At 72.5% G+C, this 56,327-nt stretch carries 52 protein-coding genes (2 of these 52 cut by a window edge); 27 read left to right on the forward strand and 25 right to left on the reverse strand.

All coding sequences use genetic code 11. The features are described from left to right. Positions 1–43, reverse strand: partial view of a helix-turn-helix domain-containing protein gene (locus AB0B97_RS14970; protein ID WP_357493906.1) — the start only. 407 nt of this gene lie to the left of the window's left edge; the window shows 43 of its 450 coding nt (coding positions 1–43); the start codon lies at positions 41–43; the stop codon falls past the left edge of the window. A 114-nt stretch (positions 44–157) separates the two neighbouring features. On the opposite strand from AB0B97_RS14970, the gene AB0B97_RS14975 reads away from it, so the two are divergent. Beyond that, positions 158–3,625, forward strand: coding sequence for an AAA family ATPase (locus AB0B97_RS14975; protein WP_357493908.1), 3,468 nt, complete (start codon positions 158–160; stop codon positions 3,623–3,625). A gap of 107 nt (positions 3,626–3,732) precedes the next feature. On the opposite strand, the gene AB0B97_RS14980 is transcribed toward AB0B97_RS14975, so the two are convergent. Continuing rightward, a complete protein-coding gene (locus AB0B97_RS14980; RefSeq protein WP_357493910.1) occupies positions 3,733–4,587 on the reverse strand; it encodes an ABC transporter permease in 855 nt (284 codons plus the stop codon). Continuing rightward, positions 4,584–5,597: an ATP-binding cassette domain-containing protein gene (locus AB0B97_RS14985; RefSeq protein ID WP_357493912.1), complete on the reverse strand. Its 1,014-nt coding sequence runs from the start codon at positions 5,595–5,597 to the stop codon at positions 4,584–4,586. Before AB0B97_RS14985 ends, AB0B97_RS14980 begins: the two co-directional genes overlap by 4 nt. Positions 5,598–5,772: 175 nt before the next feature. On the opposite strand from AB0B97_RS14985, the gene AB0B97_RS14990 reads away from it, so the two are divergent. Next, positions 5,773–6,288: a GNAT family N-acetyltransferase gene (locus tag AB0B97_RS14990; protein ID WP_357493914.1), complete on the forward strand. Its 516-nt coding sequence runs from the start codon at positions 5,773–5,775 to the stop codon at positions 6,286–6,288. Between the two features lie 24 nt (positions 6,289–6,312). On the opposite strand, the gene AB0B97_RS14995 is transcribed toward AB0B97_RS14990, so the two are convergent. Both AB0B97_RS14995 and AB0B97_RS15000 read right to left on the reverse strand, forming a co-directional pair. Next, positions 6,313–7,299 (reverse strand): aldo/keto reductase, encoded by a 987-nt coding sequence (locus tag AB0B97_RS14995; RefSeq protein ID WP_357493916.1) that lies wholly within the window; start codon positions 7,297–7,299, stop codon positions 6,313–6,315. An 84-nt stretch (positions 7,300–7,383) separates the two neighbouring features. Further along, a complete protein-coding gene (locus AB0B97_RS15000; protein WP_357493918.1) occupies positions 7,384–8,136 on the reverse strand; it encodes an SDR family oxidoreductase in 753 nt (250 codons plus the stop codon). Between the two features lie 102 nt (positions 8,137–8,238). On the opposite strand from AB0B97_RS15000, the gene AB0B97_RS15005 reads away from it, so the two are divergent. After that, a complete protein-coding gene (locus AB0B97_RS15005) occupies positions 8,239–9,081 on the forward strand; it encodes a helix-turn-helix transcriptional regulator (protein ID WP_357493920.1) in 843 nt (280 codons plus the stop codon). Between the two features lie 66 nt (positions 9,082–9,147). Here the strand turns inward: AB0B97_RS15005 and AB0B97_RS15010 are convergent, their stop codons facing one another. Together AB0B97_RS15010 and AB0B97_RS15015 are read right to left on the reverse strand one after the other, a co-directional pair. Beyond that, complete coding sequence (locus AB0B97_RS15010; protein ID WP_357493922.1) at positions 9,148–9,999, reverse strand: aldo/keto reductase; 852 nt, start codon at positions 9,997–9,999, stop codon at positions 9,148–9,150. A gap of 97 nt (positions 10,000–10,096) precedes the next feature. Continuing rightward, a complete protein-coding gene (locus tag AB0B97_RS15015) occupies positions 10,097–11,056 on the reverse strand; it encodes a LysR family transcriptional regulator (protein WP_357493924.1) in 960 nt (319 codons plus the stop codon). Positions 11,057–11,107: 51 nt separating this feature from the next. Here AB0B97_RS15015 and AB0B97_RS15020 point away from each other — a divergent pair, with 51 nt between their 5' ends. Both AB0B97_RS15020 and AB0B97_RS15025 read left to right on the forward strand, forming a co-directional pair. Then, positions 11,108–12,022 carry a serine hydrolase gene (locus AB0B97_RS15020; protein WP_357493926.1) on the forward strand — a complete coding sequence of 305 codons (915 nt, stop codon included), beginning with the start codon at positions 11,108–11,110 and terminating at the stop codon, positions 12,020–12,022. A gap of 153 nt (positions 12,023–12,175) precedes the next feature. Next, positions 12,176–13,153 (forward strand): MBL fold metallo-hydrolase, encoded by a 978-nt coding sequence (locus AB0B97_RS15025; RefSeq protein WP_357493928.1) that lies wholly within the window; start codon positions 12,176–12,178, stop codon positions 13,151–13,153. 32 nt (positions 13,154–13,185) lie between these two features. Here the strand turns inward: AB0B97_RS15025 and AB0B97_RS15030 are convergent, their stop codons facing one another. Genes AB0B97_RS15030 through AB0B97_RS15040 form a run of 3 tightly spaced genes read right to left on the reverse strand, consistent with a single transcriptional unit; the run spans position 13,186 to position 15,577 of the window. Next, positions 13,186–13,725 (reverse strand): DUF1697 domain-containing protein, encoded by a 540-nt coding sequence (locus AB0B97_RS15030; RefSeq protein ID WP_357493930.1) that lies wholly within the window; start codon positions 13,723–13,725, stop codon positions 13,186–13,188. 29 nt (positions 13,726–13,754) lie between these two features. Then, positions 13,755–14,423, reverse strand: a complete 669-nt coding sequence (locus AB0B97_RS15035; protein ID WP_234581547.1) for a response regulator transcription factor — start codon at positions 14,421–14,423, stop codon at positions 13,755–13,757. Beyond that, positions 14,420–15,577: a sensor histidine kinase gene (locus tag AB0B97_RS15040; protein ID WP_357493932.1), complete on the reverse strand. Its 1,158-nt coding sequence runs from the start codon at positions 15,575–15,577 to the stop codon at positions 14,420–14,422. Before AB0B97_RS15040 ends, AB0B97_RS15035 begins: the two co-directional genes overlap by 4 nt. A 169-nt stretch (positions 15,578–15,746) precedes the next feature. Here AB0B97_RS15040 and AB0B97_RS15045 point away from each other — a divergent pair, with 169 nt between their 5' ends. Genes AB0B97_RS15045 through AB0B97_RS15055 form a run of 3 tightly spaced genes read left to right on the forward strand, consistent with a single transcriptional unit; the run spans position 15,747 to position 19,945 of the window. Continuing rightward, positions 15,747–16,499, forward strand: coding sequence for an ABC transporter ATP-binding protein (locus AB0B97_RS15045; RefSeq protein ID WP_357493934.1), 753 nt, complete (start codon positions 15,747–15,749; stop codon positions 16,497–16,499). Then, positions 16,493–18,922, forward strand: coding sequence for an ABC transporter permease (locus AB0B97_RS15050; RefSeq protein WP_357493936.1), 2,430 nt, complete (start codon positions 16,493–16,495; stop codon positions 18,920–18,922). Before AB0B97_RS15045 ends, AB0B97_RS15050 begins: the two co-directional genes overlap by 7 nt. Positions 18,923–18,964: 42 nt before the next feature. Next, positions 18,965–19,945, forward strand: a complete 981-nt coding sequence (locus AB0B97_RS15055) for a hypothetical protein (RefSeq protein WP_357493938.1) — start codon at positions 18,965–18,967, stop codon at positions 19,943–19,945. Here the strand turns inward: AB0B97_RS15055 and AB0B97_RS15060 are convergent, their stop codons facing one another. The 4 genes from AB0B97_RS15060 to AB0B97_RS15075 are packed head-to-tail and all read right to left on the reverse strand — an operon-like array spanning position 19,946 to position 22,971. Continuing rightward, positions 19,946–20,509: a heme-binding protein gene (locus tag AB0B97_RS15060; protein WP_357493940.1), complete on the reverse strand. Its 564-nt coding sequence runs from the start codon at positions 20,507–20,509 to the stop codon at positions 19,946–19,948. A gap of 31 nt (positions 20,510–20,540) precedes the next feature. Continuing rightward, positions 20,541–21,278, reverse strand: coding sequence for a hypothetical protein (locus AB0B97_RS15065; RefSeq protein WP_357493942.1), 738 nt, complete (start codon positions 21,276–21,278; stop codon positions 20,541–20,543). 2 nt (positions 21,279–21,280) lie between these two features. Then, entirely contained in the window at positions 21,281–22,078 is a 798-nt protein-coding gene (locus AB0B97_RS15070) for an ABC transporter permease (RefSeq protein ID WP_357493944.1), read from the reverse strand. After that, positions 22,075–22,971: an ATP-binding cassette domain-containing protein gene (locus AB0B97_RS15075; protein WP_357493946.1), complete on the reverse strand. Its 897-nt coding sequence runs from the start codon at positions 22,969–22,971 to the stop codon at positions 22,075–22,077. Before AB0B97_RS15075 ends, AB0B97_RS15070 begins: the two co-directional genes overlap by 4 nt. A gap of 132 nt (positions 22,972–23,103) precedes the next feature. Between AB0B97_RS15075 and AB0B97_RS15080 the strand changes: the two genes are divergently transcribed. From AB0B97_RS15080 to AB0B97_RS15090, 3 genes are all read left to right on the forward strand, one after another. Continuing rightward, positions 23,104–24,363, forward strand: coding sequence for a histidine kinase (locus tag AB0B97_RS15080; RefSeq protein ID WP_357493948.1), 1,260 nt, complete (start codon positions 23,104–23,106; stop codon positions 24,361–24,363). Then, positions 24,351–25,064, forward strand: a complete 714-nt coding sequence (locus tag AB0B97_RS15085; protein WP_357493950.1) for a response regulator transcription factor — start codon at positions 24,351–24,353, stop codon at positions 25,062–25,064. Before AB0B97_RS15080 ends, AB0B97_RS15085 begins: the two co-directional genes overlap by 13 nt. Positions 25,065–25,190: 126 nt before the next feature. Beyond that, positions 25,191–25,682, forward strand: coding sequence for a hypothetical protein (locus tag AB0B97_RS15090; protein ID WP_234581537.1), 492 nt, complete (start codon positions 25,191–25,193; stop codon positions 25,680–25,682). A 100-nt stretch (positions 25,683–25,782) separates the two neighbouring features. Here the strand turns inward: AB0B97_RS15090 and AB0B97_RS15095 are convergent, their stop codons facing one another. After that, positions 25,783–26,571 (reverse strand): D-Ala-D-Ala carboxypeptidase family metallohydrolase, encoded by a 789-nt coding sequence (locus AB0B97_RS15095; RefSeq protein WP_234581536.1) that lies wholly within the window; start codon positions 26,569–26,571, stop codon positions 25,783–25,785. 305 nt (positions 26,572–26,876) lie between these two features. Here AB0B97_RS15095 and AB0B97_RS15100 point away from each other — a divergent pair, with 305 nt between their 5' ends. Next, complete coding sequence (locus AB0B97_RS15100; protein ID WP_234581535.1) at positions 26,877–27,515, forward strand: DUF6642 family protein; 639 nt, start codon at positions 26,877–26,879, stop codon at positions 27,513–27,515. 87 nt (positions 27,516–27,602) lie between these two features. Further along, positions 27,603–28,067, forward strand: coding sequence for a PPOX class F420-dependent oxidoreductase (locus AB0B97_RS15105; protein ID WP_357493953.1), 465 nt, complete (start codon positions 27,603–27,605; stop codon positions 28,065–28,067). A 216-nt stretch (positions 28,068–28,283) separates the two neighbouring features. On the opposite strand, the gene AB0B97_RS15110 is transcribed toward AB0B97_RS15105, so the two are convergent. Together AB0B97_RS15110 and AB0B97_RS15115 are read right to left on the reverse strand one after the other, a co-directional pair. Then, entirely contained in the window at positions 28,284–28,925 is a 642-nt protein-coding gene (locus tag AB0B97_RS15110) for an NAD(P)H-binding protein (RefSeq protein WP_234581533.1), read from the reverse strand. Between the two features lie 53 nt (positions 28,926–28,978). Then, on the reverse strand, positions 28,979–30,211 hold the full coding sequence (locus AB0B97_RS15115) for a serine hydrolase domain-containing protein (RefSeq protein ID WP_357493955.1): 1,233 nt from the start codon (positions 30,209–30,211) through the stop codon (positions 28,979–28,981). A gap of 95 nt (positions 30,212–30,306) precedes the next feature. Between AB0B97_RS15115 and AB0B97_RS15120 the strand changes: the two genes are divergently transcribed. The 3 genes from AB0B97_RS15120 (at position 30,307) to AB0B97_RS15130 (ending at position 32,487) form a co-directional block, all read left to right on the forward strand. Continuing rightward, positions 30,307–30,900: a pentapeptide repeat-containing protein gene (locus AB0B97_RS15120; RefSeq protein WP_234581531.1), complete on the forward strand. Its 594-nt coding sequence runs from the start codon at positions 30,307–30,309 to the stop codon at positions 30,898–30,900. A 189-nt stretch (positions 30,901–31,089) separates the two neighbouring features. After that, complete coding sequence (locus AB0B97_RS15125; RefSeq protein WP_357493958.1) at positions 31,090–32,058, forward strand: hypothetical protein; 969 nt, start codon at positions 31,090–31,092, stop codon at positions 32,056–32,058. 99 nt (positions 32,059–32,157) lie between these two features. Further along, positions 32,158–32,487, forward strand: coding sequence for a hypothetical protein (locus tag AB0B97_RS15130; RefSeq protein ID WP_357493960.1), 330 nt, complete (start codon positions 32,158–32,160; stop codon positions 32,485–32,487). 38 nt (positions 32,488–32,525) lie between these two features. Here AB0B97_RS15130 and dacB read toward each other — a convergent pair whose 3' ends face one another. After that, positions 32,526–34,109 carry a D-alanyl-D-alanine carboxypeptidase/D-alanyl-D-alanine-endopeptidase gene (gene dacB / locus AB0B97_RS15135; protein WP_357493962.1) on the reverse strand — a complete coding sequence of 528 codons (1,584 nt, stop codon included), beginning with the start codon at positions 34,107–34,109 and terminating at the stop codon, positions 32,526–32,528. Positions 34,110–34,160: 51 nt separating this feature from the next. After that, positions 34,161–34,892, reverse strand: a complete 732-nt coding sequence (locus AB0B97_RS15140) for an aquaporin (protein ID WP_357493964.1) — start codon at positions 34,890–34,892, stop codon at positions 34,161–34,163. A 108-nt stretch (positions 34,893–35,000) separates the two neighbouring features. Between AB0B97_RS15140 and AB0B97_RS15145 the strand changes: the two genes are divergently transcribed. Together AB0B97_RS15145 and AB0B97_RS15150 are read left to right on the forward strand one after the other, a co-directional pair. Beyond that, entirely contained in the window at positions 35,001–36,074 is a 1,074-nt protein-coding gene (locus AB0B97_RS15145) for an NAD(P)-binding domain-containing protein (RefSeq protein ID WP_357493966.1), read from the forward strand. Positions 36,075–36,264: 190 nt separating this feature from the next. Then, positions 36,265–36,546: an adhesin gene (locus tag AB0B97_RS15150; RefSeq protein ID WP_007456076.1), complete on the forward strand. Its 282-nt coding sequence runs from the start codon at positions 36,265–36,267 to the stop codon at positions 36,544–36,546. Between the two features lie 40 nt (positions 36,547–36,586). Here AB0B97_RS15150 and AB0B97_RS15155 read toward each other — a convergent pair whose 3' ends face one another. After that, positions 36,587–37,657 (reverse strand): hypothetical protein, encoded by a 1,071-nt coding sequence (locus tag AB0B97_RS15155; protein ID WP_357493968.1) that lies wholly within the window; start codon positions 37,655–37,657, stop codon positions 36,587–36,589. 91 nt (positions 37,658–37,748) lie between these two features. Between AB0B97_RS15155 and AB0B97_RS15160 the strand changes: the two genes are divergently transcribed. From AB0B97_RS15160 to AB0B97_RS15175, 4 genes are all read left to right on the forward strand, one after another. Then, positions 37,749–38,642 carry a sulfotransferase domain-containing protein gene (locus AB0B97_RS15160; protein WP_357493970.1) on the forward strand — a complete coding sequence of 298 codons (894 nt, stop codon included), beginning with the start codon at positions 37,749–37,751 and terminating at the stop codon, positions 38,640–38,642. A 243-nt stretch (positions 38,643–38,885) separates the two neighbouring features. Continuing rightward, entirely contained in the window at positions 38,886–39,278 is a 393-nt protein-coding gene (locus AB0B97_RS15165) for a cupin domain-containing protein (protein ID WP_357493972.1), read from the forward strand. A 39-nt stretch (positions 39,279–39,317) separates the two neighbouring features. Beyond that, positions 39,318–41,114, forward strand: coding sequence for a glycoside hydrolase family 15 protein (locus AB0B97_RS15170; protein WP_357493974.1), 1,797 nt, complete (start codon positions 39,318–39,320; stop codon positions 41,112–41,114). A gap of 247 nt (positions 41,115–41,361) precedes the next feature. Continuing rightward, complete coding sequence (locus tag AB0B97_RS15175; RefSeq protein ID WP_357493976.1) at positions 41,362–42,738, forward strand: pectate lyase; 1,377 nt, start codon at positions 41,362–41,364, stop codon at positions 42,736–42,738. Between the two features lie 39 nt (positions 42,739–42,777). Here AB0B97_RS15175 and AB0B97_RS15180 read toward each other — a convergent pair whose 3' ends face one another. Further along, entirely contained in the window at positions 42,778–43,968 is a 1,191-nt protein-coding gene (locus AB0B97_RS15180; protein ID WP_234581520.1) for a threonine synthase, read from the reverse strand. A 14-nt stretch (positions 43,969–43,982) separates the two neighbouring features. Then, positions 43,983–45,032 (reverse strand): DNA polymerase ligase N-terminal domain-containing protein, encoded by a 1,050-nt coding sequence (locus AB0B97_RS15185; RefSeq protein WP_357493978.1) that lies wholly within the window; start codon positions 45,030–45,032, stop codon positions 43,983–43,985. Positions 45,033–45,126: 94 nt separating this feature from the next. Here AB0B97_RS15185 and AB0B97_RS15190 point away from each other — a divergent pair, with 94 nt between their 5' ends. The 3 genes from AB0B97_RS15190 to AB0B97_RS15200 all read left to right on the forward strand — a co-directional run bounded on the left by AB0B97_RS15190 (position 45,127) and on the right by AB0B97_RS15200 (position 47,161). Next, complete coding sequence (locus AB0B97_RS15190) at positions 45,127–45,915, forward strand: aldo/keto reductase (RefSeq protein WP_357493980.1); 789 nt, start codon at positions 45,127–45,129, stop codon at positions 45,913–45,915. Positions 45,916–46,040: 125 nt separating this feature from the next. Then, a complete protein-coding gene (locus AB0B97_RS15195) occupies positions 46,041–46,196 on the forward strand; it encodes a hypothetical protein (RefSeq protein WP_234581517.1) in 156 nt (51 codons plus the stop codon). Further along, entirely contained in the window at positions 46,196–47,161 is a 966-nt protein-coding gene (locus AB0B97_RS15200) for an N-acetylmuramoyl-L-alanine amidase (protein WP_234581516.1), read from the forward strand. Before AB0B97_RS15195 ends, AB0B97_RS15200 begins: the two co-directional genes overlap by 1 nt. Positions 47,162–47,304: 143 nt before the next feature. On the opposite strand, the gene AB0B97_RS15205 is transcribed toward AB0B97_RS15200, so the two are convergent. Both AB0B97_RS15205 and AB0B97_RS15210 read right to left on the reverse strand, forming a co-directional pair. Then, positions 47,305–50,061: a M20/M25/M40 family metallo-hydrolase gene (locus AB0B97_RS15205; protein WP_357493983.1), complete on the reverse strand. Its 2,757-nt coding sequence runs from the start codon at positions 50,059–50,061 to the stop codon at positions 47,305–47,307. 375 nt (positions 50,062–50,436) lie between these two features. Further along, complete coding sequence (locus AB0B97_RS15210; protein ID WP_357493985.1) at positions 50,437–51,561, reverse strand: cellulose binding domain-containing protein; 1,125 nt, start codon at positions 51,559–51,561, stop codon at positions 50,437–50,439. 300 nt (positions 51,562–51,861) lie between these two features. Here AB0B97_RS15210 and AB0B97_RS15215 point away from each other — a divergent pair, with 300 nt between their 5' ends. Both AB0B97_RS15215 and ctaD read left to right on the forward strand, forming a co-directional pair. Continuing rightward, positions 51,862–52,968 (forward strand): FAD-dependent monooxygenase, encoded by a 1,107-nt coding sequence (locus tag AB0B97_RS15215; protein WP_234581513.1) that lies wholly within the window; start codon positions 51,862–51,864, stop codon positions 52,966–52,968. 130 nt (positions 52,969–53,098) lie between these two features. Further along, a complete protein-coding gene (gene ctaD / locus AB0B97_RS15220; RefSeq protein WP_234581512.1) occupies positions 53,099–54,856 on the forward strand; it encodes a cytochrome c oxidase subunit I in 1,758 nt (585 codons plus the stop codon). A 665-nt stretch (positions 54,857–55,521) separates the two neighbouring features. Here the strand turns inward: ctaD and AB0B97_RS15225 are convergent. After that, positions 55,522–56,327, reverse strand: partial view of an MFS transporter gene (locus tag AB0B97_RS15225; protein ID WP_357493988.1) — the 3' portion only. It continues 442 nt past the right edge of the window; the window shows 806 of its 1,248 coding nt (coding positions 443–1,248); its start codon lies beyond the right edge, outside the window; its stop codon occupies positions 55,522–55,524.

The raw sequence follows: 56,327 nt of genomic DNA on the forward strand, positions 1-56,327 counted from the left end.
GCCGGTCGGCAACCTGTTCCACCGAGTACATTTCTTCCGTCATCGCCCCCTATCCTAATTCCATAGGGAAGTATAGGGATTCATGGGATAGCAGTTGCCTGTCGGCAGTCACAGCGAGACGCTCAGCGTCGGTGGGGTCCAGTACCGTCTGGGAACCATGGACGCGCGGGTCGGCGACGCCATCATCGGGCGGGATCACCCCGCGGGTCTGCTGCGCGCCGAGTTGGATCGGGCCGCCACGAGCCACGGCGGTTTCGTCCTGGTCACCGGCGAGCCGGGCATCGGCAAGACCACCCTCGTCACGTCGGTGGCGCGGGAGGCCCGCCAGCGTGGCGCGCTCGTGCTCGGCGCGGCCTGCTGGGATTCCGACAGCGCCCCCGGCTACTGGCCCTGGGTGCAGGTCCTGCGCGCCCTGCGCCGCTCCGCCGACGACTGGGCGCTCGCCCGACCGGACGCCGAGCCGGCCCTCGCCGCCCTGCTCGGCGAGACCGGCGGTGACGTGCCCGGCCTCGCCGCCACCTGGACCGCTCCGCCCGGCGGCAGCCACGTCGCCGAGCAGGAGGCGTTCGCCCTGTACGACGCGGTGACCGCCGCGCTGGTCGCGGTCTCGGCGCACCGGCCGGTGGTGGTCGTCCTCGACGACCTGCACTGGGCCGACCCGGCCTCGCTCCGGCTGCTGGCGTTCGCCGCGCAGCACACCTGGTTCGAGCGGCTGTTGCTGATCGGCACGTACCGCGACGCGGAGGTCGAGGCGGGCGAGCACCCGCTGCGTCCGCTGCTGATGCCGCTGGTCGCCAAGGCCACCACGATCACCCTCACCGGCCTCGCCCGCGACGAGGTGGCCGCGTTGATGGCGCGTACCGCCGGGCGGGAGCCCGACGCCGACCTGGCCGGCGAGGTGCATCGGCGTACCGGCGGCAACCCGTTCTTCGTCGAACAGACCGCCCGGTTGTGGCATGCCGACGGCACGACCGGCACCATCGCGCCGGGCGTACGGGAGGCGGTGCGCCAGCGGCTCGACCAGTTGCCCGCGACGGTGGTCGAGGCGTTGACCGTTGCCGCCGTGCTCGGCCGTGAGTTCCACCGGGAGGTCCTAGCGGCCAGCGCGGCGGCGCCGGCGGCCCAGGTCGACCGGCTGCTCGACCAGGCGGTGACCGCCCGGCTGGTGGTGGCCCGCAGCGGTGGCCGGTTCGCCTTCGCCCACGACCTGGTCCGGGAGACCCTCTACGACGGGCTCACCGCCGACGACCGGCAGGCCCGCCATGCCGCGGTGGTCCGTGCGGTGGACCCGCCGACGGCCCTGACCGACCGGCTGATCCCGGCCGACCTGGCTCGACACGCCTACCTGGCCGGCCCGTCGCTCGACCGGGCCCGGGTCGTCGAGCTGCTGGTCGCCGCCGGGCGGGACGCGTTCGCCCGGCTCGCGGCCGACGAGGCCGGGGTGCACTTCCGCCGGGCGTTGGAGATCGTCGAGGACCCGGCGCAGCGGGTCCGGCTGCTCGTCGACTTCGGTGAGGTGCAATATCACCACGCCGGTCGGGACGAGGCCGTACGCCTGCTCGCCGAGGCCGCGACGCTGGCCCGCACCCTCGACGACCCGCTGCTGCTGGCCCGCGTCGCGCTCACCGTGCACCGGTCGCGCCAGGTCGACACCATCCGCTCGGTAGACACCGCGAACCTGGTGCGCGAGGCGTACCAGCGGTTGATCGGCGAGCCGTCGGCCACCGCGTCGGTGGCCACGCTGGTGGCCGATCTGATCACCGCTACGGAGACCATCGCGCGTTCCGGCCGTGACGACGAGGCGCTCACCTTCAGCCTGTGGGCGCGTCACGACACCACCTGGGGTCTGGGCACCGCGGCGGCGCGAGCCGCGCTCACCGCCGAGATCAGGGAGGTGGCCCGTCGCTCGGGCGACCGGGAGACCGAGCTGTGGGCTACCTCGCTGCGCTGGGTGGCGTTGCTGGAGCTGGGCGACCCCGGGTTTGTCGAGGAGTTCACCGCCTTCGTCACCGTGGGTCAGCAGGGCGACCTGGCCCGTCCCCGCATGGCGGCTGCGGTCGACGGCGGGATCATCGCGGCGTTCCGGGGCGACTTCGCCGAGGCCGACGAGCGGTTCACCGTCATCACCGACCTGTCCGACCCAGGGCACGCCGAGTTCGCCTTCATGGGTCATCACCTGCGCTGGGCCCGGCTGCTGTTGCAGGGGCGGTTCGACGAGATCGACGCGTTGCTGCACGAATGGGCGCCGACCGACTACCCCTACCGGGAGCTGCTGTCCGCGATCACGGCGGCCGAGCGCGGCGACGACGAGACGGCGGTGCGGCTGACCGCCGTCATCGAGGCCGCCGACATCCACTACCCGCGCCCGGTGTCACCGCTGTGGCTGCGCCTGCGGGCGCAGGCCGCCGCCGCGTCCCGCGATCCGCAACGCTGCCGCGACGCGCGTGCCGCGCTGGCCCCGCACCGAGGGCAGTGGGCGGTCGGGCTCTTCGGCTGCGACATCAGTGGGCCCGTCGACCACTGGCTCGCCGTGGTCGACGCCGCCGAGGAACGCTGGGACGACGCCATCGCCGGATTCACCGCGGCCCGCGAGGCCGCCGACCGGATGGGCTCCCGCCCCTGGTCGCTCATCGCTCGCGCCGGGCTGGTGAACGCCCTGGCCGGCCGCGACCACCCGGGCGACGCCGCGACGCGTGCCGAGCTGCGCGCCACCACCGCACGGGAGGCCACCGCCCTCGGCATGCGACAGGTGCTCCTGCGGCTCGCCGTCCCGGGAACGGCCGACGCCGAGCCGGACCAGGTCGCCGACCGGGGCGACGACGCCGGGCCAAACCACGTCGGCCGTCCGGGCCGCAGCACCGAGCCGGGTCGCACCGCCGAGCCGGGTCGCACCGCCGAGCCGGGCCGGACCACCGAGCCGGGCCGGACCACCGGGCCGGGTCGCACCGCCGGGCCGGACCGCGTCGCCGGCCGGGGCGACGACGCGGGGCCGGACCGGGTCGGCCTTCCGGGCCGCACCTTCGAGGTGGGCCAGGTCGTCGGGCGGCGTGAGGTGACGCTGCCCGACTCGACGACCGAGGGGTACGCCTTTCGACGCGACGGTCCGGTCTGGCGGCTCGCGTACGCCGGAGTCGTGGCGCATCTGCCCGACGCCAAGGGCCTGCACGACCTGCAGCTGCTGCTGAGTCGGCCCGGCAGCGACGTGCCGGCGGTGGAGCTGCTCGATCCGGCCGCCGGGCCGGTGTTGGCGGCCGCCCGCCGGATGGGCGGCGATCCGGTCCTCGACGACGAGGCGAAGGCCCGCTACCGGCGGCACCTGACCCGCCTCGACGACGAGATCGACCGCGCCGCCGCACGCGGCGACGAGGCGAAGGTGGTCGCGCTGGACGCCGAGCGCGGCGCGCTGCTCGACGAGCTGCGCGCCGCGGCGGGGCTGGCCGGCCGCAGCCGACGCCTGGGCGACGAGGCCGAACGCGCCCGCAAGACGGTCACCGCGCGGATCCGCGACACGTTACGCAAGCTCGACGACCGTCATCCCGCGCTCGCCAACCACCTGCGCGATTCGGTCACCACCGGCGCCACCTGCCGCTACCTCCCGCAGACCCGCCCACCCTGGCGCCTCTAACCCACCCCACCGCCGCGATCTTGCACTTTCGGTCCCCGAAATAGGGGGTTTCGCCACTCTTGTCGGGGCAGCAAGTGCAAGATCGCGGCGGTAGGGGACGGGAGGGGTCAGCGGCGGTTGTACTTGTACATGGTCAGCGTGCCGAAGACGAGCACGAAGCCGACGCTCCACACCAGCAGCCACATCGTGGCGGACGGGTCCGACTCGCCGGCCATCACCGCGCGCACCGAGGCCACCAGCTGCGTCACCGGGTTGACCTTCACGAACGCCTGGAGCCAGCCGGGCATGGTGCTCGGCTCGACGAAGACGTTGCTGAGGAACGTCAGCGGGAACAGCACCATCATGCTGACCCCCATCACCGACTTCTCGCTGCGCAGGATCAGCCCGAAGAACGTCCACACCCACGAGAACGCGAACGAGAAGATCACCAGCAGCCCGATGCCGCTGGCCACCCCGACGACGCCGCCGGCGGGTCGGAAGCCGAGCGCCAACCCGACGCCGAGGATGACCAGGGCGGCGAGGACGTAGCGCAGCACGTCGCCAAAGATCATGCCGACCAGGGCGGCCGGCCGCCAGACGGGCAGCGTCCGGAAGCGGTCGAAGATGCCCTTCTCGATGTCGGTGTTCAGGCCGACGCCGGTGTACATGGTGATCATCACGACGCTTGTCACCATGATGCCGGGCAGGAAGAACTGCAGGTAGTCACGCGGGCTGTCGGCGAGGGCGCCGCCGAACAGGTACGTGAACATCAGCACCATGATGATCGGGAACGCGGTGACGTCGAAGAGCTGCTCCGGCACGTGCTTGATCTTCAGCAGGGCCCGCCAGCCGAAGGTGAGCGACGCCCCCAGTGCGCTGGGTCGGGCCGGCCGCGCGCCCGGCGCGAGGACTGTCGCCAGCGCCTCGGCGGACGGTACGTAGACCGACGGCGCCCGTTCGGTAGTGGTGGTGGTGTCGCTCATCGGGCTGCCTCCAGCTCGTCGTCGCGCTCGTCGGCCGACACGGCCGGATGATCGGTCAGGGCCAGGAAGACCTCGTCCAGGCTCGGCTGACCGAGGGAGAAGTTGTCGACGACGATGCCGGCGCGGGCCAGGTCACCGAGCGCGCGGGCGGCCTGCGCGCTGGCGTCGAGGTCGCTGCCCGCCTCGCCGACCCGGGCGGTCAACGCGACCGGATCCGCGGCGAGCTGCACGGGCACGTTGAGGGCCTCGCGGAGCACCTTTTCGGCCTGCGGCCGCTGACCGGGGTCGCGCAGTCGCAGGTGGACGGTGCCGGAGCCGACCGACGACTTCAGCTCGCCCGGGGTGCCCTCCGCGATCACCCGGCCGTGGTCGACGACGGCGATCCGCCCGGCGAGCTGGTCGGCCTCGTCGAGGTACTGCGTGGTGAGCAGCACGGTCGTGCCGTGCGACACCACGGCCCGGACGATCTCCCACACCTGGTTGCGGCTGCGCGGGTCGAGACCCGTCGTCGGCTCGTCGAGGAAGAGCAGGTCAGGCGTGTTGAGGATGCTCGCGGCGATGTCGATGCGCCGCCGCATCCCACCCGAGTACTTCTTCACCTGCCGGTCGCTCGCCTCGGTCAGCCCGAACGCGGCGAGCAGCGCCGCCGCGCGCTCGCGGGCGGCCGGCTTGCGCAGACCGAGCAGGCGGGCCAGGAGCACCAGGTTCTCCGTGCCGGTCAGGTCCTCGTCGACGGAGGCGTACTGGCCGGTGAGGCTGACCCGACTGCGGACCTTGTCCGCCTCGGTGACCACGTCGTGCCCGAACACCCGCGCGGTGCCGCCGTCGGGGCGCAGCAGCGTCGCCAACACCCGGACCGCTGTGGTCTTGCCCGCCCCGTTCGGGCCGAGCAGGCCGTAGACGGTGCCGGCGGGCACCCGCAGGTCCATGCCGGCCAGGGCCCGGGTCTCCCCGAAGGAGCGGCTGAGCCCCTCTGCCTCGATGGCCAGGCCGGTTGAGCGTCTGTTCATCATCCCTACCTCTCGTCCGATGGCCGGCGACGTCGTGGTCGGTGAGGTCAACGACGCCGCCCACCACAGGGCGCGAGGTGACGACCGCCCGCCCGCTAGATCGGAACTAGCGGGCGCTGTTTCGGGCCGGAATGTCGGTGGGATCGGCTTGACTGGGGTCGAGGAAGGGAACGGAATGACGCAGGTACGCATCGAGCCGTGGCACGAGGATGATCTCGACCTGCTGCGGCAGCTCAACTCACCTGACACGCGCCGGCACACCGGCGGCCCGGAGACCGACGAGCAGGTGCTCGCCCGCCACGACCGGTACGTGCACTTCGCCGAGGGCGGGCAGGGGTGCATGTTCACAGTGGTACTGCCGGACGGCGCGCGGGCGGGCAGCGTCGGCTACTGGGCCCGCGAGTGGCGCGACCGACAGGTGTACGAGCTGGGCTGGGCGGTGCTGCCCGCGTACCGGGGAATGGGGCTGGCCACCGTCGCGGTGCGCGCGGCTCTCGACGTGGTTCGCGCCCGACGGGACCGGCGCTACGCGCACGCGTACCCGTCCGTCGACAACCCCGCCTCGAACGCGGTCTGCCGCAAGGCGGGCTTCACTCTGCTCGGAGAGACGAATTTCGAGTACCCACCCGGGCACCTGATGCGTGCCAACGACTGGCAGCTCGACCTGACCGCCCCGCCGACCGACGACTGAGGTCGGCGGGGCGGTCGCCGCGGGTCACCAGGTGGTGTCGAGGCGGTGCCGCTGCTCGGCGGTCAACTCCAGCTCCACAGCGGCCAGGCTCTCCTCGAGCTGGGCCACCGAGGAGGCCCCCACCAGCGGAATCGTCGGCAGGTCACCGCCCAGCAACCAGGCGAGCACCACCTGGTTCACCGTCGCGCCGGTCTGCCCGGCCACCTCCCGCAGGGCGGCCAGCCGCCGGGGCGCGCTCGGCAGGTCGTACTCCGCGCCCAGCGGCCTGTCCGCCCGCGTGAACGCCCCCTTGAGCAGCGGCGAGTACGCCACCAGGGTCAGCTGCGGCTCGGCGCGCAGGTAGCTGAGCAGGTCACCGCCGGCGGCGCCCGGGTCGCCGTCCGGGTCCAGCTCACTGGCCAGGTCGGTGCGCCGGGGCAGGTAGCTGTGGTGGTACTGGAGCACCTCGTACCCCGGGAGGCCGGCGGCTGCGGCGAGCGCGCGGGCCCGCTCCACTCGCCAGGCCCGGTGGTTGCTCGCCCCGAGCAGGCCGACAGTGCCCTCGGCGACCAGCTCGGCGAAGCCCTCCACGGTCTCCGCGAGCGGCACCGTGCGGTCCTCGATGTGTGCGTAGAGCAGGTCCAGCCGTTCCACGCCGAGCCGGTCGCGGCTGCGCTCCGCCGACTCGCGGATCACCTTCGCCGACAGGCCCTCGGCGTTGTCCAGGTAGCTGGTGCCGGGTGCCAACGGACGGGCACCCAGCTTGGTGGCGATGACGATCTCGGCGCCGACGCCCCGGCTGCGCCGCCACCGCCCGAGCAGCTCCTCACTCTGGCCGCCCTGCGAGCCGTCGACCCAGAACGCGTAGTTGTCCGAGGTGTCGATGAAGGTGCCGCCCGCCTCGACGTACCGGTCGAGGATCGCGTACGAGGTGGCCTCGTCGGTGGCGCTGCCGAACAGCATGGCCCCGAGGCTGAGCACGCTGACCTCGCGCCGGGTCGCCGGGTCGGTGCCGATCGTGCGGTACCGCATGGGGATCTCCTTTCGTGCGCCCTGCCGGTGGGCGCCCGAGGACCACCCTGGCGGCTGGAGTGCGCTCCAGGTCAAGCGGTCGTCTCACCAGGGGAGTACGCCGTAGCCGCCGCCGGCGTCCATCTGGAAGCCCCACAGCAGCCCGCTCGGGCCGTCGGCCGGCAGCGTCGCCAGGTGCACGCTCACCTCGGCGCCCTGCTCGGGCGTGCGGAAGCCGTTGTTGCCGTTCAGGTCGGTGGCGCAGTAGCCGGGGTTCGCCGCGTTCACCTTGATCGGGGTGTCGCGCAGCTCCTTGGCGTACATGGCGGTGAGCATGTTCAGCGCCGCCTTCGACGACGGGTACGGCACGGAGGTCAACTCGAACAGCGCGCCGTCCGGGTCGGTCATCACCGCGATCGAGCCGACCTCGCTGGAGACGTTGACGATCCGCGCCGCCGGCGACCGGCGCAGCAGCGGCAGCAGCGCGTTGGTCACCGTCACCACCCCGAAGACGTTCGTCTCGTACAGCTGACGCAGTGTCGCCACTGTCGTCTCGCTGGGCAGCCCCCGCGCACCGTCGGCGCGCACGATGCCGGCGTTGTTGACCAGCACGTCCAGCCGGCCGTACTCCGCCTCCACCCGCTTCGCGGCGGCCGTCACCGACTCCGCGTCGGTGACGTCCAGTGGCACGTACACCGCGTCCGCGCCGCCGTCGCGCAGCTTCCGCTCGGCGGCCCGACCCCGCTCGGCGTCGCGCGCGCCCACCAGGACTGTCATCCCGAGGCCGCCGAGCTGTCGTGCGGTGGCGAAGCCGATTCCCTTGTTGGCCCCGGTGATCAGGGCGATCGTGTTCGTCATGCCGTCGAGCCTCACCCCGGCGACGGCCTGGGGACAGGGACGGGCCGAGCCTGGGACCGGCGGTACCACCCTGGCCGACGCCGTCCGGGGCATGCTGGGGGGATGACGAGCAGCGGCCTGCGACGTGACGAACTGGCGGCGTTCCTGCGCACCCGCCGCGCCCGCCTGAGCCCCGCCGAGGTCGGCCTTCCCGACGGGACACGTCGGCGCACCCCCGGGCTGCGTCGACAGGAGGTCGCCCAACTCGCCGGGATGTCGATCGACTACTACATCCGCCTGGAGCAGGGCCGTGGGCCGCACCCGTCCCGGCAGGTGCTCGCCGCGATGGCCCGGGCGCTGCTGCTGAGCCGCGACGAGCGCGAGTATCTGTTCCGGATCGCCGGTGAGCATCCGCCCGCGACAGTGGGCCCGAGCCGGGAGGTGAGCCCCGGGCTGCGGCACCTGCTCGACGCGATGACCGAAGCCCCCGCGTACCTCGTCGACGCCGCCTACCACGTGCTGGCCTGGAACCGTCTGGCCACGCACTTCGTGGGCGATCTCGCGACCGTGCCCGACGCCCGGCGCAACATGATCCGCTGGACGTTCCAGCAGCCGATGACCGACGCCCACTGGGCCGATGCCGACGTACGCCGGTTCGTGCACAGCACGGTGGCGGATCTGCGGGCCGCCTACGGCCGCTATCCGGCGGACCCGGCGATCCGGGAGCTGGTCATCGAACTGCTCGGCACCTCGCCGCACTTCGCTCGCCTGTGGGCCGAGCACGACGTCGAGGAACGTCGTCCCATCGTGAAGCGGGTGGCGCATCCCGAGCTGGGGCCGCTGGAGTTCGAGTGCCGGGTGCTGCTGGTGCCGGAGACCGAGCAGCGGTTGATCGTCTACGTCGCCGAGCCGGACTCGCCGACCCAGGCGGTGTTCCGCAGACTCGCCGAGCGCGTCGGCCCCTGAATCCGCGGGCGAGGTGCTGCCGCTCAGCCAGCGTGCGGACTGAGCGGCAGCACCGTCGATCGAGCGTCAGCGGGGCACGTAGGCGAAGGTGTCCGGGTTCGGGCCCTGCCGCCCGGCCTCGCCCTTGTCCAGGGCGGTGATCCGCTCCATCGCCGTGTCGTCCAGCTCGAAGTCGAAGATGCGGGTGTTCTCCTCGATCCGCTTCGGCGTGGTCGACTTCGGGAAGATGATGTCGCCGCGCTGCACGTGCCACCGCAGCACCACCTGCGCCGGGGTGCGGCCGAGCTGCTCGGCGATGTCGACGACCGTCGGGTCGTCGAGCACCTTGCCCTGCGCGATCGGCGACCACGCCTCGGTGAGGATGTTGTGCTCGCGGCCGTAGGCGCGCACCTCGTCGTTGCCGAAGTAGGGGTGCGCCTCGATCTGGTTGACCGCCGGCACCACGCCCGCCTCGTCGGCCAGTCGCCGCAGGTGCGCCACCTGGAAGTTCGACACGCCGATCGAGCGGGCCCGACCGTCGCGCTGGAACTCCTCCAGCACCTTCCAGGTCGAGACGTAGTCGCCGTCGTACAGCGTCGGCAGCGGCCAGTGGATCAGGAACAGGTCGATGTAGTCCATCTTCAACGCGGCAAGCGTCGAGTCGAACGCCTTGCGGGCGTCGTCCGGGCGGTGGAAGCCGTTGTTCAGCTTGCTGGTCACGTAGACGTCACCCCGGTCGAGGCCGGACACGCGGATCGCCTCGCCGACCTCGGCCTCGTTGCCGTACATCTCGGCGGTGTCGATGTGCCGGTAGCCCGTTTCCAGGGCCGTGGTCACCGCCGCAACGGTGTCCTTCGGCTCGATCTGGAACACCCCGAAGCCGAGCTGCGGGATGGTGGTGCCGTCGTTCAGGCTGATGTCAGGAATCGTGAATGCCACTGCGGCTCCTTCGCGTCTTCGTTATCCGTCATCCATACCCGGGCGGGTGGACGATCCACCGTCCAACGCGAGGTGACGAGCGCAACGTCGGGCCGGTTCACCCGGTCGTGTCGAACAACACCGGCCAGGGTCGCGCCGCCGGCACCGAGGGCGGCGTGGGCGGCGCCGGCTCGGCGACGGCCAGCACCTCGGCGGCGATCTGCCCGACCATCGGGGCCGCCGGATGCGCCGACCGTTGCGGCCAGACCGCCGAGGTGCGTTTCGTCAGCGAGGCGTCGGCGATCGGCCGCCACGCGATCCGGGGTTCCCGGCGTGCCAGCGCCGCCGGCTCCACGGCCACCCCACCGCCGGCCAGCACCAGCCCGAACAGGAACTCCGGATTGCGCGCCGGCCGCACCCGCGCCGGCCGCCACCCGTGCCGCCGGCACACCGCGAGCAGGTGGTCGTGCCAGCCCGGCGCGGTGGCCCGGGGCGCGGCCACCAGGTCGAGGCCGGCGAGCGCCGCGAGCGGCACCTCCCGGCCGCGGGCCAGCGGCGACGTCCGCGGCAGCAGCACCCCCAGTGGTACGTCCACCGGGGCGCCGAAGCGCAGCCCGTCCCCCTCGACCGGATGGTGCACGAGCCCCACGTCCAACCTCCGCTCGGTGAGCATCCGCACCTGCTCGGCGGTGGTCAGCTCGTGCAGCTCCACGTCCAGGCCGGGCGCTCGGCCGGTGAGCTGGTCGAGCAGCGCGCGCAGCGTCACCGCGGGGGTCTCCGGCGGCACCCCGGCCCGCAGGATGCCCAGCTCGCCCGCGCGGACCTGCCCCATGAGGTTGCGCAGCCGGCCCTCGCCGGCGAGGAGTTCCTCCGCCTCGGCGAGCAGCAGACCGCCGGCGGTGGTGAGCCGCACCTGGCGGCGGGAGCGGTCGAACAGCTCGACCTCCAGCTCCCGTTCGAGGCGCTGGATCGACTGGCTCAACGGCGGCTGGGCCATTCCGAGCAGTTCGGCCGCCCGCCCGAAGTGCAGCTCGTGGGCGACCACCACGAAGTGCCGCAGGTGCCGGAGCAGGTCCACGGCCGGACCCTACGCCAGCGGCGGACCACCGCCACTGGATACCGTGCCCGGGTGGATGTGGGGGAGCGGATCGAGGCCATCTTCGCGGGCGTCGGGGTGACGGCCAGCCTGCACGCCGTCGACCTGGACGCGGTGGACGTCGACGCCGTCGACCCGGCCGGAATGGACCGGCAGGTCGGGGTGCGTGCCGACGAGCAGGTGGTGATCGCGTCGATCTTCAAGATCCTGCTGGTGCTGGAGTTCGCCCGGCAGGTCGACGCCGGCCAGCTCGACCCCACCGAACGGGTCCTGGTCACCGCCGCCGACCGGCTCGGCGGGTGGGGGCTGGCCGGCTGCGTCGACGACGCCGAGGTGTCGCTGCGCGACCTCGCGTACTTCGCCATGTCGGTGAGCGACAACACGGCCGCCGACCTGCTGCTGCGCCGGGTCGGCCCGGACCTGCTGCCGATGCTCGCCGCCGAGCTGGGCCTCACCCGCACCCGCGTTCTCGGCGGTCCTCGGGAACTGGTCGAGATGATGCTCGCCGACGTGGGGGCGCGGACCGAGGCGGAGTTCGCGCGGATCTTCCCGACCCTGCCGGCGGAGCGGGTCCAGGCCATGCGGGTCTTCGACCCCGCACACACCACCAGCAGCACCGCCCGGGAGATCACCCGGCTGCTCACCCTGATCTGGCGCGACCAGGCCGGCCCGGCGGCGGCCTGCGCGATGGTCCGCACCTGGATGGCCCGGCAGCTCTTCTGGACCCGGCTGGCCGCCGGCTTCCCGCCCGGCGTCCGGGTCGCCGGCAAGACCGGCACCCTGCCCGGCCTGCACCTGGAGGCCGGTGTCGCCGAATACCCCGACGGCGGCCGGTACGCCATCGCCGTCTTCGCCCGCGCCGACGAGCTGACCCCGCGCCGGATCGACGTGGACCTGGCGATGGGAACTGCCGCCCGGACGGCCGTCGAGGCGCTGCGCGGCGAGTGAGTTTCCGGGCGTCCGAGCGCCGAAGGGGGACCGCTGAGCAGGCACGATATGCGGTGACGTATCGGAGCTGAAGGCGTTCGATCTTGGACCGGGGCGCGGTGGCGCTGGTTGGCTCGTGCTGACCGATCACCCGAGCACGGGGAGTAGATCCGCATGTCCAACCTCGACCGTCGACGCTTCCTGCGCGACGCCGCCGCCACCACCGCCCTGGTCTCGGCCGGCGGTCTCGCCGCCACCTCGGCCACCCCGGCCCAGGCCGCGCCGCCGGCCGCCGCGCCGACGCCCGCCAGAGGCCGCACCGGCGCGGTCAGCTTCCGCTGGTGGGGTACGGCCGGCTGGCGCATCGACATCGCCGACCGGACCGTCCTGGTCGACCCGTTCCTCAGCCGGATCGACACCGGGCTGTTCAACCCCCCGTTCCGGACCGACGCCCCGTTGACCGTGCGCACCGACGTGATCGATCCGCGCGTCGACCGGGCCACGACCATCCTGGTCACGCACACCCACTGGGACCACTTCATGGACGTCCCGTACATCGCCGGGCGTACCGGCGCGCGGGTGTTCGGCACGCTCACCGCGTACCACCTGGGGTTGGCCTACGGGGTGCCGTCGACGAAGCTCAGCGCCGTCAAGGGCGGGGAGGTGCTCGACTTCGGCGACCACAGCATCGAGGTGGTCGGCTCGCTGCACAGCCGCAACGCGTCGTACTCCGTGGCCTTCCCCGGGGTGCGGGTGAGCCAGCCGGCGCAGCCGACGACCATCGCCGACCTCCCGGAGGGCGACACGCTGGGCTACCTGCTGCGGGTCGAACGCGGCCCGTCGGTCTACTTCACCGGAGCCAGCGACGTCGCCGAGCGCAACCTCACCGGCCTGGCGCCGGACGTGGCGATGGTGGCCATGCAGAGCGCCACCACCACCGGCGACTACCTGCCCCGGCTGCTGGCCGGTCTGGACTACCCGAAGGTCGTCGTGCCGGTGCACTGGGACAACTTCGAGACGCCGTTGCAGAATCCGCCGGTCGTCGCGCCGGCCGACCGGGACCGGCTCGACGCCATGATCGCGGCGGTGCGGCGGATCTCGCCGCGCAGCCGGGTGCTGGTCCCCGAGTACGAGACCGCGTACCACTTCTGACCGGTTCCGGGCGGGCGTCCGCGCCCGCCCGGTCAGCCGGCGGCCATCTCCGCCAGGGCGCGCACCGACTTCCAGTTACGGGTGGTCGCCACCACGCCGAGCTTCTTCTCCAGGTAGGCGTTGGTGAACTTCGTCCGGCCGTAACCACCGTCGGGGAAGTGCAGGTAGACCTCCCGGCCGGTCACCGTGAACGACACGTTCTCACCGCCGGGCACGGCGAGCGCGTCCACCACTGCCTTCGCCGGAGGGGTCGCCAGGAACGCCACCAGCAGGAGCTTCGGATCGTCCTCGACCTCGGCGTACGGGTTGCCACCCGCCACCGCCGCCAACTCCCGGCCGCTGCGGACCAGCACCGGCACGGTCAGCCCCAGTTCGTCGGCGAGCGCCCGCTCGATGCCGGCGGCCAACTTCTCCGCGTCGCGCACGGTGCTGCCGAAGGCCACGTTGCCGCTCTGGAGGTACGTCTCGACCGCCTCGTGCCCGAGGTCGGTGACGATCCGGCGCAGGTCGGCCATCGCCAGGCGGGTGGTGCCGACGTTGACTCCGCGCAGCAGCGCGACGTACCGGGTCATGTCTCCTCCTGGGTGCACGGCCGACCGGCTCAGCGTAGGCCGCCCGGCCCCACCAGGCCCGTCTCGTACGCGACGATGACCAGTTGCGCCCGGTCACGGACCGCCAGCTTGGTCAGCAGCCGCCCGACGTGTGTCTTGACGGTGGCCTGGCTGAGGTTGAGGTGCGCGGCCAACTCCGCGTTGGACAGGCCCCGGGCGATCAGCGCCAGCACCTCCCGTTCCCGGTCGGTCACCCCGTCGAGCTGTCGGGGCAGCGGCCGGGTCGGCTCCGGCTGGCGGGCGAACTCGTCGATCAGTCGGCGGGTCACCGTCGGCGCGAGCAGCCCCTCCCCGGCGGCGACCACCCGGATCCCGGTCAGCAGGTCCGCCGGTGGGGTGTCCTTGAGCAGGAACCCGCTGGCTCCGGCGCGCAGCGCGCCGTAGACGTACTCGTCGAGGTCGAACGTGGTCAGGATGATGACCCGGGTGCCGGCCGTCGCCGGGTCGGCGCAGATCCGCCGGGTCGCCTCGATGCCGTCCATCTCCGGCATCCGGACGTCCATCAGCACCACGTCCGGCAGGTGCTGCCCGGTCAACGCGACGGCCTGCACGCCGGTGCCCGCCTCGCCGACAGTGGTGCAGTCCGGGCTGAGGTCGACAAGCAGCCGGAAACTGCCGCGCAGCAGCGCCTGGTCGTCGGCGATCAGGACGCGGATCACGCGGCCACCCGGTAGGGCAGGCTGGCCGTCACCGCGAAGCCACCGTCGGAGCGTGGGCCGGCACGGAACTCCCCGCCGTGCAACGCCACCCGTTCCCGCATCCCGATCAACCCGTGCCCCTCCCCGCCGAGCAGGACCGGACGCTGGCCGTCGTCGGTCACCTCCACCCGCACCTCGTCGGGCAGAACGGTAACCGTGGCCCGGCACGCCGCCGGCGCCGCGTGCTTCACCACGTTCGTGACCGCCTCCTGCACGATCCGGTACACCGCGAGGCCCACCGACTCCGGCACCGCGCCGACCGGCTCCTCCCGCCGCACGTCGAGCCGCACGTCGACGCCGCCGATCGCCGCCTGCCGGGCGAGGACCGGCAACTCGTCCAGCCCGGGCGTCGGCGCGTACGGGCTGTCCGCGCGCAGGACGCCGAGCACGCGACGCACATCGGTCAGCGCGGTGCGGCCGGTCTCCTCGATGACCCGGAGCGCGGCGCCCGCCTCGCGGGGGTCGGCCTCGGCGACGTGGTTGGCGACGGCAGCCTTTACCACGATGAGGCTCAGCGTGTGCGCGACCACGTCGTGCAGCTCGCGCGCCACCCGCAACCGCTCCTCGGTGGCGGCCTGACGGACCAGCTGGTCGCTCTGCCGGGTGGCGAGGGCGCGTCGCTCCCGGATCAGCCAACCGATCACCCAGGCCGGCGCGACCATGACCGTGGCGTAGACGACCGCCCCGGTCCGCGACCAGAGGTCACCCGCGGTCAGCACCAGGGCGACGCTCACCAGAGCGAGACAACCGGCGGCGCAGAGCAGCGACCGGCGCGTGGTGGTCGACACGGCCACCGTGTAGAAGGACAGGCTGATGGCCACTGCCGGCGCGGCCGCGGCGAAGTTGGGGATCACGCCAGTGATCAGGGCGACGGTGGTGACCGCGCTGATCGCCACGGCGACGGGGATCGGCCACCGTCGCCGGGCGGCCAGCGGCAGCCCGATGGCCATCCCGACGAGCACCGACACCCAGAGCGGTTCGTCCACGCCCCCGTGCAGCGGCGACTCCAGCGCCGCGTACGGGCAGAGCAGCCCACCGACCGCCACGGCGAGCACGGCGTCCACGATGTACAGGTCCACCGGCCGCAGCCGCCGGGTCAGCAGGAGAGCTGTCACCTGTCAGACCGTATCGGCGGGGCGGCCCGGCCGCGTCCACCCGTGGGTGGTCATCCCCGAGGACGACCCGGTGGGGTTCGCGCGCCGTCGACTCCGCCCAGGGGAGGGCCGGAAAGTGCCCGCCCCGGCACGACGCGCCGCACCCCCCGTGTTCGGCACCGTGACGGTCATGACCACAGACACGGTGACCCTGACGGGGCTGCGGACGGTGTACGGCACCGGAGACCGGCGGGTGACAGCGCTCGACGGCGTGACCACCAGCTTCGCGGGCGGCACGTTCACGGCGGTGATGGGCCCCTCGGGCTCGGGAAAGTCCACCCTGCTGCACTGCGCGGCGGGGCTGGACCGCCCGACCGAGGGGGTCGTCACGATCGACGGCGTCCGCCTCGACGACCTCGGCGAGGACGAGCTGACCCGGCTGCGGCGCGACCGGATCGGTTTCGTGTTCCAGGCGTTCAACCTGGTGTCCACGTTGACCGCCGCGCAGAACGTCGAGCTGCCGTCGCGCCTGGCCCGCCGCCGCCCGCCGGCCGCGGACGTCGCCGCCGCCCTCGACGCGGTCGGACTCGCCGACCGGGCCGGGCACCGGCCGAGTGAGCTGTCCGGCGGGGAGCAGCAGCGTGTCGCAGTGGCCCGCGCGTTGATCACCCGTCCGGCCGTGGTGTTCGCCGACGAGCCGACCGGGGCGCTGGACAGCTCGGCGTCCCGGCAGGTGCTCCGGCTGCTGCGGGCGCTCGTCGACGACCACGGGCAGACAGTGGTGATGGTGACCCACGATCCCGCCGCCGCCGCGTACGCCGATCGGGTCCTCCTGCTCGCCGACGGTCGCGTCGTCGACGAGCTGACCGGCCCGATCACCGCCGCTGCCGTCGCCGCCCGGATCGCCGAGCGGGAAACCGTTCCGGCGGAGTCGTCGTGCTGAGCGTCCGGCGGTCGGCCAGCGCGTTCGTGGCCGTCGCCATCGGGGTCGCGCTCGTCGCGGCGGCCACCCTCCTCCTCGCCTCCGGGCGTCCGCAGGTGCCGGACCGGTTGGCGCGGGCGGCGGTCGTGGTGCAGAGCCCCGAGGCGGGCGCGTCGGCCGACGCCTTCGTGCCGACCCGGCCCTGGTCCGCCACGGCGACCGCGGGACTCGTCGGCCGGCTGGCAGCGCTGCCCGGTGTCGCCACCGTGGTGCCGGACCGGACCTTCTACGCCCAGCCCCTCGTCGACGGTCGGCCCGTGGCCGCCGACACCCGACGGGAGGACGCCCACCAGGGGCACGGCTGGTCCAGCGCCCAGCTCGGTGGGCTGCGCCGCACGGCCGGCGAGCCGCCCCGCAGACCCGGCGAGGTCGTCGTCGACCGCGCGCTCGGGCTGCGGACCGGCGCACCGGTCACCCTGCTGACCGCCGCCGGTCCGGAGGCGTACACCGTCACCGGTCTGGTCGACGGGCCCGGCGTCCTTGTCGCGGACGAGGTCGCCGCCGCGCTCGCGCCCGGTGTCCGGGCCATCGGGCTGATGCTCGCGCCGGGAGCCGACCCCGAGCGGGTCGCCACGGCGGCGCGCGGAGTCGTCGGCGGCGACGGACAGGTGCTCACCGGTGCCGCCCGTGGTGCGCTGGAACCGCGCGGCGACGCCCGTACCCGGTGGATCGGCATGCAGGTGCTCACCGCCACGGCGGCCCTCGCCGGCTTCGTCACGGTGTTCGTGGTCGCCTCCACCTTCGCGTTCACCATCGCGCAGCGCCGCCGCGAGCTGGGCCTGCTGCGCGCCGTCGGCGCGACCGGACGTCAGGTCCGCCGCATGGTGTACGCGGAGGCGCTCGCCGTCGGCGCCGCAGCCGGGCTCGTCGGCCTGCTGGTCGGCGCGGCGCTCGCCCCGCTGCTGGGTCGGCTGCTCGTCGACGTCGGCTACGAACCGTCGACCTTCCGGGTCCGCTATGAACTCTGGCCGGTCGCGGTCTCGTTCGCCGCCGGGCCGGTGATCGCGCTGCTGGCCGTCTGGTCGGCGTCCCGCCGAGCGGCGCGGGTCCGCCCGCTGGAGGCGTTGCGCGAGGCCGCTGTGGAACAGCGCCCGATCGGGCGGGTTCGCGTCGCCGTCGGGGCGCTCCTCGTCGCGGCGGGGCTCGCCCTCAGTGTCGCAACGGCGACCGCCGACGAGGCCCGGATCGCCGCGCAGTACGCCCTGTACGCGGTGATGGCGCTGGTGGCCGGTGCCACAGTGCTCGCCCCGGCGGTGGTCGGGCCGGTCGTACGGCTGCTGCGGTCGCCGCTGCGTGGGCCCGGAGGCGCGATCGGAATGCTGGTCCGGGGCGGGGCGTTGACCGCGACCCGGCGGACCGCCGCCATCGCCGCGCCGGTGCTGCTCACCGTCGCGTTCGCGGTGCTGGTGTCCGGGATGGTGCGCACCACCACCGCCGCCTACGCGGCTGGTCGGGCCGACAACGTCAACGCCGGCTGGATCATGGTGCCCGACCGGGCACCCGGACTGTCGGACCGGGCCGTCGCCGCGACAGGTGGCACCGCCCTCCTGCCGACCACCGTCTACCGCACCGATACCGGGAAATTGCCTGCGGACCGGCCGCTGACCGCGCTCGGCGTGGAGCCGGCCGGCTTCGCCGCCGCGAACCGGGCGCTGACCGTCGTCGCCGGCTCGCTCGACGACCTGCGCGGTGACGACACGGTGGTGGTCACCGAAGCGGCGAACCTGCGGCCGTCCGAGGCGTACGCGGTGGTCTTCGCGGACGGGACGTCGGTGTCGCTGCGCGTCGTCGCCGTGGTCAGCGACACCTCGATCCCCGGCGACCTGCTCGTGCCCCGGGCCGTGGTGCGTACGCACGACCCGTCGGCGCTCACGTCCACTGTGTACGTCCCGGACCGGATCGACCCTCCGGCCGGCGCGCGGGTCGTCGACGTCGCCACCTGGGCGGCCGAGGCGGACGCCGCCGAGGACCGTCTCGTCTGGCTCTTCACGTTGCTGCTCATCGGGGTGTCCGCCGGCTACGGCGCCATCGCGGTGGCCAACACGCTGCTGCTGGCCGCTGCCGGCCGCGCCGCCGACCTGCGGCTGATCCGGTTGGCCGGGGCGACCCGACGGCAGGTCCTCTGGCTGGTCACGGCCGAGTCGGCAGTGGTGGTCCTGATCGGCGCGCTGCTGGGTGGGGCTGTCGCGTTCGTCGGTCTGCTGAGCATCCGCGCCGGTCTCGCCGACCAGGTGGGTGCCCCCGTCGACCTGGTGGTGCCGTGGTCGGTGGTCGCCGGTGTGGTGGGGCTGTGCCTGCTGCTCGCGGCGCTGGCGAGCGCGTTGCCGACGTGGCGGATGATGCGGCACCGTCCCGCGCGGTCGCCGGTCGGCCTCGTCGGATGACCGCGGCCCCCGTGACGGCGATCGGGCGGCTACCGTCGACGGATGCGATTCGCGCGCCCGGTCGGGCTGCTCCTGGCTGCCGCAGCCGTGCTGATCTGGGCGGTCGGCATGGCGGTGTGGCAGCCGTTGACCGAGCCGATCGGCCCGTGGTCGGAGCGGCTGCCGGGCAACAACGCCTACTGGGCACGGGATCTGCGGTTCGTGGCGATCGTCGCGATCGTGCTCGGGTTGCTGCTGGCGGGCCGGGGGCAGCTCCGGTGGGGCGCTCCGGCGGTCGTGCTCGGTGGGCTCTGGATCGCGGCCGACGTGGCGATCGACCGGGCGGACCCGGCCGGCACGGGGTCGACGGTCCTGCTCGCCGTCTACGGTGCGGCGGCGCTCGGCGTGCTGGCGGCCGTCCTGGTGTGGCGGGATCGGGGCCGGCCCCCCACCACCGACCGGCGGGTGTTGACCGGCGCGGCCTGCGTGGCCGGGGTGCTGGCGGTGGTGGCGGCCGGCATCGAGTCACCTACCGACCGGGAGCCGGAGCTGACGCCGGCGGCCTTCGCCACCGGCGTGCTCCTGGTCGCCCTGACCGTCGTCGTCGCCCTGGCGGCGGCACCGGCCCGCACCCGGGGCCGCCGCCTGCTGGCCGTCGGGCTCGGCGCGGTCGCCATCGGCGGTGTCGCGCTGGTCCGGGCGGTCCCGCCCGGCCCGCGCATCCTGCCGATGATCGCGCTCGGCGCGGTGCTGCTCACCGGCGTCACCCTGCTGGCGTGGGACTGGCCGGGCGGTCGACCGGTCTGGCGGCAGCACGCGCTCGCCGGTCTCGCCGCGCTGGTGGGCCCGGTGCCGATGCTGCTGGTCGCGGCCGTCGCCATGATGGTGCTGCTCCCGGTCGGCGCGACGTTCACCGCGCTGGCCGGCAACAGCCCGATCAACTCCGCCGACTCGGACCTGCTGCTCTCGCTGGCCGGGCTGCTCGCCGGGCTGGGAATGGGGCTGCTGCTGGCCTGGCCGACGGTCGACAACCGTCGCCGCTAGCTACTCCACGACGGGCAGCACGACCTCGTTGCGGCGCAGGAACCACGGCTTCCACGGCGGGTCGAAGCGCGCGTACCGGATCGCGCCGGTCGGTTGCAGCCCGGCCGCGGTCACCGACCGGCCGAGCATGGTGGCCCGCTGACTGAACGCCTGCTCGGTCCACCGCCCGGAGAACCGCATCGCCGCCGCCAGGCGTGCCGGGACCTCGTGGACGCGCACCCGGGTGTCCACCGGCTCGGGCAGGGTGGCGGTGGTGAAGGTGGCCGGCATGACGAACTGGATCAGGTAAGCCCCCGGCCGCTCGCCCTCGATCTGGACCACCGGCACGGTCATGGCGATCTTCTCCGAGTCGCCGGCCGCCGACATCGGCGGCCCGGCCGAGCCGATCGGGTGTCGGGCCCGGTTGGCGCCGCCGAGGTAGGCGGCCAGCGGCCGGAACGCCTCGATCGGGGCCCGGGTGAACGACGCCTGGATCTGCATCTCGGCCACCAGGTGAGCCGGGTAGCGGCGCAGCTCGAAGCCGGGGTGTCGGGACACCACCCGGTACGGCTGCTGCTCGGTCATCGCGCGCTCCCAGGATCTCCTGGGACAGACGCTACCGTCCCTTCGGCTCCTGCTCGGCCGAAGTCGGTTGTCCCGCACCGGGGACGGCGGTCCGCCAGTACTGGCGTTTGCCCTCGTCGCGCAGCACCACCCCGAGTCGTCCCAGCTCCCGTCGCAGCTCCCGGGCGTCGTCGCGGCGGTCCCGCTCGATCGCGCGCTCCCTCGCGCGCAGCAGCGCGTCCGCGCCGGCGGGCAGACCGGGCAGGTCGGGCACCCACAGCCGGTACGCCGACCGGTGGGGATCGTCGTCCGCCCAGGCCCAGCCGTGCGCCCGGAACGCGGCGGCGAGCCGGGCGGCGGGCAGGTCCGTCGACTCCCGCACCAGTTCCGCCCCGTCGGCGTCGAGCAGCACCAGGTGCTTGTCGGCGAGGAAGACGACCCGGGTGTCGGCCCGTGCGACGGTCCGGTTCTCATCGGCGCGGCGCAGCCGGACCTGCGCCGCGTCGACGCTGACGATCAGTCGTTCGGCGGTGCCGATCCCGGCGAGGACCAGGCCGGCGAGGGTGCCCACGGCGATCGTGCCGGCGGTGGCCTGCGGCTGGGGCAGCCGGTCCAGCCACTCGACGAGGTCGCTGAACGGCACCCAGGGCAGCCGGGCGAGCCAGCCTGTCGTCGCCGCGAGGAGCCATCCGGCGCCCGCGCCGAGCAGCGGGAAACCACCCCAGAGGACCGCCAGTTCCAGCGGGCCGCCGCTGACGGTGGTGCGCGGACGGTGACCGGCCAGGTCCATGGTCAGGACACCTCGCGGCGCAGCGTCCGGACCAGGCCGACGGCCAGCGGCAGGACCATCCAGACGAGCAGGGACACCGCCAGACGGCCCCACTGCCCACCGGTGAGCGCGTCGCCGCTGAACAGCGGTTCCATGGTCCGGTTGGTGTCCAGCCAGCCGGATGGGCCGCGCAGGGGTCGGACCATCTCGCCGAGCACCGCCCACAGGGTGGGCAGCAGCAGATAACCGACGATCGCCAACGGCGGATTGAGCAGCAACAGACCGAAGGCCGCACCCATCAGCACGCTGGCGACCTGGAGGATCGCCGCGTTCAGCAGCAGCGACCAGTCGAACTGCCAGGTGCCCGCGCCGCCGGTGGCGGACGCCACGAGCGTGCCGACGGCGGCGACGGCCAGGCTGGCCAGCACCGAGGCGAGCGCGGTGAGCACGACGGCGTTCAGCTTCGCGCTGATCACCCGCTCGCGGCGGGGCACCAGGGCGTACGTGGTGAGGGCGGTGCGTTGCGACCACTCGCTGGTGATCGACAGGATGCCCAGCACCGGCAGCAGCACCGACACCGGCAGCAGCGAGGGGCCGAAGAAGTCGAGGAAGGTCTGGTCGGCGTCCTTCGCGTAGATCAGCTGGAGGGTGACGATCGCGGCGGTGACCAGGCCGATGGTGATCAGCAGCCAACGGCCGGCCCGGGTGTCGACGAGCTTGCGCAGTTCCACGGCGGTGAGCCGGAGCAGCGACGGACGGCGTACCGCCGTGTGCTGCCGGGGCGCGACGGGCCCGGCGGCGGGCGCGGTGGTGGTGGTCATCGGACGGCCTCCTTGGTGGACTCGCCGGCGGTGAGGGTGAGGAAGAGTTGTTCGAGGCCACCGCTGCCGGCCGGGCGCAGCTCGGCCAGCGCGACGCCCGCGTCCGCGGCGGCCTGGCCGACCGTCTCGGCGTCGGCCTGCACGAGCAGACCGTCGGTGCCGTCGGTGGCGCTGAGACCCGCCGTGTCCAGTGCCCGGCGCAACGCCGCGCCGTCGCGGGCCCGCACGAGCGAGCCGCCCCCGGCGAGCAGGTCGTTCTTGTCGCCCTGGGCCACGATCCGGCCGCCCCCGATCACCACCAGCCGGTCCGCGACCGCCTCCACCTCGCGCAGCAGGTGGGAGGAGAGCAGCACGGTGCCGCCCCGGTCGGCGAAGTCGCGCAGCAGGCCGCGCATCCAGAAGATCCCCTCCGGGTCCAGGCCGTTGGCCGGCTCGTCGAGGATCAACACCCGGGGGTCACCGAGCAGCGCCTGCGCCAGGCCGAGCCGCTGGCGCATCCCCAGCGAGTACGCCCGGACCCGACGCTTCGCGGCCACCGCGTTCAACCCGACCAGGTCGAGCTTCGCGGCGACCTCGCGCTTGTCCAGACCCATGGTGTACGCGGACAGCGTCAACGCCTCGCGGCCGGTGCGCCCGGCGTGCTGGGCGGAGGCGTCCAGCAGCACCCCGACCTCCCGCCCCGGGTTGGGCAGGTCCCGGTAGGGGCGCCCCGAGACGGTGGCCCGGCCGGCCGTCGGCGCGGTGAGGCCGCAGATCATCCGCATGGTGGTCGACTTGCCGGCGCCGTTGGGGCCGAGGAAGCCGGTGACCGTGCCCGGTTCGCACTGGAACGACACGTCGTCCACCGCCGGGTGTGGCCCGTATCGCTTGGTGAGGTTCTCCACGGTGATCATGCCGACGAGCGTGCCCGCGCCACCCGGCCATCCGCTGCGGCCGCGGGTCGGTGTCGCACCGACCTTGGTCGACGCTCCGGTCGATACTTTGGTAGCTGGTTGCCGGTGCCCGTTGCTGCCTAGCATGGGCGCGTGACCAGCCTCGCCGTCCCGGAACATCCCTGGCTGCTGCCAGGGGAGCTGGTCGTGCCGGGCGAACGCGAACGTGACCGGGCACATCCGCGCCGCACCACCCGTGACTGGATCGTGGACAGCCTCGCGTTCCTGGCCGGGCTGCTCTGGGTGTTGTTCGCCACCGTGGACGCCCTGTCGCCCTCCCCGGAGACGGCGATTCCGCTGCCGCACGACTGGATGGTCGGTGTGGACGCGCTGCTCGGGCTGGCCTCCTGCGGGCTGCTGTGGGTGCGGCGGCGGTGGCCGCTCGGGTTGGCGGTGGCCACCCTGCCGTTGAGCGCGTTCTCGTTGGCCGCGGCCGTCCCGCTGCTGATTCTGTACTTCACCGTCGTGGTGCACCGCCGCACCGCCGTCGCGATCGCGTTCACCGGGGCCGGCCTCGTCACCAACCTGATCTTCAGTTGGGCGCGTCCGGACCCGAACTGGCCGTACTGGGCCACCGTGTCGTGGGGCGTGGTGATCACGGTCGCCGTGCTGGCCTGGGGGATGTTCGTTCGGGCCCGGCGACAGTTGATCGTGTCGCTGCGGGAGCGGGCCGAGCGGGCCGAGGCCGAGCAGCAGTTGCGGGTCGCCCAGGCCCGACACCTCGAACGCACCCGCATCGCCCGGGAGATGCACGACGTGCTGGCCCACCGGATCTCGCTGCTGAGCCTGCACGCGGGCGCGTTGGAGTTCCGCCCCGACGCGCCGGCCGACGAGGTCGCCCGGGCCGCCGGGGTGATCCGGGGCAGCGCACACGCCGCCCTGCAGGACCTGCGGGAGGTCATCGGTGTGCTCCGCGCCGACGGCGACAACACCGGCGACGCCCCCGAGCCGCCGCAGCCCACCCTCGCCGACCTGCCCGCCCTGATCGAGGAGTCGCGCGCGGCCGGGGTGCGGGTGAACCTCACCGACAGCGTCGTCGCGCCCGGGGCCGTGCCGGCGGCGCTGGGGCGGGCGGCGTACCGGATCGTGCAGGAGGGCCTGACCAACGCCCGCAAGCACGCGGCCGGTGCGGCCGTCACCGTGGACGTGGCCGGTGGCCCGGGCACCGGGCTGACCGTGGCGATCTCCAACCGGTGGCCGCTGGGCACGCCGGCCGGGGGCGAACTGCCGGGCGCCGGCACCGGGCTGGTCGGCATCACCGAGCGGGTCACCCTGGCCGGAGGCCGGTTGGCGCACGGGCGGGACGAGGCCGGCGACTTCCGGCTGGCCGCCTGGCTGCCGTGGCCGGCGTGACCGGGCCGTCCGGCGGGGCCGGGGAGGCCACCGCGCCGGTGCGGGTGCTGATCGTGGACGACGACGCGCTGGTCCGGGCGGGCCTCTCGATGATCCTCGGCGGTCTGGCGGACCTGCGGGTGGTGGGTGAGGCTGCCGACGGCGGCGAGGTTCCGGCGGCGGTCGCCGCGTACGCGCCGGACGTGGTCCTGATGGACATCCGGATGCCCCGGGTGGACGGGCTCACCGCCACCGAGGCGCTGCGCGCGCGACCGAACCCGCCGGAGGTGCTGGTGCTGACCACCTTCGACGCCGACGAGCAGGTGCTGCGGGCGCTGCGCGCCGGCGCGGCCGGTTTCCTGCTCAAGGACACCCCTCCGGCGGACATCGTGCACGCGGTACGCCGGGTGGCCGCGGGGGAGGCGACGCTCTCCCCGACGGTGACCCGCACGCTGATCGACCACGTGACCGCCGCCGTCCCGGGTCTGGCCGGCCCGGATCCGCGTCGCGAGCGGGCGCTGCGGCTGCTCGACGGGCTCAGCGAGCGGGAGCGTCAGGTGGCGGTGGCGCTGGGGCGGGGCCGCACCAACGCGGAGATCGCGGGGGAGTTGTTCATGAGCGTGGCGACGGTGAAGGCGTACGTCTCCCGGCTGCTCACCCGGCTCGATCTCAACAACCGGGTCCAGGTGGCCCTGCTGGTGCACGACGCGGACCTCGTCTGAGCGCGCGTTAGGGGGACGGTTAGGGGGCGGGGGATTGAACTTTCGTCCGATGCCGGCCGTACCACTGCCCGAGGATGTCGGTGCGGTGGGTCCGCCGTACCGCTGCCGAACTGCGGGAGGCCTGCCGTGCGTGTTGGTGAGCAGTCGACGGATCCCATCGACCAGGTGCTGGGTGAGGTGCCGCTGCCGGCACAACTGACACCCGAGGATGTCCGGCTCGCGGTCCGGGCGGTGGTCGTGCACACCGCCGAGGAGTGGCCGACCGGGCCGTTGTGTCGCAACGACGGCGCCTCCTACCCGTGCCGACTGCACCGGTGGGGGCGTCGGGTTCTTGAGACACACGGGCTCAACGAGCGCCAGATCGAGGCGTTGATCCAGCACGGCAACCCCTTCGTGCACGTGCCCTTCCCGTTCACCGCGACCGGGCCGTCGTCCGCGCGTCCCACCGGCGCCCGGCCGGCGGCGACCGCCGGCTATCCGGCGCCGGCTCCCGGCCGCGCCGGGCTCCCGGCGCGACACCAGGCCGCGCGCGTCACCCCTGCGGGGGTACGACAGGCCTCTGCCGGCCGGCCGGTGACTCCCCCCGTCACCGCGCCGCGCTGGCCCCGGGCCAGCTGAGCGGCGCCACCCCCGCCCGCCCTGTCCGGGGCGACACGACGTCGGCCCGACGCGGAGATTCCCCACCCGCGCCGGGCCGACGTCACACCGGCCGGTTCGTTCAGTCGTTACCGGCGCCGACGCCGCAGTCCGGCGCGGACCAGCTCGTCGTGTTCGAGCTGTGGTCGCTGTTGTTCTCGCGCCGCGAGTCGACGTGCACGTGGTCGTCGTGGTCGGGGTAGCCCGGCCCGTAGATCCCGCTGAAGCCGTTGTCACGGGCGTCCTTGGCCACCCGGCACAGCGAGGACGTCCGCGAGGTGACGTCGGCGGCGTTGCCGTACAGGTGCTGGCTGTCCGAGGCGCCACCGACCTGGTTGTTGCAGGCGCGACTGCGGAAGCCACTCGACACGTTCAGCGGCTTGTCGCCGAGGCTCTTGCGCAGCGCCTCCAATTTCCACATGGTGCGCAGCGCGTTCTGCTTCGTCTGGTTCGCCGACAGGGGGCCGCCGCTCCAGCCGCTGCCGCCGCAGCCGTTGTCCAACTCGCTGTAGGTGAAGTGCGCGGGCGTGCAGTCGTTGTCCTGGAGCTGGTACAGCTTCGCGTAGGTCTGCGGTCCCGCGACGCCGTCGGCGCGCAGTCCGTACGCCTGCTGGAACCGCTTGACCGCGGCGGCGGTCTTCGGTCCGTAGCGACCGTCGTTCTCGACGATGTCCCGGTAGCCGGCCCAGCCGGCGACCCGGATCTGCAGCTGACGGACGTCGTCGCCGGAGCGCCCCTGGTAGAGGTTGCGGTTCCAGGTGTAGCAGCCGTCCGCGTACGCTGCCGGCGCGGCGACCACCGACGCGATCGCTGCCCCGGGCAGTGCCAGGGCGAAAGCGACAGCAACTCGCTTCAAGGTGTTTACGCGCACAGAAGTCCTCCCGATAGGAGAGCGAATGGGGTTGCTTCGGGACATCGACCGGGACGTCCCGTGATTTCCACCCTCGCACTGATCGGTGCGCTAGGCGGCAATTAACGAGAATTGTCCTCACGATTCGTTGTTCCTGGGCATCGGCTGTGAATTCGACTGATTTGCGAAACAGCCATTTCCCCCGGATCGGCCCGGTGGCGCAAGAACTGCACCGAACGTCGCATTCGGCCACACCCAGGGTGATGTTCCTCGCCCGGCGGGGGCCGGTAACGTCAGCCCCGGGCGGCGGACTGGCGGAGGTGCACGTGGCACGCGGTGGCGTCTTCTGTGTCGAGGGTCAGTGGCACCGCGACCTCAACGAACGCGGTTCCGTGCTGCCCACCCTCGAACTGCTGGAGCGGCTGGGCAAGATCCGCTTCATCCACAAGGACGCGGCCACCCGCGACGAGCTGTTCTACTTCCTGGACCGCTGGCTGCTCAAGCAGTACGCCGACCACCGTGTCGGCTTCTTCGCCATGCACGGCGAGCCCAGCCGGCTCTGCCTCACCGACTGGCAGTCGGTGGAGCTGAACGAGGTGGCCGAGCTGATGGCCGGCCGCTGCGAGGGGCGCCGGCTCTATTTCGGCAGCTGTTCGGTCCTGCGCGCGTCGGACGCGGTGCTGCGCGAGTTCCTGGAGGTCACCGGGGCCGCCCTGATCTGCGGTTTCACCCGGGACGTCGACTGGGTCGAATCGGCGGCCTTCGAAACCGTCCTGCTCGACGTGCTGGCCAACGGGCAGCGGCACAACGCCGCCGAACTGCGGATGGGCTCCGCGCACTGGGCACCGCTGGCCTCGTACCTCGGCTTTCGGGTGATCTATGCCAACGGCCGGGCCTGGCGCCCGGCCGGCCGGCCCCGCGTACCCACCCAGGCGGTGCCCCGCGCCGCCACCGGCCCCCGCTGACCCGCCGACCCGCTGACCCGCCGACCCGCCCTGCTGACCCGCCGCCCTGCCGCCGCTGGTTCGTGGCCGCCCTGGTAGGACTGAGTGATGGCGCCCAGCATCGCGAAGAACACCCGGGTCGACCGGGACGCCCTGCTCGACTTCCTCCGGCCTCGGCACCGTGTCGTGCTGATGACCACCCGGGCCGACGGCCGCCCGCAGTCCTCCCCGGTCTCCGCCGGCATCGACGGCCAGGGTCGGCTCGTCGTGTCCACCTACCCCGAGCGGGCGAAGGTCACCAACATCCGCCGTGACCCCCGGGTCTCGGCCTGCGTGCTGTCCGACGACTGGAACGGCCCCTGGGTGCAGCTCGACGGCACCGCCGAGGTGCTGGACCTGCCCGAGGCGCTGGAGCCGCTGGTCGAGTACTTCCGCAGCATCTCCGGCGAGCACCCGGACTGGGACGACTACCGGGCGGCCATGGTGCGCCAGGGCAAGTCGCTGATCCGGGTCACCATCGACGCCTGGGGCCCGATCGCCACCGGCGGCTTCCCGGCCCGCCTCGCCGACTGAGCGCGCCTTCCCGGTCGGCGGCGGCGACGGCCACCCCAGGTCCGCCGGCGTCCGAACCTCCGAGCGCGCCCGCACCCGCCGGGTGGGTTGGCGTCCTGTCGAGCTGCCCCAGATATGGGGCGGGCTGCGCGCTGTCCTCTGCGGTTGGTTGCCCCACAGCTGGGGCAGCTCGACAGGGCGCGAAGGGGAGGTAGGTTCCTCGGCCTCGACCGGCGGTCAGTACGCCGCGGTGAAGCGCGTGTTGACGTACCGGGGCTGCTCGATCTCGTCGACGATCGCGACCGCCAGGTCCTCGTAGGTGAGCACCGACCGGCCCTGGTCGTCGGTGACCGGTTCGTCGGTGCCGGTGCGGTAGTGCCCGGTGCGGTCGCCGGGGTGGAACTCCAACGGCGGCGGGGAGACGTAGGTCCAGCTCACCCCGTCGGCGGCGGTGCGGTAGTAGTCCAGGGCGTCGGCCTGGCCCAGCGCCGCGTCCCGATACTGCTCCGGGAAGTCCGGCTCGTCGAGGATGCGGGTGCCACGCGGCGTGAGCAGCGTCGACCCGCCGCCCAGGTGGATGATCCGGGGTGCGGCCGGCATCGACCGCAGCGTGGTCACCAGGTTCTCCGCGGCGCTGCGCCACAGCCCGCGCTCGCCGCCGCCGATCGCCACCACCAGCGCGTCCGCCTCCGGCGCCAGCTCCCGGACACTGCGCTCGCTGGTGGCGTCGCCGGTGACCGTCCGTACCCCGGCCGGCAGGTACGAGGTGGCCTCCGGGCGGCGGACGGCGGCGATCACCCGGTGCCCACGGTCGGCCGCCTCGGCGGTGACCCGCGACCCGGCGGTGCCGCCCGCGCCAAACACGACGATGGTGCTCACCAGCCCAGGCTAGGGACCGGGCCGCCCGCCCGTCGGCGGAACGCCGATCCCGGTCAGTCGACGAGAGCGGCGTACACGAGCTGGCGCAGCTGGGAGCGCAGCGGGTACGTGCTCGACGGCATGAGCTGGGTGAACAGCAGCGCGGTGATCTCCTCGGCCGGGTCGACCCAGAACGCCGTGCTGGCGACCCCACCCCAGTAGTACTCGCCGACGCTGCTCGGCACCCGACTCGGGACCGGGTCCTCGACCACCGCGAAGCCGAGGCCGAAGCCGATCCCGTCGAGGGTGGTCTCGGCGAAGCCGCCGGTGGACAGGGTGCCCAGATCCTGCCCGCCGGGCAGGTGGTTGCGGGTCATGAAACGCACCGTGCGCGGCCCGAGCAGGCGTACGCCGCCCAGCTCCCCGCCGCGCAGCAGCATCTGCGTGAACCGGTGGTAGTCGGCGGCACTGGAGATCAGGCCACCGCCCCCGGAGAGCAGGCCGGGCTTGTGGTGCGCGAGCGTGCCGAGCCGGTCGTAGCGGACCGCCCGCCCGCTCCGCGGATCCGGTGCGTAGAGCGCGGCCAGCCGCTCGGCCTCGTCGCCCTCGACCCACCAGCGGGTGTCGGTCATCCCCAGCGGGCCGAAGATCCGGTCGGCGAAGAAGGCGTCCAGGCTCTGCCCCGAGACGACCTCGACCAGCCGACCGAGCACGTCCGTGGCGACCGAGTAGCCCCAGGCCGTGCCGGGCTCAAAGAGCAGGGGCAGCTCGCCGAAGGCCGCGCAGGCGCCTGCCAGGTCGACGTCCGCCGGCGGGTACAGGTCGTAGCCGGCCGCCCGGTAGATCCCGTCGACCACCGAGGTCTGCATGAAGCCGTACGTCAGGCCGGCGGTGTGGGTGAGCAGGTGCCAGACCCGGATCGGCTCGGTCGCCGGCACGGTGTACGGCTTGAGGGCCGAGCCCTTCGAGTAGACCCGCACGTCGGCGAACTCGGGCAGCCAGCGGCTGATCTCGTCGGTCAGCTCGAAGCGGCCCTCCTCCCACAGCATCATGGCCGCGACCGAGGTGACGGGCTTGGTCATCGAATAGATCCGCCAGAGCGTGTCCGCTTCGACCGGGGCGCCCGACTCGCGATCCCGCAGGCCGTACGTCGAGGAGTGCGCCACCTCGCCGCGCCGGGTGACCACCACCTGCCAGCCCGCCAACCGGCCGTCGTCGACGTACGCGCCGAAGTGCTCGTCGATCCGCGACAGCCGCGCCGGGTCGAAGCCGATCTGATCGGGGTCCTTGCTCCGCGCCACACTCACGTCGCCGAACCTACTCGCCGGTACTCCGCCACCGGAAGGGGCTGCCCCCACCGGGCCGTCGGTGGGGCGTCGGTGGGCGGCACTAGCCTGGCCGGATGCCGGAGTTGACCGAGGACAAGACCTTCCGCCACGAGGACTGGTACGCCGAGGAGCTGACCGACCGCCAGTTCGTGGCGTGCGAGTTCTTCGACGTGGACCTGACCGAGGCGGTCACCCGGGGGGCGGTCTTCACCGGCTGCACGTTCGGCAACGTGCAGTTCAACGCTTCCCGACATCTCGACTCGGCGTTCACCCGCTGCGTCTTTCGGCGCTGCAACTTCTTCGAGGCCGAGTTCACCGGCTGCAAGCTGGTCGGGAGCAGCTTCGTCCAGTGCGAGCTTCGTCCGTTGCGGGTCGACGGCGGCGACTGGTCGTTCGTCGCGCTGCCCGGGGCGGACCTGCGCGCCGCCTGGCTGAGCGGCGTACGGATGCGCGAGGCCGACCTCACCGGGGCCAACCTGACCGGTGCCACGGTGACCGGGGTCGACCTCTCCGGGGCGCAGCTGCACAACTGCCGTCTCGGCGGCGCCGACCTGCGGCGCAGCGACCTCACGGCGCTGGATCCGACGTCCGTCGAACGGGCCGGTGCCATCGTGGACGCCGAGCAGGCCCTCGTCATCGCGCAGGCGCTCGGCTTCCGGATCGGCTGACCCGGGGTAGCTCCCGGTCGATCGACCGCGGGATCGCCGGCTGTCCCATACCGTCCCGATCCGGACTGGACACGCCAGCCTGTCCCGATTTAGCGTGTCGTCCACGCCTGTGCAAACGTGAAGCGACCCACAGTGGACGGTCGATCCCGTCGCGTGCGGTGGTGGCCGGGCGGCGGACTGGAGGGGTCGGTGGCGGACGAGGACCGTACGCGGGCGGATTCGCGGGCCGGGGACGAGTCGACCGGCCGACCGCCGTCGCACCGGCCGCGGAGCATCGCCCTCGGGCTGAGCCACCGGACGCTGCGCCGGCTCGCCCGTGCCCGACAGCGACGGCGCTGGGCGCTGGAAGGGCTCGGCGCGGTCGTCTGCCTCGCGATGCTCGTCGCGTACCTCGGCACCCGGTCCGGCCCGGAATCGGGCGATGGTCCGGTCGGCGGCTCGGGGGGCGTGCCCGCCGGAGCCACCCGACCGACAGCCCTTCCGGCCGCCGACGGGCACGCCACCGATGCCGGGCCGGCGCTGCCCGGGCTGCGCCCCCGGGAGCGTCCGCCCTCGCCCGACCCGCCGCCGCCGTCGACGAGCGCGCCCGCTCCGCCGCCGAAGAAGCCGGAGGAGTCGCTGCTGTCGGTGAGCCGCGCCGAGGTCCCCGCCGAGGTCGACCTCACCGCTGTGGGCACCCGCGACTGGATGCACTGGGGGCTGCGCGGCGGCAAGTCGACAGTGCGCAAGCGCTCCGGCTCCGGGGAGATCGTCGACGGTGGTGGGAAGGGCGCCCGGGTCGGCTGGGACGGCAACCAGGAGGTCGTCCGCTGGTCCGACGGCGCACCCGAGCGGTGGGACCGTGGCAGTTCCGACGGCGTCTACACCTGTGGCGTGGGTAACGGGTTCACCCTGACGGTCGCCGGCAGCGGGGCGCCGCGCACCGTGCAGCTCTACGCCGGGATCTGGATGGCACGGGGTCGGTTGGACGCCCGCCTGTCCACCGGTGGGCCGGTCCGCACCGTACGCCTGGAGGATCCGTACACCAGCCAGAGCGCCCAGTTCACCATCCGGTTCGAGCTGCCGAAGAACGCCCGGTTGGTGCTGACCTGGACCGTCGAGAAGGTCTTCACCGAGCATTGCGGCAACGTCGGCCTCCAGGCCGTCGCGCTGCGCTGAGCCTTCGAGGTGGCGGGACAGTTTGTCCGTCGCGCTCGGTCGACGGCGACGTAACTTTCTGCTGTCCCCGTCTCACCTTCCACTGTGGAGTAAGCGCAGATGAGCAGCAGTACCGCCCACCGCGTCCGTCCCGCCGTTTCCTCCGGCGCCGATGAGCTGCCCGGCGAGGTGCTCCGCGACATTCCCCTGCCGCCGTACGTGACGGGCGAGGACGCCCAGTTCGCGGTGCGCGCGGTGGTGGTGCACGCGCCCCGGCGCTGGTCCGGCGGGGTCGTCTGTCGCAACGACGCCAGCCCACACCCGTGCCGGCTGCACCGTTGGGGCACCCGGGTGCTGGCGCTGCGTGGCCTGCGGGCCGCCGAGATCGCCGCGCTCATCGAGCGCGGCGACCCCGCGGCGGTGCCCCCCACACCGAACCGTCCGGCCTGACCCCACCGCCGGGGCTGCGCCGGTTTCCGGCCCCCCGGTCAGCAGGTGATCGGCTTGACCCAGGAGCACTCCACGCCCTCGGGCGTACGCGGCGTCTCCGGCACCGCGGGCGGCGCGACCCGTGCCGCGCTCACGCCGTCATTCCGATGGCTGGCCAGCGCCACGGCGATCTGGTCCTCCAGTGGCTTGACCGACGCCGTCAGGTAGTTGTTCAGCAGGATGGAGAACGCCAGCAGGTGGCCGTCCGCGCTGGTGACGTAGCCGGACAGCCCGGAGACGCCGGTGAGGCTGCCGGTCTTGGCGTGTACGTTGCCCGCCGCCGGAGTGCCGGCCATGCGGCTGCGCAGCGTGCCGCCGACGAACCGTTCCGGCTGTCCGGCGATGGGCAGCGCCGCGTACCAGGTGGGGAACCAGGGCTCCGCCCGGACGGCGGCCAGCAGGTCGACGAACTCCGTGGCCGGCACCAGGTTGCGCCGGGACAGGCCGGAGCCGTCGCGCTGGCGCAGCGTTCCGGTGTCCATCCCGGTGTCGGCGACGTACTCGCTGATCGCGGTGAGGCCGGCGGACCAGGTGCCGGCGCCGGAGAGCACCCGGCCGATCTCCTTGGTCAGGACCTCGGCGTGCCCGTTGTTGGAGAGCTTGAGGAACGGCGTCATCAGCTCACCGAGGCTCATCGAGTCGTGTCGGGCCACCGGGTGGGCCGTCTCCGGGGTGGGCTGGCCGAGCACCGTCCGGCCGAGCACCCGTACGCCGTGCCGGTGCAGCGCCGCCCGGAAGACGTCCGCCGCGTAGCCGGTGGGCTCCCAGACGGTCACCCAGTCGCTGGCGGGCTCGTCGCCGACGGCGATCTGACCGGTCACCACTATCGTGTTGCCGCCGTGTTCGCGTTCGATGGAGATCGAGGTCTCGCCCTCGCTGACCGTCTCGGCGCGGTTGTCGATGTGGACGTAGCCGGTGGGCGGCGTGGTGGTGACCACCGGCCGGGCGCCGGCCCGGTCGGCGGGCGCGGCGTGCACGATCACGGTGCCCGCGTCGTAGTCGGTGTCCGGCGCGACGGTCAGCGCGGAGACCTGCGCGGCGTAGTAGTAGGGCTCGTCGTCCCAGGTCCAGTCGGGGCCCAGCCGGGTGCGGTCGTAGCGGGTGTCGTCGGCGATCAGGTTGCCGGTCACGACCCGGACGCCGTCGGCGGCGACCTGCGCGGCCAGGGCGTCGTAGTCGGCCGCGAGCATGGTCGGATCACCGCCGCCCCGCAGGTACAGATTGCCGGAGAGCAGCCCGGCGCGGCGCTTGCCGGTGGTGTGGACGTCGGTGCTGAAGTGGTGCCCGGGGCCGAGCAGTTCCAGGGCGGCGGTCGAGGTCAGCAACTTGGTGTTGGAGGCCGGGACCAGTCGCCGGTCGCCGTTGCGGTCGTAGAGCGTCTGCCCGGTGCTGGTGTCGACGACGACCACCGACGTCTGTGCGCCGGCCAGCCGGCTGTCGGCGAGGATCGTGTCGATGGTGGCGCGCAGTCGGGTCGTCGCGGGAGTGGGCGACTCGGCGGTGGCGCCGGACGCGCCGACGGTGGCCGTGGTGACGGCCAGCGCGAGCAGCGCGACAGCGCGCGGAAAGAGACGACGATGCATGCGCCGATGCTGTCACGAAGGTAATCGCCAGGAAAGGGCCTGGGTCGAAGGTTATTGCCGTTCGGGTTCCGGCGGTCCCCCCACGGACTTCGTGTGACCGCCCCAGTAGTGTCGCTGCGCGCCCATGGCCAGCGGTGCCACCAGCGCGGCGAGCGCCCCGCCGAGCAGCGGGAAGACGATGAAAACCCAGAGCTGGCGCAGCGCGGTGCCGCCCTCGAAGACGGCCGGACCGAAGGCGCGGGCCGGGTTGACCGCGGCCCCGGTCAGCGTCACGCCGACCAGTTGCGTCGCCGCCAGGGCCAGCCCGATCGCCACTCCGGCGGTGCCCGGATTCTCGCTGCGACTGGTCACTACCAGGACCACCAGCACGAAGAGGAAGGTCAGCACGATCTCCAGCACGGCCGCGCCGCCCCGGTTGATGTGCGCGCCGTACCCGTTCGAGCCGAGCGCTCCGGTCTGGTCCGCCACGTCACCCCAGCGGGTCAGCGCCCAGAGCAGGAAGCCGGCCACTGTCGCGCCGGCGAACTGGGCGATCCAGTAGGCCACCGCGCCGATCGCCGAGATCTTGCCGGACAGCAGCACGCCGAGGGTCACCGCCGGGTTGACGTGACTGCCGGAGAGCGGACCGATCGTGTAGACGAGGGCCAGCATGACGAACCCGAAGGCCAGCGCGACGACCACCACGCCACCCTGCACCCGGGCGGCGACGGCCGCACCCACGCCGAAGAACACCAGCAGCAGGGTGCCGAGGAACTCGGCAGCGGCACGACGGGCGTCATCCATTCACCCAGCGTAAGGACAATTCGGGTGAATCGGCGGGGAATCGGCGCTGTGAGCAGGGTGACGACCCGCGACGGGCACAGCGCAGCCGGACATCGCGTTGCACAACGCGTGAACACCCACTCCGTCGACGTCGTGGTCATCGGTGCCGGCCAGGCGGGCCTGAGCGCCGCGTACCACCTGCGCCGCACCGGGTTCGCTCCCGGCGACGGCTTCGTCGTCCTCGACGGTGACGACGGCCCGGGTGGGGCCTGGCGGCACCGCTGGCCCACCCTGCGCCTGGAGCGTGTGCACGGCTTCCACGACCTGCCCGGGATGCCCTTCCCGCCCGCCGACCCGCAGCGTCCGGCCGCCGAAGCGGTAAGCGCCTACTTCGCCGCGTACGAGCGCGCCTTCGACCTGCCGGTCCGCCGGCCGGTGCGGGTCCGTGCCGTACGCCCGCGCCCGGACGGCCGCCTCGACGTCGACGCCGACCACGGCAGGTGGACCGCGCGGGCCCTGATCAACGCGACCGGCACGTGGACCAGGCCCTTCTGGCCGTACTACCCGGGTCGTTCGTCGTTCCAGGGGCGACAGCTGCACACCGCCGACTACCAGGGGCCGGCCGAGTTCGCCGGCCGTCGGGTGGTGGTGGTCGGAGGCGGCACCTCCGCCGTGCAACTCCTCGCGGAGGTCTCGACCGTCGCGGCCAGCACCACCTGGGTGACCCGCCGGCCACCGGAGTTCAGCGACGGCGAGTTCGGCCCGGAGCTGGGCCGGGCAGCCGTGGCCCGGGTGGACGCGGCGGTACGGGCCGGACGCCCGCCGGGCAGCGTCGTGGGTGTGACCGGACTGCCTGTCACACCCGAGATCCGTCGGCTGCGCGAGCGTGGCGTGCTCGATCGGCTACCCGTCTTCGACCGCATCACACCCGACGGGGTGGCCTGGACCGACGGGCGGTTCGTCCCCGCCGACATCATCCTGTGGTGCACCGGTTTCCGCGCCGCGCTCGACCACCTGGCGCCGCTCGGTCTGCGCGCGGCGGGCGGCGGAATCGTCATGGACGGCACCCGCGTGGTCGCCGACGAACGGGTCCACCTGATCGGTTACGGCCCCTCGGCGAGCACCATCGGCGCCAACCGGGCGGGCCGCGCGGCGGTCACCGAGATTCGCTCGTTGCTCGCCCCCACCCCCGTGCTCGACTGATCCGGCTCTATTTGACGGATCGGTCGGCAGCGGGCACCGTGGGCAGGGAAGGGGCCCTCAGCTGCCCCGATTCGACGCGACGGCGATGACCGTCCCTCCCGTCGCCTCCCACGCGTGCTCGTACGCGGGCCACCTGTCCGGTCTGCGCGACAACCGACCGCGAGCCGAGAATCCACGAGGAGTTCCGCAAATGCTCACCATGACCGACAATGCCGTGCTCGTCATCCGTGACCTCGCCAACCAGCAGGACGTGGCCGAGGACGGCGGTGTGCGGATCGCCGCCGACGCCGACGCCGGATCGCTCACCGTGGAGCTGGTGCCCGAGCCGGAGCAGGGCGACCACGTCGTCGACAACCAGGGTGCCCGGATCTTCCTCGACCCGGACGCCGCCGAGCTGCTCGGCGACGCCTCGGTGGACGCCACAGTCGACGACGAGGGCATCATCCAGTTCGGTTTCACCGAGCAGCAGTAGCACCCGGACCAGGCAGTCCAGGCACGTTCCCGGCGGTACCTCACCGCAGCGGTCGCCCGCGCTGCGGCGGGCCCGGCCGGGGGTTCCACCCGGGATCGGTGCTGTCGTCCGGTCGCGCCAACGTGGCGAGCACGTGCGCCAGGTGGTGCGACGTGCTCCACGCCGTCCAGTTGGCGACCGACCCGGCGCCGGCGCCCCGACGGGCGCGGCGTAGCAACTCGTGGTCGCCCCAGGAGAACGCCGCTCCGGCGCTCGACCAGTGCGGTGCCGCCACCAGCGTGCGGCACAGGTCGGCGAAGCGGTCGTCCCCCCGGCCGCCGCGCCGCGACCAGCGGTAGACCCACCAGGCGTCGTCGGCGGTGTACCGCACGGTGGGCGTCCGGTCGCCCGGATCGCCGGAGTCGGACAGCGCCGGACCGACGCCGTAGTCGCCGTAGTCCACCCCGACGTCGGCCAGCCGCTGCCAGAGCTGCCAGTCCCACCGCTCCAGCCGGACCGGCTCGTCGGTGGGCAGCCGGGACAATGTCGGCGGCATACCGCCGGCCGCCACCGTCGCCGAACGCCAGGCGTGCCGCCGGGCCCAGTCCAGCAGCCGGCGTACCCGCGGCTCGGCCACCCGCACGTCCGCCGGGCAGCAGACGTCGCCCGCGTCCACCAGCAGGTCGCACTCCTCCGCAGCGAGGCCGGTGAGCCGCCAGATCCGCTCGACGGCGGTCGTGTCCGCGTCCGGGCCCGCCCGGTCGTGCGCGGCGCGCAGCCGGACCAGCGCCCGCCGCGCGTACGCCCGGGCCGCCGTGCCGTGCGCGACCAGCCGGCGGTCACTCTCCGCGAGCCCGATGACCGGCATCAGCGGTACGCCCCACCGGGCCAGCTCGGTGTCGGCCGAGTCGGGCAGGGCGGCGACGTCGACGGCCGGCAGCAGGCCGGACGGCAGGCGGCGCAGGGCGTCCCTGGTGGCGCGGTCGACGGTGCTGACCTCAAGGATCGGGGCGAGCAGCGGGGCGAGCGCGGGGTCGAGGTGGTTCAACGCTTCCAGCTCGCCGCGTCGGCGGCTGGCGAGGATGGGGCGGTAGACCGGTTCCGCCGCCCGGCCCCGCTCGGCGGGCACCATACTTCAATCTAGTCAGGCATTCACATGCCTCCACAGCTTCCGGGCCGAAAATTCGCTGTCTGGCTGTCGTGTCGGCGACTACGCTCGCCCGATGTCCGCGTCACCCCACCGTTACCGCTCCGTGGACGAGGACAGCGCCCGCTGGGTCGGGTTCCCGTTCCGCGACGGCGACATCGTGATCAGCACCCGGTCCAAGAGCGGCACCACCTGGATGCAGATGATCTGCGCGCTGCTCGTGCTGGGCACCGCCGAGCTGCCGGCGCCGCTGCCCGAGCTGTCGCCCTGGCTGGACTGGCTGGGCGAGCCGCGCGACGTGGTGTACCAGCGGCTGGCCGCCCAACCGCACCGCCGGTTCATCAAGACGCACACCCCGCTGGACGGGGTGCCGCTCGACCCTCGGGTGCACTACGTGGTGGTGGCGCGGCATCCGCTGGACATGGCGGTGTCCCTCTATCACCAGTCCGGCAACCTGAACCGGGTCCGGATGGCCGAGCTGACCGGCCAACCAGTGCCGGCGGGACCGCCGCGGGCCCGTCCGTCGGTGCGACAGTGGTTGTCGAGCTGGGTCGACCACGAGGTGGACCCGCGCGTGGAGCTGGACTCGCTGCCCGGGGTTCTCTGGCACCTGAGCGACGCCTGGGCCCGCCGACACGAGCCGAACGTTGAGCTGGTGCACTACGACGACCTCCAGGCGGACCTGGGCGGCCAGATGCGCCGCCTGGCCGACCGGTGGGATGTCCCGGTGTCCGTCGAGCGCTGGCCGGCGCTGGTCGAGGCGGCGACGTTCGGCCGGATGCGGGAACGTGCCGACCAGCTCGCCCCGGACATGCTGGGCGTGCTGCGGGACCGCCGGGCGTTCTTCCGCCGGGGTGGCTCGGGGCAGGGGCGCGGCATGCTGGACGCGGCCGCTCTGGCCCGCTACGAGCAACGGGTGCGTTCCCTGGCCCCGCCCGACCTGGTCGCCTGGCTGCACCGCGACGCCTGAGGGGTGCGCAGACGAGCGCGCGGCGCCGTTTCGACAGTTGTCGGAACGTCGCCGCGCTCTGGCCGTCTCCCACCACCGCAGCCGTTCGGCGGTACGCCAGCGGGGACCTGGCTCGACCGGCCGTTCGCGCCGGTCAGCGTTGTCGATCCCCGGTCCGGGCGGATCCAAACCTGCCGACCGTGGGGAATTCCACCATCTGCCAGTCCCGGCGTGACGCGCGGCCGAACGGGGTATGAGCGGGCCATGGAGCATTTCACGATCGCGACCGTCGCCGAGAAGAGCCCGGACTTCCGGCGGGTGCTGTGGACCGGCGAGCACACCCAGCTGGTGATCATGACCATTCCGCCCGGCGGGGAGATCGGCGAGGAGGTGCACGACGGGATCGACCAGATCCTGACCTTCGTCAGCGGCACCGGCGAGGCCCGGGTCGCCGGTGCGAAGCGGGAGGTCGTCGCGGGCGACCTGGTCGTCGTGCCGTCCGGGACGAAGCACAACTTCGTCAACACCGGCCCCAACCCGCTGGTGCTCTACACCGTCTACGGCCCTCCGGAGCACGCCGACCAGGCCGTGCACCACACCAAGGAGGAGGCCGACAAGGCCGAGGAGGCCGGTGAGGACGAGCCGCCCACGTCGTGACGGCTGCCTGAACCAGGCCGATCCGGGTACGCCCGGCGGGTGACGCAGCCGGCGATTTCCGACTACGGGTTCCTCTCGGATGCCCGTTCCGGCGCGCTGGTCGGGAAGGACGGCTCGATCGACTGGTGGTGCCCCCACCGGTTCGACGGCGCCTCGGTCTTCGGGCGGCTGCTCGACCCGAGCGGGGGGTACTTCCGGTTGGCGCCGGTCGGAGTGGGTGGCCCCGGGTACCGGGTCGAGCGCGCGTACCGGCCGGACACGCTCGTGCTGCGGACGGTGCACCACACGCCGCACGGCAGCGTGGCGGTGACGGACGCGCTCGCCGCCGAGATCGGCGCCCGCGCGCACGACCTGGGCAAGAACTCACCCGCTGTGCTCATCCGGGTGGTCGAGGGCCTGTCCGGGCGGGTGCGGATGGCGTTGGACTTCGCTCCCCGCCCGGAGTACGGGCTGCTCACGCCGTATCTGCACGAGCAGCCCGGAGGTGGGGTGCTGGCCGGGGCCGGCCCGGTGGTGCTGGTGCTGCGCGCCGATGACCTGCCGCTGCGGGCCGGCGGGGACCGGGTGACCCACGAGTTCGAGGTCTCCACCGGCCAGGTCGTCGCGATGGACGTGGCGTTCGGTCAGACGTACGGGACGCCGCCCGCCCGGCTGGACCCGCTGGCCGCCCTCGCCGAGACGACGCGGGCGTGGGAGGCGTTCCGGCAGACGCACGGGTACTCCGGCCGGTACGCCAAGCTGGTCCGGCACAGCGCGACAGTGCTGGGTGGTCTCACGTACGCCCGCAGTGGCGCGGTGGCCGCGGCGCTGACCAGCTCGTTGCCGGAGCAGATCGGCGGCGACCGCAACTACGACTACCGCTACTCCTGGCTGCGGGACTTCTCACTGACCATGCGCGCGCTCTGGGTGGCGGCCTGCCCGGACGAGGCGTCAAGGCTGTTCGCCTGGGCGACCCGGTCGATCGGCCGGTTCGGCGACGAGCCGGTGCCGGTGCTCTTCGGGTTGGAGGGCGAACGCGACATCTCCGAGCACCACTGCAATCACCTGCGCGGATACCGCGACAGCAGCCCGGTGCGGGTCGGCAACGACGCCTGGAAGCAGCGGCAGCTCGACGTGCCGGGTGAGGTGATCTCGGCGGTGTGGAGGCTGCGCGACTACCTCGGCACGCCGTTCGAGGGGGAGTTGCGGGAGATGGTGCTCGGGCTGACCGAGCAGGTGGCGGGGACCTGGCACCTGCCGGACCGGGGCATCTGGGAGACCCGGGACGAGGAGCGGCACTACGTCTCCTCGAAGGTGTCCTGCTGGCTGGCCATGGACCGGGCGGTGGGGCTGGCCGACCGGCTCGGTGAACGGGCCGACCCGCGTCGGTGGGCCGGCGTACGCGACGAGATCCGCGCGGCGGTGCTGCGCGACGGGTGGAACGACCGGATCGGGGCGTTCACCGGCTCGTTCGGTTCGGCGGAGCTGGACGCCTCGGTGCTCGCACTGCCGGTGGCGCATTTCCTGCCGGCGACCGATCCCCGCATGCGGTCGACCATCGCGATGGTGGAGCGGGAGTTGGGCACCGACGACGGGCTGGTCCGGCGGTGGACGACCGACCCGGCCGGGTTCCTGATGTGCTCGTTCTGGCTGGTGGAGTGCCTGGTGATGGCGGGTGAGCCGCGCCGGGCCGAGGAGCTGTTCGAACGCGTGGTGGGTCACGCCAACGACGTGGGCCTGTTCAGCGAGCAGATCGACCTGACCACCGGTGCGCAGCTGGGCAACACGCCGCAGGCGTTGTCCCACATCGGGCTGATCAACGCGGCCTGGCGGCTGACCGAGCCGGACAGCTTCTGACCCGGGCCGCCGAAATCCTGCAACAGACCTGCAAGCGTCAGGCATTGACGCTGATGCGTGCGCAGTCCTAGCCTCGAAGAGACGGGAAAGCCCTTTCCCACGGCTTTCATCCCGCTTCACCCCGCTGTCGGAGCCGGGCATCCGACGGGGCACACCGATCCCCGCTCTCACGGCAGCGCGCCGTGCCGGCACGTCCCCGCGCGGCCAGACCCAGGGATCGCCACCACACGCGTCAAGGAGGACAACCGTGCACAGGAGACGACACCACGGCCGACGACCACTGGTGCTGGCGGTGGGCGCCGGCGTGACGGCGGCGGCGCTCACCGTCGGCATGACCTCGGCCTTCGCGGCCACCATCTTCACCGACACCTTCAACGACGGCGACGCCTCCGGCTGGTCCAAGTCCGGCGGCACCTGGGCTGTCGACGGCTCGGGCGTGCTCAACCAGTCGAACGCCGGCAGCGAGCTGGCCCGGCAGTTCGCCGGTCAGACCAGCTGGACGAACTACTCCGTGCAGGCCCGTGTCCGGCCGGCGAGCTTCGGCTCGTCAAGCGCCCTGGTCGGCCTGGCCGCCCGGTCCACCAGCAGCACGAAGATGTACCGGCTGGCCCTGCTCGGCGCCGGCCGGGCCGAGTTGCAGGCCGTCAACGGCAGCAGCGTCACCGCGATCGGCTCCGCGTCGCTCGGCGTCGCCACCGGCACCTGGTACACCCTGCGCATCGAGGCGAGCGGCAGCACCATCCGCGGCTTCGTCAACGGCACCCAGATCGCCTCGGGCAGCAACAGCCTGGCCAGCGCGGGCCGGATCGGCCTGGTCACCGCGTACGCCAGCGGCGGGTTCGACGACGTGGTGGTCGACTCGTCCGCCGGCGGCACCCCGACCACGCCACCGGCGACCACCGCGGCGCCGACCACCCCGCCGCCCACCACGTCGGGCCCGACCACCCCACCGCCGTCGGGTTGGCCGACGCCCACCGGCAGCCAGAAGGTGGACGCCACCATCGGAGTGTCCGGCACCTTCGACGGCGGGCTCAAGCGCTACTACGGCATCGGCGACGGTGGGCAGAGCGAGAGCCAGGACCCGATGTTCGAGCTGGCCGCGGGCGCCACCCTGCGTAACGTGATCATCGGTGCGCCGGCCGGCGACGGCGTGCACTGCAACGGCAACTGCACCCTGATCAACGTCTGGTGGGAGGACGTCGGCGAGGACGCCGCCACCTTCCTCGGCGGCACCACGTACACCGTCGACGGTGGCGGTGCCCGATCCGCCAGCGACAAGGTCTTCCAGCACAACGGCCCGGGCACCGTCTACATCAGGAACTTCCGGGTGGAGAACGCCGGGAAGCTCTACCGGGCCTGCGGCAACTGTTCCTCGTCGTACCAGCGGCACGTGGTGATCGACAACGTGGTCGTCCGGGACACCGACGCGGTGGCCGGCATCAACACCAACTGGGGCGACACCGCCCGGTTCAGCCGGATCACCATCGTCGGCGACCCGGACCGGGAGACCTCGATCTGTGTCAAGTACAAGGGCGTGCCCAAGGGCAGCGAGCCGACCAAGATCGGCGAGGGCGCCGACGGCGTCAACTGCTTCTACACGCCGTCCGACATCACCTACCAGTAGGCCCGGCCGCCGGCACCCCACCGTCGGTGGGGTGCCGGCTCAGGCCATGACGGGTACGCCGGAGACGTCCACGGTCTCCGGATACTTCAGCCCCGCGCCGGTGTTGAGCACCACCACCCGTTCCCCGGCGCGGATCCAGCCACCGGCGCGCAGCTGCCGCGCCGCCGTCAGGCAGGCCGCGCCCTCCGGGCAGAGCAGCAACCCCTCGCGGGCGGCGAAGTCCCGCAGGTCGGTCAGGATCTCGGCGTCGTCGACGGCGACAGCGGTGCCGGCCGACGCCCGCAGCGCGGCCAGGATCAGCTCGTCACCCAGTGGGGACGGCACGGTGATGCCGAACGCCACAGTGTGCGCGTCCTCCCACGGCTGCGCCCGGTCCTCGCCGGCGGCGAAGGCCCGCACGATCGGCGCGCAGCCGGTCGACTGCACCGCCACCAGCCGGGGCAGCTTGTCGCCGACCCAGCCCAGCTCGCGCATCTCGTGCAGCGCCTTGTGGATGCCGATCAGGCCGACCCCGCCACCGGTCGGGTAAATGATCACGTCGGGCACCTGCCAGCCGAGCTGCTCGACGATCTCGTACCCCATCGTCTTCTTGCCCTCCAGGCGGTAGGGCTCGCGCAGTGTGCCGGCGTCGAAGATCGTCCCGTCCGACTCCGCGATCAGCTCGGCCACCTTGCGGCCCGCGTCGCTGATCAGCCCGTCCACCAGACGCAGATCGGCTCCCGCTGCCACACACTCCCGCCGGCAGATGGTCGGCGCCGCCAGCGGCATGACGATCGTGGCGCCCATCCCGGCGCGCGCCGCGTACGTCGCCCACGCCGAACCGGCGTTGCCGTTGGTGGGCATCGCGATCCGCTCGACGCCCAACTCGCGAGCCCGACTCACGCCCACCGCGGCGCCGCGTGCCTTGAACGAACCGGTCGGGATCAGCCCCTCGTCCTTGACCATCAGGTCCGCGATGCCGATCTCGGCACCGTACGACGGGGCGCGCAGCAGCGGCGTCCAGCCCTCACCGAGCGTGGTGACGTGCCGGGGATCGGCGACGGGCAGCAGCTCCCGGTAGCGCCACAGGTCGGCCGGGCGCAGCGGAAAACGCTCCGGGGTGACCGCCTTCGCCACCGCCGGCAGGTCGTAGCGGGCCAGCAGCGGCGAGCCGCACTCGCAGAGGTTCTGCGGCTTGTCGGCGGCGTACTCCAGGCCGCAGCGTGGGCAGTCCAGATGGGTCAGGTACACGTCGCTCCTCGCCGTCAGGCCGCGTCGATGCTCAGCCACCGTCGGCTGCGCCGGCCCGGCTCGTACACCGAGTCCAGCCGCTTGGCGACCACACCCGGCAGCCCCTGCTCCCGCCCGGTGCGCAGAGCCTCGTCGCCGGCACCGGGAAACCACGGCGGAGTCTGCCAGTGCGTACCGGCCAACGCCAGCCCATCGAGCAGTTCCCGGCGTTGCGCGTACGGGACGTCGACGCTGCTCACGCCCTCCAACCACAGCAGGTCGACGAGCAGGAACTGGGCGCCGGCCGGAACCCGGCCACCGCTGGCGGGACGGGCGGGACGCACCCGGCCCGCGCCGTCGATGCGGACGAGCACACCGTCGAGCACCGCCTCGGTGGGCGCCAGCGCCTCGGCCATGGAGCGCAGCCACGGGTAGCCGCCGGTGATCTCCTCGTCGGTCTCGGCGAGCAGCCGCAGCCGGCCGCCGGAGACGTACGCCATGGCGCGGACCCCGTCCCAGCGCAGCTCGTATCCCCAGTCGGCGCGGTCGCGGGGCAGCCCGGCGGCGGGCGTGGCGTGCATCGGGCGGACCAGCTCCGGCATGCTCGTCCAACCCGGCGGCGCGGGGTCGGTGCGCCGGATCATCCAATCCTTGCCGCCGGTGGCGAACAGCGCGTAGCGCCCGGCGGTGCGGTCACCGGAGAGGGTCACGATGACCTCGTCGTCGCGCCACTTCTCGCAGCGGTACGTGCCCCGGTCGTGGATGACCATCCGGCCGCCCCCGTACTCGCCGGCGGGGATCTCGCCGGAGAAGTCGAGGTACTCCATCGGGTGATCCTCGGTGTGCACGGCGAGGTGGTTGCGGCCCGGGTCGCGGGGCAGGCCGCGCGGCACCGCCCAGGACGCGAGCACGCCCTCGTGTTCCAGTCGCAGGTCCCAGTGCAGGCTGCGGGCGTGGTGCTGCTGGATGACGAAGCGATCCGCGCCCTCGTCGGGTCTGGTCGGCGTGGGGGCGCCTTCTGGCACCGGCTCGGGCGTACGGGCCGCGTCGCGGCGGCGTCGGTACTCCTGCAGCCGGTCCGTCACACCCGCATTCTCCGGCAAACCGGGCCATTGCGCTGGACGCCGGAGTGTCCGGTTCGCTCGGCGTCCGGGGGCGCGGCGGGGTAGAACGGACCTCATGGACCTCAGCGACCAGCCCACCGCCCTGCTCCCGGGTGACGTGCGGATGCCCCTGCTCGGCTTCGGCACCTGGCAGGCCACCGGCCGGGCGGGCTACGACGCCGTGCTGGCCGCGCTCGACACCGGCTACCGGCACCTCGACACCGCCACCATGTATGGCAACGAGCGGGAGGTCGGCCGGGCGGTGCGGGAGAGCGGGCTGCGTCGCGAGGACATCTTCATCACCACGAAGCTCCCGCCGGACCGGGTTGGCCGGGAGCGCGAGACGTTGGAGGCCAGTCTGGAGGCGCTCGGCGTCGACCAGCTGGACCTCTGGTTGATCCACTGGCCGCCGTCGTCCCCGGCGGACAGCATCCCGATGTGGCGGGAGTTGCTGGCCGCCCGGGACGAGAACCTGACCCGTGCCGTCGGGGTCAGCAACTACAGCACCGGCGAGATCGACGAGTTGATCCAGTCGACGGAGGAGAACCCGGCGGTCAACCAGATCCGGTGGAGCCCCACGCTGTACGACCGGCAGCGGCACGCCGAGCACCGGGACCGGGGCGTGGTGCTGGAGGGGTACAGCCCCTTCAAGACCAGTGACCTCAGCGATCCGGTGCTGACCAGGATCGCCGCGGCGCACGGCGTCTCCCCGGCGCAGGTGGTGCTGCGCTGGCACATCGACCACGAGATCGTGGTGATCCCGAAGTCGGTGACCCCGGAGCGGATCACCGCCAACTTCGACGTCTTCCACTTCTCGTTGACGGCGGAGGAGATGCGCGACATCGACGCGCTCGGTGACGCCTGAGTCGGCGGATTCCTTCAAGATGCGGCCCGGCCGTGAAGGGTATCGACATCGACGCTCATGACGGTATAGCGTGCCGTCATCACGCTCGTCGATGCGTGTGAATCCGTCGCCGCTGGAGGACCGCCATGGCCCGATCCCCGTCCGTCCGTCTGCGCCGTCGTGGGGTGCTCGGCATCCCCGCCCTGGTGGCCGCCGCGCTGACCACCCTCGCCGTCCGACCCGCACCGGCGAGCGCCGCGCCGAAGGCCGAGTGCCTTGCCGACCTGCTCAAGGACTCCTGATGGCGACGATTCCGTGGCTCGTCGACGTGCTGCGCGGCGCCGGGGTCCAGGTCGTCGTCGAGGGTGACTGGCTCAACCGGATGCGGCCCGGCTCCTTCGACCCGATCGGGGTGCTCTGGCACCACACCGCCTCGACCTCCAGTGCCAGCAACCCGCACCCCGCGCTCGGCATCTGCATCAACGGCCGCTCCGACCTGGCCGGCCCGCTCTGTCAGGCGCTCGTCGACTACAACGGCGTCTTCCACGTCATCTCCGCCGGCCGCTGCAACCACGCCGGCGTCAGCGGGGGCAGCGGGCCCATCCCCGCCGGGGACGGCAACACGCTGATGATCGGGTGGGAGATCGACTACAACGGCGTCGACCAGGAGATGACCGCCGCGCAGTACAGCGCGTCGATCGCCGCGACCGCCGCCGTGCTCACCCGCCTCGGCCGGGACAGCAGCTATGCCCGCGGCCACCGGGAGACCAGCACCACCGGCAAGATCGACCCGTCCTTCATCGATCTGAACGTGATGCGCGCCGACGTCGCCGCGAAGATGGCCGGCGGCGGAACCGCGTGGTCGTCCACTGTGGACAACACGACCTCCGGCCGGTTCACCGCCAGCGCCAACTGGGGTGTGTCGACGTTCTCCAGCCAGCGGTACGGCGCCGACTACCGCTACGCCGACCCGGTCGCGGCCAGCGATCCGGCCTGGTACAGGTTCAACGTGCCGGCGACCGGCTCCTACCGGGTCGAGGCGTGGTGGCCGACCAACAGCGGCTACAACAGCGCCACCCCGTACATCGTCGCCACCACCACCGGCAACCGGACGGTGTACGTGGACCAGCGCGCGACCGGCGGGCAGTGGCGGGTCCTCGGCACGTTCACCCTGCCGGCGGGCGACGCCAACCGGGTGGCGGTGAGCCGTTGGAGCAGCGCGGCGGGCCTGGTCATCGCCGACGCCGTACGCCTCACCCGGGTCTGATCTGTCCCGCCGCCCGGGACAGTCCGGCGGCGATAGCGTGATCCACTCGGATTCCGCGAAGTCGGGGTGTCCCAGCAGCAAGGACGCCCCGACTCCACGGATCCGAGTGGATCACGAGGGTGGCTTCGACCGCGGCAGCTACCTCACACGATGGAGATCGACCGCACCTGGGTGTTGCCCTTGGTGTCGACGTACACCTGGTAATCGCCGACGGTGTAAGTGCCGGCGGCGTTGTTGTTGATGGTGAACGTGCCCGTCACGGCCGACTCGCTGCCGTCGATACGGGTCTGCTTCACCGTGATGGTCAACTCGTTCGTGTTGCCCTTCAGCTTCTTCACCACCGCCGACGGCTTCGCATCGGTGACCGCATTGGCCACAGTCACGTAGACCGCGTCGGGTGAGGAGAACTCCGCGTTCTTCTGCCCGTCACCGAACTGGAAGAAGCCCCGCTGTTCGGTGGCCCCGCGCCCCGGGAACGGATCCGGGTTCGAGGCCAGGTACGTCGGGTTGACCTTGTACAGGTCCGTCTTGGAGTCCGCGAGCTTGGCCTGCACCCCGGTGTACGGAGCGTCGGTGATCGCGAGGTTGACCGACAGGTAGATCGCGTTGGGGTTGTTGGCCGAGATGCGCGAGGAGAAGTACTTGTCCGCGCTCTGCCCCGCAGGCACGGCCAGCGGCACAACCTTGTCGCCGACGAGAATGTTGAACCGGAAGTCCCCGTAACCGCCGGCGACGAACTTCGCCCACGCCGCGTCCGACATGTGGCCGGGGCGCTCCACCTTGAACTCCAGACGCATCGGCGCCACGTACGTGCTGCTCTGGAACTCGGGGTCGGTCAGGGGCAGGTAGACCCCTCCCGGTTCGTGGCCCAGCGCGAAGGCCGCCGCCGTCGGGGCCGAGTTGCCGCGTCCGTTCCACATCGGGATGGTGAACGAGGTGGCGCCGAGCAGGGCCTGGTTGCCCAACTGGTTCGCGCCGACAGCGCCCGACGCGTCCTGGTAGGTGCCGATCGTGACGTCGAGCAGGTCCAGGTCCGCCCGGTCGGCGTTCAGCCCCGGCATGTCCGCCCACATGAACTTGGCGCCAGCGGGCCCGGAGTACCGGGCCATCTCCAGCATGCCGTCGGCCATCATCTTGGTCATCTGCACCGCCGAGTCGACCTTCATCCGCTCGTTGGCCGTGTGCCACCAGCGCTCGTTGCCCGGGATGACGGCGCCGAAGGCGGTCATCTTGTTGCGGAAGCTGCTGGCCAGAGTGCCGCCGGTCGTGCCCTGCGGATACACCACGTCCCGGAGGGCATAGGGGTCCGGGAAGTCCCGCGGGCTGTTGTTGATCGTGGCCTGGTAGCTCTTGAACTGCAGGGCCGTCAGCGGGTTGTCGTGGGTGACGTACAACCCGGCGCCGGTGGGCGACCCGAGGGTGCCGATGGTGAACCCCTTGCCCTCGAAGGCGGCAGTGACCGCCGCCGTCGCCTGGCCGGAGTCAGCCGCGGTGACGTGCATGCTGCGCACGTACATCGGCATGCTGAGGTTGCCGGTGGCCTCCGTGTAGAAGCTCGTCGGGGTCTCCGAGTTGATGTTCCCCATGAGGGCGAAGGTCAGGTTCGGCGTGCCGTTGCTCGGGTTGCGCAACAGGTTCGCCGGGATGCCCATGTACCTGCCGATATAGGCCTCGCCTTCGACCCCGTCGCGGAAGAACAGGTCGGCGATGCCGTCGGCTGCCTTCTTCACCTGCAGGTCGGCGGTCGTGCCTCCCAAGGCGCCAAGTCCCTGGGAGAGGAGGAACATGCCCCACACGACGGCGTTCTTGCCGTACTGCGGGGTCGGCATCTCCATCGCCACATCAGTGTTGATCTCCAGCGTGAGCGAGTCGCCGGTGATCGTGGTCTGCACCTTGGGCGTGGTCCGGGGAGCAGCCGGGAGCCAACCCTTCGTGGTCGCGGCAGCGGTGATCGCCGCCACGAACCTGTCGCGCTCGGCGGAGCCCGCCCCCGCCACATCGAGGGTGAAAGTGGCCCGCGAGGCGATCTGGGTGGTGCTGCCGTAGGCGATGTCCTTGAGCGTCGGGTCGCCTTCGCGCCGGGTGACGCCTGCCGTCGCATCCGTCAGCCGGAAGGCCTTGGTGCTGTCTGCGGACAAGCGCATCGACACCGACGGGGTCACCGACCCGGAGTTGCCGACGATCACCGGGAACCGCGAGTCGGAGGTGTAGCCGGCGACCGGCGTCTCCTCCCGGTTGAGGTTCTTGTAGGCCCAGTTGTCGTAGAAGCTCGGGTTCGAGTTGTACGGGATGGACTGGAAGGTCGCGGTGTTCGCTGCCGTGGGCGTGCCGGGACCGCCGTCCTCGTAGATCCCCATGACGATGCGGATGCGTCGGTCCAGGGGCAGCCCCGCCTCGAGCAGCGCCTTGGCCGCGAGCAGCGTCGCCAGGGTCGGGCCGCTGTCGTCCTGGATGCCGGCCCCGTAGACCCAGCCGTCCTTGATGTAGGGCGAGTGGTAGGCACCAGGAGTGCCGAGGTTGCCGTCGGCGTCGCGCCAGCGCGCCAGCTGGGCGGGCGAAACGGAAGACGTCGGCGAGTCGAGGTGACTCAACGCCATGACCATCTCGGGGGCGTCCGGGTCACCGATCTCCGCGTAGACGTACTTGTCGGGCTGGCGCTGCACGACCACCGGGAAACCCAGGTCGGTGGCCAGCTTGACCACCCAGGCGAGCTTGGCGACCTTGCGGTCGTACTCGTTCTGGTTGGCTTCGGTGTTGCTGACCGGGAAGGGGTACGCCGTGGCGGCCGTGCCGCCTCGGGAGATGGAGTCGTAGCTCGACCCGTCCAGCATCGCCCCGACGAGAGTGAGCGGGTTGTAGGTGCCGTCTCCCGCTCGCGCGCTGCTGACGCGTCCCGCCAACGCCTCGACTTCGGCGTGGATCGCGTCGCGTTCGGCGTCGGTTACCGACAGGTCGTAGGTGACACCCGGCTGGAAGCGCTCAGCGCCGGAGCTGGTCGGGGACGCGTTAGCCGGGGGGGGCGACGCTCGCCACGAGTGCCGTGGCGAGCAGGGCGGATAAGACAGGCGTTCGTCTATCCATCATGAGGGCGGCTCCAGGACAAGGGGGATGATCAGTAGCGACAGCACACACCGGCCGCGCCGCCAGCGGCCGTGGAGGTGCCATTTCTTGAGGATCATCTGAGAATCGGCCGGAGCCGTCAGCTCCGCCGCAGCGGGCTGAACGCGAGGGGCGTGACCAGATGGTCACGCCCCTCCCGTCGGTGGTGATACCGCTCAGGCGCGGGAGCAGTTGGCGCCGTTGAGCGAGAAGCTGGTCGGGGACGAGTACGACCCGCTCAGCGTGCCCTGGTAGCCGAAGCTGGCCGTGCCGCCGGGTGCGATCGACCCGTTGTGGCTGACGTTGCGGGCGGTGACAGTGGACCCGCTCTGGCTCACGGTGGCGTTCCAGGCGTTGGTGACCTGCTGCCCGCCGGGCAGGCTGTAGGTGAGCGTCCAGCCGTTCAGCGCACTGGACCCGGTGTTGGTGATCTGCACGTCGGCGGTGAAGCCGTTGTTCCACGAGTTGGCCGTGTACTTCACCGCGCAGCTCGCGCCACCGCTCGGCGGCGGCGTGGTGGGCGGCGGGTTGGTGGGGTTGCCGCCACCGTTGACGTTCGCCGAGAACGAGGTCACCGCGAGACCGACGCCGCCCTGCCACGGCTCGAAGCCGGCCTGGATGCTGGTCAGGTACCAGGAGTTGGTGATCGCGCCCCGGTTGCGGGTGTCGTTGATGAAGTCCAGCACGCTGAAGTTCAGGCTGGAGATCGGCGACGGCGCGACATAGGAGATGACGTTGTTGGAGCCGTTGCTACCGCGCCACACCTCCCACGTCCGGCCGGCAAGGTTTGTCGTGCCGACCACCGAGCCGATGGGTTGGATCGGGCCCTGCCGGTTGAGCCAGATCATGATCTCCATCTGGTTCACCCCGTCCCGCTTGGGCGACGGGTCCAGCCAGATGTCGTACGCCGCGTCGTAGGTGGCACCGCTGACGTACCGGTAGGAGATGCTGCTGGTGGCGCTGCTGATCTGGCTCACCTGGATCGGCAGGTTCGTGCCGGGGGAGCAGTTGGTGTAGTGACAACCGAGGAAGATCGACGGGTACGCCGTGGGTGCCCCGTTGGTGGGGCTGCTGCCGTTCTGCGTGGTGATCTCGAAGCCGTTGCTGGTGACGTTGAGGCACTGCTGGGCGGAGGTGCCCCAACGGTTGTTCTGCACGACGTAGCGACCCTGGATCACTGTCGAGCCGTACTGCTCGCAGATCTGGGTGTCGGCGGAGGCGCTGCCGCTGACGGCGACGGCGACGAGTGAACTGGCGACCAGCAGCCCGGCGGCGGCCAGGGCTCGAAGTTGACGTTTCATGACGCTCCTTGACTCGGCGCGTGCCGGGCGCCGGATGTGGTGGGGTGGTGCGGGAGCGCTCCCACGCTCAACGACACATTTACATGCCTGAAACTGAGGCGCAACCGCCCGCGTCAAACTGGTGAATTGTGAGGATTGCCATCGTGGCGCCGAACGGGGGTCGACAGGCGGCCAGCTAAGCGGCGCGGACCGCCGACGAGCGGATCCGGCGGGCCGATCGGGCTCTGGTGTGCGCCGATCGCTCCGAGTAGCGTGTTGCCTCCGACGCGTGCCGCTCCCCCTCCGGAGGCGTACACCACCATGGGTGGCTCCCCCCTGCGCATTCTCATCGTTGGCGCGGGCATCGCCGGCCTGGCCGTGGCCCGGGCCCTGCGTCTGGCGGGCTTCCGGCCGGACGTCACCGACAAGCTGCCCCCGGGGGAGTCCACCGAGACCGGCCTGTACCTGCCCGGCAACGCCGCCCGCGCGCTGCGCCGGCTGGACCTGCATGATCCGGTCCGACCGCTCGGGCAGGTGATCCACCGGCAGCGCTTCTTCGACGCCGCCGGGCTGCCCCTCTGCGAGGTGGACCTCGACGCCCTCTGGGCCGACGTCGGCGAGTGCCGTGCGCTGCCCCGGGCGGACCTGCACCGGGTGCTGCTCAGTGGCGCCGGCGGCGCCGTCCGACACGGCGCCGAGGTCCGCACCCTCGATCTGCTCCCGCGCGCGGTAGGGGTCACCTTCACCGACGGCACCAGCACCGAGTACGACCTGGTCATCGGCGCCGACGGGCCGCGTTCCTCGGTTCGGGCACTGGCCGCGCTCGGCGGGCCGCCCCGCCCGGCCGGGCACGTCGTCTACCGGGCCGTCCTGCGTGACGGCCCGCCCGTCACCGACTGGACCGCCCTGCTCGGGCAGCGCTCCGGTCTGCTGCTGGTGCCGATCGGGGAGGGGCGGCTGCACTGCTACGCCGACGAGGCGGGCACCGAGCCGCCCGCCGACCCGCTGGCCCGGCTGCGCGAACTCTTCGCCGACTACCGGGGCCCCGTGCCCGAGGTGCTGGAGATGCTCGACCGGGTGCACGCCGGGATCACCGACGAGGTCGAGCTGGGCCGCTGGTACCGGGGGCGGGTCCTGCTGGTCGGTGACGCCGCGCACGCCACCGCGCCGACCCTGTCCCAGGGTGCCGCGATGGCCCTGGAGGACGCCGTGGTGCTGGCCGAGTCGCTGCGCGCCGCCGGCAGCGTCGAGGCGGCGCTGATGGCGTACGAGAGTCGTCGTCGCCCGCGTACGCGCTGGGTGGCTGACCGGACCCGCGACCGCAACCGGACCAGGGACGTGCCGCCGGCGCTGCGCGACCCGCTGCTGCGCGGACGTGGCGGACGGATCTTCGGGGAGCACTACCGGTTGCTCGTCGGCCCGCTGTAGGCCCGTAGTAGATCGTGTCACGCCACCCCACGCGGCGCTGCGACCTGCCGAGGACTATCCTCCCTACGGATGACGGCCCGCAGATAATCAGCGTGTGCCGAGCGGGACAACCGAGAACCGGAGGCCACTCGTGACCACCGTCGCACCCAAGCCGGTCGTGACCCGGCCCTGGCCGGTCCGGGAGCCGGTCAAGGGGTCGGCCATCGCGCGGCTGCTGCGTACCACGGACGCGAAGCAGATCGGGATCATGTACATGGTCACCGCGTTCGTGTTCTTCATGGTTGGCGGCCTGATGGCCCTGATCATGCGGGCTGAGCTGGCTCGCCCCGGGCTGCAGTTCCTGTCGCCGGAGCAGTACAACCAGCTCTTCACGATGCACGGCACGATCATGCTGCTGTTCTTCGCGACGCCTATCGTGTTCGCCTTCGCGAACTACATCGTGCCGATCCAGATCGGCGCACCTGACGTTTCCTTCCCCCGCCTGAACAGCTTCGCCTACTGGCTGTACCTGTTCGGCGGCACGATGGCGACGGCCGGCTTCCTCACCCCGGGCGGCGCCGCCGACTTCGGCTGGTTCGCGTACGCGCCGCTGAGCAGTGTCGAGCACTCGCCCGGCGTCGGCGCCAACATGTGGATCATGGGTCTGGCCATCTCCGGCCTGGGCACCATCCTCGGCGCAGTGAACATGATCACCACGGTGCTCACCCTGCGTGCGCCCGGCATGACGATGTTCCGGATGCCGATCTTCACGTGGAACATCCTGGTCACCAGCCTCCTGGTGATCCTGGTCTTCCCGCTGCTGGCCGCCGCGCTGTTCGCGCTCGCCGCGGACCGCATCCTCGGCGCCCATGTGTACGACCCGGCGACCGGTGGGCCAATGCTCTGGCAGCACCTGTTCTGGTTCTTCGGGCATCCCGAGGTCTACATCGTGGCGTTGCCGTTCTTCGGCATCATCAGCGAGATCATCCCGGTCTTCTCCCGCAAGCCGATCTTCGGCTACAAGGGTCTGGTCGCCGCGACGGTCGCGATCGCCGCGCTCTCGATGAGCGTCTGGGCGCACCACATGTTCGCCACCGGCCAGGTGCTGCTGCCGTTCTTCAGCTTCCTGAGCTACCTGATCGCGGTGCCGACCGGCATGAAGTTCTTCAACTGGATCGGCACCATGTGGCGGGGCCAGATCAGCTTCGAGACGCCCATGTTGTGGGCGGTCGGCTTCCTGGTCACCTTCCTCTTCGGTGGTCTCACCGGTGTGCTGCTGGCCAGCCCGCCGCTCGACTTCCACGTGTCGGACTCGTACTTCGTGGTGGCGCACTTCCACTACGTGCTCTTCGGCACCATCGTGTTCGCCGTCTTCGCCGGCATCTACTTCTGGTTCCCGAAGATGTTCGGCCGGATGCTCGACGAGCGCCTGGGCAAGGTGCACTTCTGGCTCACCATGATCGGTTTCCACACCACCTTCCTGGTGCAGCACTGGCTCGGCGCCGAGGGCATGCCCCGCCGGTACGCCGACTACCTGCCCGGCGACGGTTTCACCACGCTGAACACGATCTCCACGGTCGGCGCGTTCATCACCGGTATCTCCACGCTGCCGTTCATCTACAACTGCTGGAAGTCGTACAAGACCGGTCCGGTGGTCGAGGTGAACGACCCCTGGGGCCACGGCAACTCGCTGGAGTGGGCGACCAGCAGCCCGCCGCCGCTGCGCAACTTCGACCGGATGCCCCGCATCCGCTCCGAGCGGCCGGCCTTCGACGCGAAGTTCCCGGAGCTGGCCGCCGGCCAGAGCCTGGCCGGCCCGCCGGAGGGTGGCTCCAAGCCGCTCACCAGCGAGTCGGACGGCGGCGCTCGCTACAGCGAGGACACCGCCAGCAACATCGACAGGAACTGACGCTCCACCAGTTCGGCTGTACGACGGGCGCCGCCCCCCGGGACCATCGGGAGCGGCGCCCGTCGCTGTGCCCGCCCACTGCATGTCGGCGCACTGCATGTCCGGCGCACTGCATGTCCGGCGCACTGCATGTCGGCGTACTGCATGTCCGGCGCACTGCATGTCGCGCGTGGCCCGACCGCTCGCCGCGTTGACCGCGAGGCGTCGATGGCAGAGCAACGTCCCCGGCCGGCGACTCAGAGCGCGCGGCGACCTGCGGGATCGGCGGTGCCCCGCACATGCTTGCGACGGTGATGCCTGTGAGTCATTTTGATGACTCACAGGCATCATGCTCATCGGGGAACCTGGGCCGGGCAGGCGCGGGACCCGGCATGCGCGGGGCCGGGCATGCGCGGGGTCGGGCGGGCGCCGGACCGGGCAGGCGCGGGGTCGGGCAGGCACCGGGCCGGGCAGGCACGAGGCCGGGCAGGCACGAGGCCGGGCAGGCACGAGGCCGGGCAGGCACGAGGTCGGGCAGGCACGAGGCCGGGCAGGCACGAGGTCGGGCAGGCACGGGGCCGGGCGGAAACAGCGGGTCGGGCGGAAACAGCGGGTCGGGCCGGCGCCAGGCCAGGCGCGCGGGACGCCGGCGGACGCATGGGCCGGGCAGGTGCCCGGCCAGGTTGTCAGCGGGTGGCGGAGGCGAGGTCCGCTTCGACGGGAAGCGCGGCGAGCGCGTCGTCCTTGCGGCGGCGGCGCAGCTCGATCGGCAGCACCACGAGGGTGATCAGTGCGCCGAGCGCCCCGGTCACCACGAAGCCCCAGAGCGGCGCGCTGCCGTCGATCACCGCGCCGGCGAGCGGTGCGCCGACCGCGATGCCGACGGTGACCGCCGAACCGTGCAGGCCCATCGCCTCGCCGCGTACCTCGGCCGGTGCGAGGCGGCTGACGGCGTCGGAGGAGGCCGCGATGGTGGGCGCGCACAGCGCGCCGGCCGGGATCAGCGCCAGGCAGAGCAGCCACCAGTGCGCGCCGCCCAACCCGACCGGGATGGTGCAGAGCGCGAGCGCTGCGGTGAGGGCCAGCGGAGAGAGTGAGCGGTGCACCGCCCCGTAGGCGAAGCCGCCGGCCAGGGAGGCGATCGCCCAGCCGGCCAGCACGACGCCGGTCCAGCCGACGTCGCCGCTCTCGCGCAGGACGGCTACCACCGCGACGTCGGTGCCGCCGAGCACCAGGGTCGCGGCGGTGCTGAGCGCCAGGACGGCGAGCAGGCGGGGCGTCAGCCACTCCCGGCGAGGCACGTGGCGTCGTGGGCCGGTGGGTTCGGCGGCGCCGCGGATCGGCGGGTTCACCAGCCACAGGGCGATCCCGGCGGTGACGATGCCGCCACCGACGAGGTACATGGTGGTCTGCGCCGAGATGGCGGTGACCAGCGCCACCGCCAGCGCCGGGCCGATCATGAAGGACAGCTCGACGGACATGGAGTCCAGGG

Source organism: Micromonospora sp. NPDC049004 (assembly GCF_040649315.1).
Classification (GTDB): domain Bacteria; phylum Actinomycetota; class Actinomycetes; order Mycobacteriales; family Micromonosporaceae; genus Micromonospora.

Coding starts and splice junctions, on each gene's coding strand:
- dacB (WP_357493962.1), bottom strand. CDS start 34,109: ATGCATCGTCGTCTCTTTCCGCGCGCTGTCGCGCTGCTCGCGCTGGCC.
- AB0B97_RS15055 (WP_357493938.1), top strand. CDS start 18,965: ATGCGATTCGCGCGCCCGGTCGGGCTGCTCCTGGCTGCCGCAGCCGTG.
- AB0B97_RS14995 (WP_357493916.1), bottom strand. CDS start 7,299: ATGCGGTACCGCACGATCGGCACCGACCCGGCGACCCGGCGCGAGGTC.
- AB0B97_RS15160 (WP_357493970.1), top strand. CDS start 37,749: ATGTCCGCGTCACCCCACCGTTACCGCTCCGTGGACGAGGACAGCGCC.
- AB0B97_RS15195 (WP_234581517.1), top strand. CDS start 46,041: ATGGCCCGATCCCCGTCCGTCCGTCTGCGCCGTCGTGGGGTGCTCGGC.
- AB0B97_RS15200 (WP_234581516.1), top strand. CDS start 46,196: ATGGCGACGATTCCGTGGCTCGTCGACGTGCTGCGCGGCGCCGGGGTC.
- AB0B97_RS15140 (WP_357493964.1), bottom strand. CDS start 34,892: ATGGATGACGCCCGTCGTGCCGCTGCCGAGTTCCTCGGCACCCTGCTG.
- AB0B97_RS14990 (WP_357493914.1), top strand. CDS start 5,773: ATGACGCAGGTACGCATCGAGCCGTGGCACGAGGATGATCTCGACCTG.
- AB0B97_RS15065 (WP_357493942.1), bottom strand. CDS start 21,278: ATGGACCTGGCCGGTCACCGTCCGCGCACCACCGTCAGCGGCGGCCCG.
- AB0B97_RS15030 (WP_357493930.1), bottom strand. CDS start 13,725: ATGACCCGGTACGTCGCGCTGCTGCGCGGAGTCAACGTCGGCACCACC.
- AB0B97_RS14975 (WP_357493908.1), top strand. CDS start 158: ATGGACGCGCGGGTCGGCGACGCCATCATCGGGCGGGATCACCCCGCG.
- AB0B97_RS15045 (WP_357493934.1), top strand. CDS start 15,747: ATGACCACAGACACGGTGACCCTGACGGGGCTGCGGACGGTGTACGGC.
- AB0B97_RS15060 (WP_357493940.1), bottom strand. CDS start 20,509: ATGACCGAGCAGCAGCCGTACCGGGTGGTGTCCCGACACCCCGGCTTC.
- AB0B97_RS15070 (WP_357493944.1), bottom strand. CDS start 22,078: ATGACCACCACCACCGCGCCCGCCGCCGGGCCCGTCGCGCCCCGGCAG.
- AB0B97_RS15120 (WP_234581531.1), top strand. CDS start 30,307: ATGCCGGAGTTGACCGAGGACAAGACCTTCCGCCACGAGGACTGGTAC.
- AB0B97_RS15025 (WP_357493928.1), top strand. CDS start 12,176: ATGTCCAACCTCGACCGTCGACGCTTCCTGCGCGACGCCGCCGCCACC.
- AB0B97_RS15210 (WP_357493985.1), bottom strand. CDS start 51,561: ATGAAACGTCAACTTCGAGCCCTGGCCGCCGCCGGGCTGCTGGTCGCC.
- AB0B97_RS15215 (WP_234581513.1), top strand. CDS start 51,862: ATGGGTGGCTCCCCCCTGCGCATTCTCATCGTTGGCGCGGGCATCGCC.
- AB0B97_RS15105 (WP_357493953.1), top strand. CDS start 27,603: ATGGCGCCCAGCATCGCGAAGAACACCCGGGTCGACCGGGACGCCCTG.
- AB0B97_RS15005 (WP_357493920.1), top strand. CDS start 8,239: ATGACGAGCAGCGGCCTGCGACGTGACGAACTGGCGGCGTTCCTGCGC.
- AB0B97_RS14980 (WP_357493910.1), bottom strand. CDS start 4,587: ATGAGCGACACCACCACCACTACCGAACGGGCGCCGTCGGTCTACGTA.
- AB0B97_RS15075 (WP_357493946.1), bottom strand. CDS start 22,971: ATGATCACCGTGGAGAACCTCACCAAGCGATACGGGCCACACCCGGCG.
- AB0B97_RS15150 (WP_007456076.1), top strand. CDS start 36,265: ATGCTCACCATGACCGACAATGCCGTGCTCGTCATCCGTGACCTCGCC.
- AB0B97_RS15155 (WP_357493968.1), bottom strand. CDS start 37,657: ATGGTGCCCGCCGAGCGGGGCCGGGCGGCGGAACCGGTCTACCGCCCC.
- AB0B97_RS15190 (WP_357493980.1), top strand. CDS start 45,127: ATGGACCTCAGCGACCAGCCCACCGCCCTGCTCCCGGGTGACGTGCGG.
- AB0B97_RS15165 (WP_357493972.1), top strand. CDS start 38,886: ATGGAGCATTTCACGATCGCGACCGTCGCCGAGAAGAGCCCGGACTTC.
- AB0B97_RS14985 (WP_357493912.1), bottom strand. CDS start 5,597: ATGAACAGACGCTCAACCGGCCTGGCCATCGAGGCAGAGGGGCTCAGC.
- AB0B97_RS15130 (WP_357493960.1), top strand. CDS start 32,158: ATGAGCAGCAGTACCGCCCACCGCGTCCGTCCCGCCGTTTCCTCCGGC.
- AB0B97_RS15000 (WP_357493918.1), bottom strand. CDS start 8,136: ATGACGAACACGATCGCCCTGATCACCGGGGCCAACAAGGGAATCGGC.